Raw genomic sequence first — 55,010 nt, forward strand, 5'->3', positions numbered from 1 at the left:
AGGCTGTCCAGACACAGCAGCAGGAACGGCGCGGCTGGCAGGGGCATGTTCGGCGTCTCCTCAAGCGGTGGGCCAGGATGTGTCGTCCCGAACCGGGGCGCGCTGAGTGCTGTGGCGGGTTCGTGCCTTTGCTGCACACACACGCGCGACACTACCTTCAACCCGGCCTCAGCGGTTCCGTGTGCCGAGCGACGGCAGCATTCTTGCCGTGCAGGGCGACAGAGGGGAGGGCATGTTCCCGAGGGCCTGTCACGAATGGCCGCGCCCGGCTCCAGGGCGGTGGCTGCTCAGGGGTGGCGCCGGCTGGCGGCGCCGGCGTCTGGATGGCGACGGAGGTTGAAGACGATGTGTCCGAGGGCGTCGCCGTCATCGCGGGCGACCTGCCTGGGGAGACACATCCGTCAGTGCGTCGGCTCCTTGAGCGCACACCCCAGTGCCTGCGCCACCCGGCGCAGCTTCAGATCACGCGTCCAGAGCCGGGCGCCCTGCGTCAGCGCCACCGAGGCCAGCAGGTGCGTGTCGATATAGCCAATGCCTTGGCCGTGCAGCGCATGTCGGTCGATGAAATGAAGCACTTCATCGTCATGGGCCACCACAGCGGCCGGCAACTGTTGGAGCAGCTCCAGGATCTGGCTGCGGTCACGCAGGCTGCCGCAGGCGAGCTCGCCCACGACGAACGGATGGATCAGCACGGCCGACCGCTCCAACAGGTCGACCAGACCGGGATCGCTGCGGCGAAGGTGGTCCACCCACACCGAGGTGTCGACCAGGATCACGCTTGATCCGGCTCGCCGCGCCGACGCCGCGCGGGCTTCAGCGCGGGTTGGCTACCGCCCAGCCGGGCCAGGCGCTTGGCGCTCTCGCGCTCGATCAGGGCCTTCAAGCCCTCGCTGAGGATGGCGGTCCGGTCGATCGGACCGATCAGCTTGATGGCCTTGGCCAGCAGTGCGTCATCGATATTCACCGTGGTTCGCATGGGCGGGCTCCTCTCAGGCAAGCATCAATCCTAGCATCACTTGATGCCTAAAGAGGTGACGGCCGCGACGGCTTACAGCGCCGTCGACAGCTCGGTCCTCCCGAGTGCCAGCGCCGTTGCGGCGAGGCCACCACCCACCCTGAAGACCAGCCGTTGGCCGGCCCTGGCGGGCGTTTGGGCGACGAGCGCGCGCGGGCCAGGATGCGCCGCCGTCTTCGTGGATACCTGCCCCCCAACGACGGCGCCCCACAGGGGTGGCGCTGGTTTGCCCGAATGACCAGCGAAAAGCCCGTCAAGCCGTCAGCGACGGGTGGCTGCGGAGCCACGGCCTGTCTGGCCCAGGGGCGTGCCGAAAACATTGTTGACCAGGACGGACCAACTGCCGCCGGTCTTGCAGGCGCCCAGCAATTGTCCGGAGGTCGTGACCTGAAGCTGGATATTGTCTCGCCCGTTGGCAAAATTGAAACCGACCGGCAGGCTGTCTGTGGCGGTCACCGTGAAACCGCGGTTCGACCAGGCGTAATCCGCGCGCAAGTTGGATGCGGTCAGCACGACCGTGCGCGAAATCGGATCAGTGATCACCACTGTGTGCAAGCCTTGCCATCCGGCGCCTGCGCACCCGAATGCCGAATTCGCATCGTTCACTGTGCTGGTGTAGACCGTCGCCTGTCCCGATACACACAGAAATCCGGCGCCGTCGAACTGAAGAATCTTCCCGGGGCCCACGCAAACCGGGACCGGTGGAATCTGGGTGAAAACAACATCAATGTAGGCCACATGGCTGGTAGTTCTGGACTCCTTGCTGTCAAAACTGATTTTGATGTTGGAGTCCGTCGCAGCGGGTGCCAATGCGATCCCGAAATTGGTGCCGGGATTGGCGAGCCACCCTCTGACGAGACCCGTCACGTCCACGCGGACATACTTGTCGGATTCAGTCACCGTGACACTGGGGCCTGAGCCTCGCCCAGAGGTGGGCGGCGTGTTGCTGCCGGACAGGGTGGCCTCGTTCCAATCGGCATTGACCGCCTGCACCTCAACCGCGCCAGCAACATCCACCGTCTGGGGCCACAAGACCAGCGTGGCTTTGGCAATCTGGCTCGGCTGTGTCGTGCCGGGCAAACCCGAGAGATCAAACCGAAGGAAAGGTGTCTGGGTGGGGGACAACCGAAGCAGCTGGGTGGATCCGAAGTTGGAGGTGACCTTTGAAAGGTCGGTATAGGCATCCGCACTCACGGTCAGTTGCTGTGCCTGTGCCGCCACGCTCCACAGCATCGCCAGCGCCAGACCAAAAATGGCCGGTAATTGACCCAGCCGGGTTTTGAAACCCGAATATCTTGTGCGCATGACAGTTCTCCCGCCCCAGTCCCTGGATTTATATGGCGACGTCACCCGTCGGGGCCATGAATGACATCGCCATGACCACTAGCCTAGGCCAAGGGAACTCACAAGTCAATTGAAGATGATTCCACGGACCGATGGATTTAAACTAATCATCCTGCCGAGCCGATATGCCAAGGCATGGCGGGATTCCCGCCTCATCAGGTCGATCGACATGCCAGCAGGGTAGCGGATACCGATGATTGAAGCCGCGTCCTGGGCCTTGGGGCCCATTCAATACGGCCACCTGCCGTTCAGCCAGCCTCTGCCGCAGCCTTGGCCAATCCACAGGCCAGGCTTCTCATCGAGTGGTTTCGAACGATATTCGCCCGCGGGTCGAAGTTGTAGCGGTACTCCCAGATCGCCGGGTCCTTGGCACTCACGGCGAGACGGCTGGTCAACAGGCGCACATAAGCCAGCACCTCCCCGTGCTCGAAGATGCGGTTGATCACCAGGCCGCTGGCGTTGTGGGTGCGCGGTGGGTCGTCGGCCGAGAACCAGCCGGTCACCGGCGACGGATCGAAAGCAAACACCTCCGACACCTTCGGGCCGGTGCTGCTGGGAGAGGCTTGGTGGAAGGTGTAGGCGAAGTGCTGCGCCAGGCCACCGCCCAGCGAATGACCGGTCGCGACGATCCTGATCGGCTCACCCTGCGGGCTGCGCAGCACCGGGTCGGAATCCGAAACCTGGTATTGCTGCGGCAGGGCGCGGATGCGGTCGAAGAACTCTTTGGACACTTCCCGGGCGGTCAGCGTGTACTGGTCCTTGTAGCCCGGAACAAAGCGCAGGAACCATCGGAAATTGGCGCCCCAGTCAGGCAACTCGGTGAAGTTGGTGCCTTCGAACACCACCACGATCTCCCTGGGGGGTGTCGTGCGCTCCATCACCACCAGGTACAGACCTTCGCGGCGCATGGCCTGGCTCAGTGCCTGGCTGGGAAATTCCCTCCAGACCTGCCACTCGGGCGGAACCTGGGGCGGGACCTGTCCGCCGCAGGCCTGCACCTGCAATGCAGCCGCGTCTACGGGGAGCGCCTTGCCTTGATCCTGGTACGACCGCAGGCGCGCCTCTTCGTAGACGGCATCGCTCATCGCCGCGTAGGCCCATTGGTTCTTGGCATGGGTGCTGGCATCCACGGGTTCGCCATAGTGGCCGATGGTCGGATCACGAACCAGGACCTCGTGCCGGTCCTGGTTGAACGACGCACAACCGCTGAGCCCCAGCAGGGCCCCCAGCGAGCACAGGATCGTCCTCTTCGCAGCCATGGCGTCACCTCACCCTGATGCCGTTGTCGACGGGCGCAGTGGGCCATCTCCTGCACTGACCCGTCATCGGCAGGTTTGAGGATGGCCGCCCGCTTCTGCACACTGCACCTACCCACCACCCACCGGCCGCGCCGGATCACGCGGATGCGCCGTCATTCCCTTGGGCCAGGCACCGGCTCGCCACCCCCACCGCCGACCTCACCGCACTCTCCAGCAACGGCACCCCCGCCTCCGCATAGGAGCCACACCACCACACCCGCCGCCCCGGCTCCGCATGCAGCCGCTGCAGCGCCGCCAGCGCCGCCGCATTGCCGGCGTCGACCAACGGCCGCTCAAACCGCGCCCGCCCGATCACGCGGTCCTCGCGCGGGGCGCGCTGCGGCATCACCGTCTGAAAGATCGGTTCGGCGCCGCGCAGCGCGGGCTGCACGCGATTGATCCAGATGGTGCTTTCGGGCTGCGGGTGCTCGGGGCACACGCGGGCGTTGACGGGCGACCAGTCGGCGCGGCGGGTGGGCATCAGCGTGGGGTCGCGGTGCATCACCACCTCCAGCGCGCGGTAGCGGAAGGCTGACAGGGCGGCGGTTTCGTCGGGGGTGGCGTCGGCCAGCAGGGCCAGGGCCTGGTTGGCCTGGGTGGCGAAGACGACGTGGTCGAAGGGCTCGTCGCCGCCGGCGTGCTGCACGGTCACGCTGCCGTTGCCGTGCGGGCTGCGCTGCACGGCCTGCACGCCGGCCTGGCAGTGCACCTGGTGGATGCCGGCCAGCAGTTGGGCGGCCACGGCGTCGGCGCCGTCGCAGGCGCGGCGCACGCTGTGGCGGGCCAGGCCGGCGGCGGCGTAGGTGGCCACCACCTGGGCGGGGTAGGCGCGGGCGTCGGCGGTGTGGCAGGTGCCGATGGTGGCGATGGCGGGCAGCAGCAGGCCGTCGACGAACTCGGGGGCGATGCGCTCGTCGGCCACGAACTCGCCGATGCTGGCGCCGTTCAGGGCACCCGCAGCCAGCGCGGCGCGGGCGCGGCGCTGGAAGCGCAGGGCGCCGGCCGCGATGCGCCGCGCCCGCGGATGGGCCAGGTCCTGCGGCCACACATAGGGCACCGACCAGCTGCCCCAGCGCGCATTGCGCCAGCGGAAGTACAGGCCGCCATCGGCGCCGCTGAAGCTGGTGGCGTAGTCCACCGGCTCGGTGGCCACGCCCAGTTCGGCGTACAGGCGGGTCAGCGTGGGGTAGTAGCCGGGGTAGAACACGCGCAGCGGCACGTCCACGCGCAGGCCGGCCTGCGTGCCATCCAGGGTGACCGAGCTGGCCACGAAGCCGGGCACGGCGTGGCGCTCGAACAGCGTCACCCGGTGCTGCTGCCGCGACAGCTGCCACGCGGCCGTCAGCCCGGCGATGCCGCCCCCGATCACGGCGATGTTCATGGGCACAGCCTAACCCAGCGCCCGCGCTGGCGGTACAGGTGTGGTGCGGGGAGGCGTGCCTGGGCGATGGTGCCGGCGGGGCCGGAGCGGTTCAGCCGCTCACCGGGCGAGCAGGGCCATCCTGGCGAACAGGGCGACGCGGTCGATCAGGCCGCGCACACGCGGTTCTTGCCGCTGGTCTTGGCGCGGTACATGGCGTCGTCGGCGCGGCGTATCAGCGCGTCGAAACTGTCACCAGGGCGCCCGTCGGCCACGCCGATCGACACGGTGCAGGCCAGCGGCTGACCGCCGACATCAATGGGCGTGCTGGCCACGGCCTGGCGCAGGCGCTCGACGATGCCGGCCGCGTCCTCGCGCCCGGCGCCGGGCAGCACCAGTGCGAACTCTTCACCGCCCCAGCGCCCCGACAGGTCGCTGCGCCGCAGCGACACGGTCAGCACGTGGCCCAGCGTCTGCAGCACGGCGTCGCCGGCGGCGTGGCCGTGGCGGTCGTTGACCTGCTTGAAGTCGTCCACGTCCAGCAGCACGGCGGTGATCGCCTCGTCCTGCTGCAGCGCGCGCTCCAGCGCCTGCTGGCCCAGCTCGGTGAAGCGGCGGCGGTTCAGCAGGCCGGTCAGCTCGTCGTGCCAGGCCAGGTGCTGGGCGCGGCGGTGGGCGCCATCCACCTCACGCAGCAGGTGCACGATGAAGCCGCCAATCGGGCCCGAGACCAGCATCGGCGCGATCGTGGCCACCATCAGCGAGCGGCGGAACGTGGGCGGGTAGCCCAGGCCCATCAGCTCGGTCAGCAGGATCAGTGCGCCCACCGACGCGGCCACGCTGAAGGCCATGAGCACCGGAATGCTCAGCCACAGCGGGCGGGTCAGGAAGAACAGGCGGACGGCTCGACGCATGTCGGTCTTATCGGCCGCTGGCGCCCAGGCCTGAGGGCGCCACAGGCAGACCCTCCACGCAGGAACGCCCCGCGGAGTGGCCTCCACGGGGCGTTGGGTGGTCAGCGGGCCGGCCGTGCAGGCCGGCGCCGGATCACTTGTTGTTGGCAGCCACGGCAGCCGGGGCCACCTTGGCGCTGCGGGCGCCGGTGCTGTTCATGTAGGCCAGGTTGTCGAACGGGTTGAACTCGCCCGAGCGGCGGGCGGCGTCCAGGTCGGCGCGCACCTGTTCGCGGGTCAGGCCACCGGTCTGGGTGGCGGCCACGGCCTGGGCGCCTTCGCGCACCTTGGCCAGGATCGGGGCGACGGGGTTGCCCACGCGCTCCTGCTTCAGGTAGGCCAGGTTGTCGAAGGTGTCCATCTGGCCGTTGGCGCGGGCGGCGGCCAGCTCGGCCTGGACCTGGGCGCGGGTGTTGACGTAGGTGTTGACCGACATGTCTTCGTTGGCCCAGGTGGTGGGGATGTTGCGGCTGGACTGGGCGAAGCTGGCGCCGGCGGCGATGGCCAGGGCGGCGGCGAAAACGGTCTTGACGGTGCGGTTCATGGTGAGGTCCTGTTCAAACGGAGGTGGTTGGTTCGTACACGGGGCACGGCGATTCAAGGTAAGCACTTGCTTTTCAGGATCGTCCTGTCCCACCTCGGTGAGTCGCTCTGTTGTTGGGTTCGGCTCATCGATGGGATGAACTGTACGGATTGACGGCCTGCGAATAAACTGTCGTCACGAACATGCACCATTGCTGAAAAAGGAATAGTTGAATGGACACGCTGCGCGCCATGCGGGTCTTTGCCCGCGTCGTCGACGAAGGCAGCCTGGCCGGCGCCGCCCGCGCGCTGGACCTGGCGCCGGCGGTGGTGACCCGGCTGGTGGCCGAGCTCGAGGCCCACCTGGGCGCTCGGCTGCTGAACCGCACCACCCGCAAGCTGGCGCTGACCGACGTGGGCGAGGCCTACCTGGACAGCGCCCGGCGCATCCTGGCCGAGGTGGAGGAGGCCGAGGCCCTGGCCGGCGCCGCGGTGTCCGAGGCGCGCGGCCACCTGCGCGTGCTGGCGCCGCCGGCGGTGGCGGTGCACCAGCTGGCCAAGCACCTGCCCGAGTTCCACCGCCGCCACCCGCAGGTGACGGTGGAGCTCAGCGCGCCCGGGCCAGTGGAGGCGGTGGACGAGAGCTTCGACATCACGCTGATGGCCGGCCGTGACGCCCCCGACGGCGGCTTCGTCGCCCGCCTCCTGGCGCTGACCGAGGTGATCACCTGCGCCGCGCCCGAGTACCTGGACCGCCGCGGCCGTCCGCTGCACCCGGCCGAGATGGCGCAGCACGATGTGCTGATCCCGCCGATCTCCGAGATCCAGCGCGGCGTGCGCTTCGTGCACGGCGCTAGCGGCGAGGCCTTCATCGCCACGCCCGACAAGCGCTGCGTGCTCAGCACCAGCCACACCGACACCAACTACGCGGCCGCGCTGGCCGGGCTGGGCATTGCGGCGCTGCCGTCCTTCGTCATCGACGACGCGCTGCGCGAGGGCGCGCTGGAGCGGGTGCTGCCGGGCTGGCGGCTGTTCAGCAGCCAGCTGTGGATCGGCATGCCCTCGCGCCGCTACGTGCCGGCGCGCACGCGGGCGCTGTGGGACTACCTGCTGGAGGTGTTCGGCGGCGAGGCGCGCGACCCCTGGCTGGCCGCGGCCGGATGCGAAACCCTGGCCGGGCCGCCGGGCGCGGCCTGTTCCTGAGGCGCCGCGGGCGCGGCCGCGCTCAGAAGGTGTAGCCCACCGCCACCTTGGCGTCCTGCATCGGCTCGATCAGCGGCAGCAGGGGCTTGAGCGGCGCGTAGCGCATCGCCACCTTGGTGGCGTAGGCGAAGAAGCGCGGCAGGTCGGCGCTGTAGGCGGGCTTGCCGTCACGGTGCTTGAGGCGGCAGAAGATGCCCAGCACCTTCAGGTGGCGCTGCAGGCCCATCCACTCGACCTGGCGCCAGTATTCGCCGAAGTCCTCGTTGACCGGCAGGCCGGCGCGGCGGGCGCGCTCCCAGTAGCGCACCGTCCAGTCGATCTCGCGTTCCTCGTCCCAGGAGATGAAGGCGTCGCGCAGCATCGAAGCCACGTCGTAGGTCACCGGGCCGCGCACCGCGTCCTGGAAGTCCAGGATGCCGGGGTTGGGCTCGCTGAGCATCAGGTTGCGCGGCATCCAGTCGCGGTGCACCGCCACCGTGGGCTGGGCCAGCGCGCTGGCCACCAGCGCATCGCACACGCGCGTCCACAGGCCCTGCTGGGCCTCGGTCCAGGTGATGCCGAACTCGCGCTGCACGCACCACTCGGGGAACAGCGCCAGCTCGCGCCGCAGCAGCGCGTCGTCATAGGCGGGCAGGCCGCTGGGGTCGACCTGGCCCTGGAACTGCACCAGGGCCTTGAAGGCGTCGCGCATCAGCGTGTCGGCCTGGGCGGCGCTGGCCTCGCGCAGCGCGGCCAGGTAGGGCGTGCGGCCCAGGTCGGCCAGCAGCACGAAGCCCTGGGCCTCGTCGGCCGCCAGCACCGCCGGCGCGTGCAGGCCGGCGCGGGCGATGCGCCCGGCGATGTCGATGAAGGGGCGCACGTCCTCCTGCGGCGGCGGCGCGTCCATCACGATGCGCGAGCCGCCGTCCTGGGTGGCCAGGCGGAAGTAGCGGCGAAAGCTGGCGTCGGCCGAGGCGGGCGCCAGCGTGTCCAGGCGCAGGCCCTGGCTGTCGGCCAGCGGCGTGATCCAGGCCAGGAAGGCGCTGTGTCGGGCCGCGTCGGGCCACTCGATCTGATCGGGAGAAACGGTCATAGGGTGGCGAAGGCCCTCGGAGATAATCGAATTTTACGTGGGCCGTGCCCGCCATCGTCCCGCCGTGCTCCGCCCACGCCCGTCCACCGCCGCTCACCGCCTGTCCAGCGCGCGCCTGCCGCGGCTGGTGCCGGTGGCTGCCGCGGTCGCGCTGGGCCTGAGCGCGGCGCCGGTGGCGGCGATGAAGATCGACACCACCGACGACCGGATCACGCTGGAGGCCGACCAGATCCGCAGCCAGCTGGACGACCTCAGCGTCGCCCGCGGCAACGTCGATCTGCGCCAGGGCGACCTGCGCCTGACCACCGACCTGCTGGAGTTCTCCACCCGCCAGCGCCGTGCCTGGGCGCGTGCGCCGGTGCGCGTGGAGCAGGCCGGCAACCTGCTCGAAGGCCGCAGCGCCAACGTCCAGCTCGACACCCGCGAAGGCCAGATCGACGGCGCCCGCTACCGCATCGCCCGCACCGGCGGCGGCGGCACGGCGCGGGTGCTGAACTTCACCGGCACCGATCGCCTGGCCGCCGAGCAGGCCAGCTACACCAGCTGCCGTGCCGACGACCCCGACACCGCCGACTGGGTGCTGCAGGCCGACCGGCTGTCGCTGGATTTCGAGCACAACGACGGCCGCGCCGAGGGCGCCTCGCTGCGCTTCCTGGGCGTGCCCATCCTGGCGCTGCCGGTGCTGAGCTTTCCGGCCACCGGCGAGCGCAAGTCGGGCTGGCTGCCGCCCACCATCTACCCGTTCGACAGCCGCAACGGCTTCGAGCTGGAGACGCCCTACTACGTCAACCTGGCGCCCGACCACGACCTGACGCTGACCCCCGGCGTGCTGACCCGCCGCGGCCTGTCGCTGACCGGCGAGTACCGCTACCTGTGGGCGCAGGACGAGGGCCGCCTGAAGGCCCACTGGCTGCCCAACGACCGCACCACCGGCCGCAGCCGCGGCGGCGCCGACATCGACCTGCAGGGCGAGCGCGCCAGCGGCCTGCACTACCAGCTCGACCTGCAGCACGCCAGCGACGACAGCTACTGGAAGGACTTCTCGCGCGTGCTGCCCAGCCTGACGCCGCGCCTGCTGGCCCAGGACCTGCGCGCCAGCCAGCCGCTGTCCGCCTGGCTGGGCCTGCCGCTGCAGGCCTATGCGCGGGTGCTGGGCTGGCGCACGTTGCAGGTGGCCGACGCGCCGATCCTGCCGCCCTACCAGCGCCTGCCGCAGCTGGGCCTGATGGGCCAGGGCGAGGCGCTGGCCGGGTTGAACTGGTCGACGCAGCTGGAGTTCAACCACTTCACGCTGCGCAACCGCGCCACCGGCGACACCCGCCCCGACGGCGAACGCGCCCACCTGCTGGGCGCGCTGTGGTGGCCGCACGACCTGTCCTGGGGCTGGTTCACGCCGCGCATGGCGATCAACGCCGCCAGCTACCGCACCGACCAGGCGATGAGCGACGGCCGCACCCGCGCCAGCCGCGCCATCCCCACGCTGAGCCTGGACACCGGCCTGCGCTTCGAGCGCAGCACCGAGCTGTTCGGCCGCACGCTGTCGCAGACGCTGGAGCCGCGCCTGCACTATGTGCGCACGCCCTGGCGCAACCAGGACACGCTGCCCAACTTCGACAGCTCGGTGAACGATTTCAACGAGATCTCGATCTACCAGGACAACGGCTTCTCGGGCGTGGACTTCGTCACCGATGTCCACCAGGTCACGCTGGGCGCCGGCAGCCGCTGGTTCGACCCGGTGGGCGGCGGCGAGTTGCTGCGCCTGGGCCTGGCCCAGCGCTACCTGTTCAAGGACCAGCGCATCACCCCCGAGCGCCTGGGCGCCTCGGGCCTGGGCGCCGAGAGCGGCGTGGCCGCCTCGCGCTTCTCCGACGTGCTGCTGTTCGGCTCCAGCACCGTGGTGCCGCAGTGGCGCTTCGACGTCAACCTGCAATACAACACCGACCGCCAGCGCACCACCCGCTCGATCCTGGCGGCGCGCTGGCAGCCGGGAGACTTCAAGACGCTGTCGGCCACCTACCGCTTCGCGCGCGAGCTGTCCGAGCAGGTGGAACTCGGCTGGCAATGGCCGATCTACCAGCGCGAGACCCCGCGCGCCGGTGGCAGCGCCTGCGGCGGCACGCTCTACGGCGTGGGCCGCATCAACTTCAGCCGGCGCGATGCCCGTGTCACCGAAGGCCTGGCCGGTCTGGAGTACGACGCTGGCTGCTGGATCGGCCGCGTCGTGGCCGAACGCGTGTCCACCGGCACCAGCGAGGCCACCACCCGGCTGATGGTGCAGCTCGAGCTGATCGGCCTGTCCCGCCTGGGGCCCAGCCCCCTCAAGGTCCTGAAGGACAATATCCCCGGCTACCGAATGCTGCGCGACGACGGCGCGGCCAGCACCACCTCCCCATGAGCAAGCACACCTCCCTGCTGACCTGCCTGAGCCTGGCTCTGGCCCTGAGCCTTGGCACCGCCGCCCATGGCCAGAGCAGCCGCACGACGGCGCGTTCGGCCGACTACATCGTGGCGGTGGTCAACAACGAGCTGGTCACCCAGATCGAGGTTGAACAGCGCGCGCAGCGCCTGCGCGAGGACCTGCGCCGCGCCAACAGCCCCATGCCGCCCGAGGATGAGCTGCGCCGCCAGGCGCTGCGCGACCTGATCGACGAGCGCGTGCAGGTCACCTGGGCGCGCGAAAGCGGCTTGAAGGCCGACGACCTCGAGGTTGACCGCGCGGTGGCCAACATCGCCTCGGCCAACAAGATGACGCTCGAGCAGTTCCGCACCCGCCTGCGCGACGAGGGCATGGACTACCAGCGCCTGCGCGCCAACCTGCGCGACCAGCTGCTGGCCGAGCGCGCCCGCGAGCGCGAGGTGCCCGCGCGCATCCGAGTCACCGACAGCGAGGTCGAGAACTTCATCGAGGCCCGGCGCAACCAGGCCGGCGCCACCCAGACCCTCAACATCGCCCAGATCCTGGTCAGCGTGCCCGAAGGCGCCGCGGCCGACGTGGTCGCGCAGCGCCAGGCGCGCGCCGATGAGGCGCTGCGCCGCGTGCGTGGCGGCGAGAGCTTCGCCGTGGTGGCGCGAGACATGTCGGACGACAGCGCCGGCCGTGAACGCGGCGGCGAGCTGGGCAGCCGCCCGGCCGACCGCCTGCCCGACCTGTTCGTCGAGGCGGTTAAGCCGCTGGCGGTGGGCGCCGTGGTGGCCGCACCGGTGCGCAGCGGCGCCGGCTTCCATGTGCTCAAGCTGCTCGAGCGCAGCGAGGCCATCGCCACCGCCACCCAGACCCGCGCCTCGCACATCCTGCTGCGGCCCGGCGCCAGCCTGAGCGTGGACGCCGCGGCGCGCCGCCTGGGCGAGCTGCGCGATCAGATCGCCAGCGGCAAGCGCCGCTTCGACGAGGTGGCGCGCAGCGTCTCCGAGGACGGCAGCGCCGCCCAGGGCGGCGACCTGGGCTGGGCCAACCCGGGCGCCTTCGTGCCCGAGTTCGAGGAGGTGATGAACCGCCTGCCGGTGGGCAGCATGTCCGAGCCCTTCCAGTCGCGTTTCGGCGTGCACCTGCTGCAGGTGACCGACCGCCGCCAGGTGCCGGTGGACATCCGCCAGCTGCGCGAGCAGGCGCGCAACGCGCTGCGCGAGCAGAAGTACGACGCCGCCTTCACCGAGTGGATCGACGAGCTGCGCGCCCGCGCCTACATCGAGATGCGCGAGCCGCCGCAGTGAAGCACCTGGCGCGCAAGCGCTTTGGCCAGCACTTCCTGACCGACAGCGCCATCATCGCCGGCATCGTGCGGGCGATCGACCCGCGGCCCGGCCAGGCCCTCGTCGAGATCGGCCCCGGCCTGGCGGCGCTGACGCAGCCGCTGGTCGAGCGCAGCGGCCGGCTCACCGTGATCGAGCTCGACCGTGACCTGGCCGCCCGGCTGCGCCAGCGCCCCGACCTGGACGTGGTCGAGTCCGACGTGCTGCAGGTCGACTGGCGCGCGCTGGCCGCCCGCCTGGGCGCGCCGAAGCTGCGGGTGGCGGGCAACCTGCCCTACAACATCTCCTCGCCCATCCTGTTCCACCTGCTGCCGGTGGCCGACATCGTCGAGGACCAGCACTTCATGCTGCAGAAGGAAGTGGTCGACCGCATGGCCGCCGCGCCCGGCAGCAAGGCCTACGGCCGCCTGAGCGTGATGCTGCAGTGGCGCTACGACATCGAATCGCTGTTCGACGTGCCGCCCGAGAGCTTCGATCCGCCGCCGGCGGTGGACTCGGCCATCGTGCGCATGCTGCCCTGGCCGCAGCCGCCGCAGCTGGACGCCGCGCGGCTGGAGGAGATGGTCCAGGTGGCCTTCTCGCAGCGCCGCAAGCTGCTGCGCCACACGCTGGGCCGCTGGCTCGAGGCGCAGGGTTTTGGCGGCCAGTTCGACCTGCAGCGCCGCGCGGAAGAAGTGCCGGTGGCCGAGTACGTGGGGCTGGCGCAGGCGCTCTGAACCCACGGCCTGGCCGCTCAGGCCACCCCGATCAAGCCGCCCCGATCAAGCCACGTGCCGCAGCCCGTCGACGATGTCGATGCGCGCCATGCGCCAGGTCGGCCAGGCGGCGGCCACCAGGCCCACCACCAGCGCGGCCAGCGCCTGCAGCGCCACCGTGGTGCCGGACACTTCAAACACCGGCAGGAAGCTGCTCAGGCCCGCGCCGATGCCGGCCACCATCGGGAAGGTCAGCGCGATCGCCAGACCACCGCCCAGCGCCGCGATCAGCAGGCTCTCGCCCAGCAGCAGCCGCGCCACGAAGCCCGGCCCGAAGCCCAGCGCCTTGAGCGTGGCGTATTCCGACAGGCGCTCGCGCGCGGTCATCGCCATGGTGTTGGCCATCACCACCATGATGATCACCACGACGATCAGGCTGACCGCCTCGATCGCCGCCAGCAGCGCGTCGCTCATCGAGACGAAGCTCAGCTGGAACGCGGCCTCGGTCTCGGTCAGGGTCTCGGCCAGCGAGTTGCGGAACTCGGCGTCGATCGCCTGCGACACCACCGCCGCATTCGCCGGCTGGTCGATGCCGACGATGAAGGCGCCGGTGCTGTCGCCGCGGCCGGGGAAGCGCTTCTTGATGCTCTCGTTGATCAGCGCGTAGTGAAACAGCATCTGGTTCTCGTCGGTGCGGCTTTGCGCGCCGTCGTAGATGCCGCGGATCGTGAAGCTCCAGGTGCCCGGGTAGATCGTGCCGCGCAGCGGCACGGTGTCGCCGAGCTTCCAGCCGTACTTCTGCGCCAGCTTGCGGCCGACCACCGCGCCCTGGCGGTCCTTCAGGAAGGCCAGGCGCTCCTCGTCGCTCAGCAGGTACTCGGGGTACAGGCGCAGGTAGGTGTCGGGCTCGACCGCGAACTGCGGGAAGAAGTTGCGCTCGTCGATGTAGATGCCGCCGAACCAGTTGGCCCACGAGACCACCGTGACCCCCGGCACCGCCTTCATCCGCTGCGCATACGACAGCGGCAGCGCAAAGGTCAGCGACACCGCATGGCGCGTCACCAGGCGCGTGCTGGAGCTGGCCTCGACACCGGCGTACCAGGCGTCCACCAGCGTGCGCAGCAGGCCGAAGGCGCCGATCGCCACCACCAGGCCGACGATGGTCAGCGCGGTGCGCAGGCGGTGCCGGAAGGCGTTGCGCAGCAGCAGGCGCAGCAGGAACACCTCAGGCCTCCGGCAACTCGTCGACCAGCACGCCCTTTTCCAGGTGCACCAGGCGCTGCGCGCGCGCCGCGGCCTTGGGGTCGTGGGTGACCATGACGATGGTCTTGCCCAGGTCGCGCACCAGCGCGTCCATCAGGCGCAGCACCTCCTCGCCGGTGGCGCGGTCGAGGTCGCCGGTGGGCTCGTCGGCCACGATCAGCGAGGGGTCGGTCACCAGCGCGCGGGCAATCGCCACGCGCTGCTGCTGGCCGCCGGAGAGTTCATTGGGGTAGTGGTCGGCGCGGTCGGTGAGACCCACCAGGGACAGCACCTGGTCCACCCGCTCGGCCCGCTCGCGGCCCGACAGGTCGGTCAGCAGCAGTGGCAACTCGACGTTCTCGTGCGCGCTGAGCACCGGCAGCAGGTTGTAGAACTGGAAGATGAAGCCCACGTGCGCGGCGCGCCAGTCGGCCAGCTCGCCCTCGTCCAGCGTGGCGATGTCGACGCCGCCGATCTCGATCGTGCCGCTGCTGGGCTGGTCGATGCCGGCCAGCAGGTTCAGCAGCGTGCTCTTGCCCGAGCCGCTGGGCCCCATCAGCGCGATGAACTCGCCGGCCTGCACCTCCAGGTCGATGCCTTGCAGCACCGGGATCAGCTGGTCGCCGCGCTGGTAGCTCTTGGCCAGCTGGCGCACCCGGATCAGCGGCGCCGCGGCGCCGGGCGTGCTCATCGGCCGGCACCCGAGGCGGCCACGCTGACCGCGGTGCCCGCCTGCAGCGAGGCCGCCGGCGCCAGCACCACCCGGTCGCCGGCCTTCAGGCCGTCGGCGCTCACCTCGACCAGCTCGCCCAGCGTGCGGCCGCGGCGCACCGGCACGGCTTCCAGCACGTCGCCGGCGCCCAGGCGCCACAGCTGCGGCTTGCCGTCGCGCTCGACCAGGGCCTGAGGGGACACCGCCAGCAGCGGCTTGAAATCCTCGTCGGTCACCGCCTGGCTGAGAAAGCCCACCTTGGCGCTCATCTCGGGCAGGATGCGCGGGTCGAGCTTCTCGAAGCGCACCTTGGTCATCACCGTGGCCTTGGCGCGGTCGACCGTGGGCACGATGCGCGCCACATTGCCGCGGAAGCGCTCGCCGGGCAGCGCGTCGAGCGTGATCTCCACCGGCTGCTCCAGCTTGAGCTTGCCCACGTTCGACTCGCTGACGTCGGCCTCCACCTCCAGCGTGGCCATGTCGGCCAGCGTGACCACCGCGCCCGAGGTGCCGCTGGCGTTGGAGAAGGGCGTGATCAGGTCGCCCACGTTGGCGTTCTTGAGCAGCACCACGCCGTCGAACGGGGCGCGGATCTCGGTGGAGTCACGCCCCACCTGCTGCACCCGCACCTGCGCCCGCGCCACGCCGATGGCGGCCTGCGCGGTGCCCAGCGCGGCCTGCGCCGCGGCGGTGCTGCTGCGGGCGGTGGCGGCGCGGGTCTCGGCCGCGTCCACCGCCTGCGGCGAGACGAACTGCTGCGCCGCCAGGCCGCGGGTGCGCTTGAGGTCTTCCTCGGCCTGGGCCTGCAGGGCGCGGGCCTGGGCCAGACCGGCCTCGGCCTGCTTCAGCGCGGCCTCGGCCTGGCGCACGCCGGCCTCGGACGCGGCCAGCGCGGCCCCCACGTCGGACGCATCCAGGCGCGCGATCAGCTCGCCGGCCTTGACGGTGCTGCCCTCGCGCACGCGCAACTCCAGCAGCCGGCCGGTGGCCTTGGACGACACCGCCGCGCGCCGCTGCGCCACCACGTAGCCGGACGCCGCCAGCTGCACATACTGCTGCGCGCCGTGCGAGGCCTGCACCGTGCCCACCTGCACCGCGGGCCGGCGCGGCATCAGCAGCGCCGCGGCCAGGCCCAGCACGACCAGGCCGCCCAGGATCCAGGGCCAGCGGCGGCGGCGGCGCGCGCGGCCGGGGCCGTCACGCTGGATGCGCAGGGCGGACAGCGCCGCAGCACCGGCGGCAGGGGCGGGGGAGGAGACGGACTCGGCCATGGGTGGCGAGCATGCCATGAATCCGCCCCCTGTCCTGCGCGCATACTGGGTGCCCCGACCGGTCCGATGCCTTTGCCCCAGGAGCGTGCGCATGAGCCCTGCCTTCGCCGTGCAGCCGATGTCGCCCGCCCAGGGTGAGGCCTGGCTGCACTTCTTCGACCACGTGGCCTTTGCCGACCATCCGCGCTGGGCCAGCTGCTACTGCCAGTTCCCGAGCTTCGACCACGACCACCAGGACTGGCAGGCCAGCACCGCCCAGGACAACCGGGCGCGCGCCTGCCAGCGCATCGCCAGCGGCCAGCAGACCGGCGCGGTGGCCCTGGCCGACGGCGCGGTCATCGGCTGGTGCCATGCCGGCGCCTGGCGCGACTGCCGCATCATGGACGGCGCGCCCGAGCCGCTGGCCGATCGCCTGGGCGCGATCACCTGCTTCGTCGTTGCCCCGGCCTGGCGCGGCCGCGGCGTGGCCACCGCGCTGCTGGCCCAGGCCTGCGCCCAGCTGCAGGCCCAGGGCTTCGAGGCGGTGGATGCCTGGGCCGACCCCGCGGCCGCCGACGCGGCCGCGCTGCACACCGGCCCGCTGTCGATGTTCGAGGCCGCGGGCTTCGTGCCGCTGCGGCAGGTGGACGGCCGCTGGCTGATGCGGCGCCCGCTGAAGGCCGGCTGACGACGCACTGCACACCCCCGGGGGTTTAAGCCGGCGCTCATCGGCGCGCCGAACAATGGGTCATGCCTTCACGGGAGACCCACCCCATGTTCCACACCCCAGCCGGGCGCGGCCTTCTTGCCGTGGCCCTGTGCGCTGCACTCACCGCCTGTGGCGGCGGTGGCGGCAGCGATGGCGGCGGCGATGGCGGCAGCGGCAACGGCGGCGGTGCCGCCACGCTGATCAGCCAGCCCGCCAACAACACCGGCCGCCTGCTGGCGTCCAACTGCTTCCAGTGCCACGGCACCGGCGGCCAGGGCGGCTTCGAATCGATCACCGGCGAGGCCGACGAGGTGCAGCGCTACCGCAGCCTGGCCGCGCACCCGGCACGCACCGACATCATGGCCGCCCATGCCCAGGGCTACACCGACGCGCAGATCGCCGCCGTGATCCGCTACCTGCAGCAATGACACCGGGAGATCCGATGAACACGCCTCGACCCCTCGGCCGCCGCCAGTGGCTGGCCTTTGGCCTGGCCTCGCTGGGCGGTGCGCTGCTCAGCGGCGCCGCCCGCTCCGACAGCGACGGCGGCAGCCGCAACGTGGTCTACCGCCTGGTGCCCAGCGGCCCCAGCGCGCAGGTGGTGGTGGTGGGTGGCGGCATGGCCGGCACCACCGTGGCCAAGTACCTGCGCCTGTGGGGCGGCGCGGGCCTGCGGGTGACGCTGGTCGACCCCGACGCCAGCTACACCTCCAACATCCTCAGCAACGAGGTGCTCACCGGCGCCCGCACGCTGACCAGCCTGGGCTACGGCCGCCAGGCCGTGGCCGACCGCTACGGCGTGGTGCTGCGCCAGGCGCGGGTGCAGTCGCTGGATGCCGCCGCGCGCCGCCTGACGCTGGACGACGGCAGCACGCTGGACTACGACCGCCTGGTGCTGGCCCCCGGCATCGCCTTCGACGAGGCCTACGGCCTGAGCGCCACCGACTACGCGCAGCGCACGCCGCACGCCTGGCGCGCCGGCCCGCAGACCGAGCTGCTGCGCCAGCAGATCGCCGCCATGCCGGCCGGCGGCACCTTCGTGATGAGCATCCCCGCCGCACCCTACCGCTGCCCGCCCGGCCCCTACGAGCGCGCCTGCCTGGTGGCCGATGCGCTGAAGGCCCGCGGCCCCGGCGCCCGCGTCATCGTGCTGGACCACAACCCGGTCATCCAGGCCGAGGTCGAGACCTTCACCCGCGCCTTCAGCGTGGTGCACGGCGGTGTCATCGACTACCAGGCTGGCATCAGCGGCCTGCAGATCGACGCCGCGACGCGCCAGGTGCAGTGGACCGATGCGCTGGGTGCGCCGCAGCGCATGCAGGCCGACGTGGTCAACCCGATCCCGCCGCAGCGCGCCGCCGGCAGTGCCGCCGGCGAGTGGCTGGCGCTGGCCGGCCTGGCCAATGGCAACGCCGGCCGCTGGGCGGCGGTGGATGTGCTGAGCTACGAATCCACGGCGGTGCCCGGCGTCCACGTGATCGGCGACGCCGCGCAGTGCGGCCTGCCCAAGGCCGGCCACGTGGCCAACCAGGAGGCCAAGATCTGCGCCGACGCGGTGGTGCGCCTGCTCTCGGGCCAGCAGCCCGATGCGGCGCCGGTGGCCAACTCGGCCTGCTACTCGCCCATCACCGCCGGCACCGCCTCGTGGCTGACCGCGGTCTACCAGTTCGACCCGGCCACGCGCAGCATGAAGCTGGCCGCCAACAACGGCAGCACCGTGGGCGCCAAGGCCACCGAGGCGGCCAGCATCAGCAGCGGCAACTACCGCCAGATGCAGACCTGGTTCACCACGCTGATGGGCGACAGCTTCGCCTGAGGACGCTGTGGCAGCATGGCGACCCCATGCAGATCCGCCCCGAATCGCCCGACGACAGCGCCGCGATCCATGTCGTCACTGAACTGGCCTTCCGCGGCCACCCGCATTCCGACGGCTCCGAGCCGCGCATCGTGCGCGGCCTGCGCGACGCCGGGGCGCTGAGCGTGTCGCTGGTGGCCGAGGTGGACGGCGTGGTGGTCGGCCACGTGGCGGTGTCACCGGTGACGATCAGCGACGGCTCGCCAGGCTGGCACGGCCTGGGGCCGATCTCGGTGCTGCCGGCCTGGCAGCGCCAGGGCGTCGGCTCGGCGCTGATGCAGGCCGCGCTGGAGCGCCTGCGGTCACAGGGCGCTGCGGGCTGCGTGCTGCTGGGCGATCCGGCCTACTACGGCCGCTTCGGCTTTGCGGCGCGCCCGGGCCTGGTCTATCCCGGGCCGCCGGCCGCGTACTTCATGGCCTTGCCGCTGGCTGGCGTGCTGCCCCAGGGCGAGGTGAGCTACCACCCGGCCTTCTCGCCGGGCGGCTGACGCGCTGCAGCCTCAGGGCAGGGCCCATTCGTAGGCGCCCAGGTCGATCACGGCCTGTCCGTCGCCATTGCCGTCGACGACACGGCGCTGGCCGGCCAGGTCCCGCCGGCCCACGGCTGCGGTGGCCTGCCCCGCATCGATCGCCGGCGAGCCGGCCTGCAGCCGGTAGGCCACGGCCGGCTTGCCACCGGTGAGCAGCGGGTCGACCGACAGGTTGCCCTGGGTGCCGATGATGCCGGCGCAACTGCCCGACAGCAGGGTGCCCCGGGTGGCGAACAGGTCGTTGTTGCGGAACTGTGGCGGCGCCGTGCTGTAGGAGGTGTCGCAGACCACCGCGACTGCGGTCCCGGAGGCGCGGACGATGTTGTTGGTCAGCTGGATCTGATCGGCGAACCCGGTGGTGTGGATCTCGCTGCCGTTGTCGCCGGTGTTGTCGGCGACGGTGTTGTTCACCCAGACACCACCGGTCGAGCCGAACGGCGGCGACAGGTACAGACCGCCACCTTGCACGGCGCGGTTGGCGACCACCAGGTTGCTGGCCACGATCGGCTGACTGTCGTTGTACGTCGCCACGCCACCGCCCTGGGAGCCCGCCAGGTTGCCGCGGATGATGTTGCGCTCGACGCGCACCACGCCGCTGGCGTTGATGCCGATGCCGCCGCCTGCCATGTCGGTCTGGTTGTTCTCGATGATGTTGTCCACCACGACAGCGTCACCACTGCCACCGATGTAGATGCCACCGCCGAGGGTGCCGCCCGAGCAGCCGTTCTGGTGGTTGCCGAAGATGCGGTTGCGGCGGACCAGCGCCCCTGAGAAATACAGGCCCACGCCGTTGCCGCTGCAGGCCGAGCTGCCGGTGATGTGGTTGCCGTCGATCGTTGGCGAGGCCATTACCACGTTCACCCCACCGCCGTTGAGCGGGAATTGCGCGGCATTGCCGTTGCGCAGCGTGAAGCCCCTGATCACCGATTGGCGGCCTTCGCCGTTCTGGAAGATCACCACCGAGTCACGCTGGCCGCCGTCGATGATGGTGCTCTTCGGGCCATCGGTGCTGTGCACGGTGATGGCCTTGCCGAGGAAGTCGATGTTCTCGTTGTAGGTGCCTGGCGACACCAGCACGTCGTCCCCGTCCTGGGCCGCTTCAATCGCGCGCTGGATCGAGCGTCGGTCCTGGGGCACGCGCAGGGTGACGGCCTGGGCGCACAGGGCGGTGCCGAGCAGGGCGACGATGGGCAGACAATGGGCAGGCTTCATGGGTTGTCCTCCTGGGTTGGTGCGGGTCGCCGAGCCTGTGGCGCTCCCGCCGTGGTGTCATGTCGATGGGCTGGATGCCGCCGGGGCCAGCGGCGCGAAACGCGGCGCCGCTGCTGCGCTGATGCGCCCCTGCGCATCGCGCGTGAAGGTGCCGCGCGCCTGGTGGTGCGGGTGGTCCAGCGCCTCTTCCAGGCCCAGCACTGGCGCAAAGCACACATCGGTGCCCTCCAGCAGCGCACACCAGTGGGCGCGCGGCTGGCTGGCGAACAGGGCGGTGAAGCGGGCCTTCAGTGCCGGCCAGGTGCTGACGTCGTACTGCGCGGCGGGGTCCACATCGCCCAGGCCCAGCCTGGACAGCAGCAGCGCGTAGAACGGCGGCTCGAGGGCGCCCAACGTGACCACGCCGCCGTCGGCGCAGGCATAGGCGTCATAGAAGGGCGAGTCGTGGAAGGGGCTGGGCGCGCCAGCGGCGATCTGGCCGCCGCCGTGGATCCAGTGCACCAGGCCGCCGAGCATGGCCACCACGTCGGTGATCGCGGCATCGACCACGCGACCCTGGCCGGTGGTGCGCGCGGCCAGCACGCCGGCCGTGATGCCGAAGGCCAGGCCCAGTGCGCCAGCGGCGTCGCCCAGCACCGTGGGCGGCACCTGCGGCAGCTGGCCCGGCCGCGCGGCCAGGCCCATCAGGCCGGTCAGCGCGATGTAGTTCATGTCGTGGCCGGCGGCGGCGGCCAGCGGGCCGCTCTGGCCCCAGCCAGTCATGCGGCCGTAGACCAGGCGCGGGTTCAGCGCGGCGCAGTCGGCGGGGCCCAGGCCCAGGCGCTCCATCACGCCGGGGCGGTTGCCCTCGATCAGCGCGTCGGCGCTGGCGATCAGGTCGCGCGCGCGGGCCAGGCCCTCGGGGGTCTTCAGGTTGACGGGCTCGATGCGCTTGCCCTCGCGCAGCGGGCTGGGGCCGGAGCCGCCCAATTGGTCGGCCACCGCGGCGGGGCCGGGGCGCACCAGCGCGATCACGGTGGCGCCATGCTGGGCCAGCCAGCGGCCGGCCAGCGGGCCCGGGCCCAGGCCTTCGAACTCGACGATGGTCAGGCCCTGCAGGACCGGGGCGAGGGGAGTGTTCATCACAGCGTGCGGGCGATCAGGTCCTTCATGATCTCATTGGCGCCGCCGTAGATCTTCTGCACCCGTGCATCGGCAAACAGGCGCGCGATCGGCGTCTCAGCCATGTAGCCGTAGCCGCCGAACAGCTGCAGGCAGCGGTCGGTGACCTGGCACTGCTGCTCGGTGGTCCACCACTTGGCCATGAAGGCGGCACTGTCGTCCAGGGTGCCGTCGTGCAGGCGCTGGATGCAGTCGTTGACGAAGCTGCGCACCACATGGGCCTGCGTGGCCACCTCGGCCAGCGTGAAGCGCACCGTCTGCAGGTCCCACAGCGTGCCGCCGAAGGCCTGGCGCTGCTTGACGTGGTCCAGCGTCAGCGCCACCGCCAGGTCGATCGCCGCCGCCGCCCCCACCGCCAGCAGCGTGCGCTCATAGGGCAGCTGGCTCATCAGCTGGGCGAAGCCCTGGCCCTCGACGCCGCCCAGCAGGTTCGCCGCCGGCACCCGCATGCCGTCGAAGAACAGCTCGCAGGTGTCGCTGGCGTGCATGCCGATCTTCTCGAGGATGCGCGCCTGAAAGCCCGGCAGGCCCTCGGTCTCGGCCACCAGCAGCGACACGCCTTTCGATCCCTCGCCCCCGGTGCGCACCACCAGCACCAGCAGGTTGGCGCTGTGGCCGTTGGTGATGAAGACCTTGCTGCCGTCGACCACGTAGTCGTCGCCGTCGCGGCGGGCGCGGGTGCGCACCGCCTTCAGGTCGGAGCCGGCGCCGGGCTCGGTCATCGCGATGCCGGCCAGCAGCTCGCCGCGGGCCAGCCGCGGCAGCCAGCGGGCCTGCTGCTCGGGCGTGCCGTAGTCCAGGATGTAGTGCGCGGCGATGGTGTGCACGGCCACGGTGCCGCTGACCTCGGCGCGCGCCAGCTCATCCGTGACCACCATCTGGTAGGCCAGCGGGGCGCCAGCGCCGCCCCATTGCTCCGGCAGCTCGGGCAGCAGAAAGCCCATCGCGCCGAAGCCGCGCCAGACCTCGCGCGGCACATGGCCCTGGCGGCGCCAGTCGGCCACGTGGGGCGCGATCTCGGCGTCCACGTAGCGGCGCACGGCGTCGCGAAAGGCGGCGATGTCGGCGTCCATCCAGGCGTGCTGGTGCAGGCGCGGCATCATGCGGCGGCGCCTTCCACGGCTTCGTACAGCGTGACCACGCAGGCACCGCCCAGGCCCAGGTTGTGCTGCAGTGCCAGCCGCGCGCCGGGCACCTGGCGCGCGCCCACCTGGCCGCGCAGCTGCTGGACCAGCTCGGTGCACTGCGCCAGCCCGGTGGCGCCCAGCGGGTGGCCCTTGCTGAGCAGGCCGCCCGACGGGTTGGTGACCACCCGGCCGCCGTAGGTGTTGTCGCCATCGGCCACGAACTGCGCGGCGCCGCCCTCGGGGCACAGGCCCAGCGCCTCGTAGCTGAGCAGCTCGTTGTGGGCGAAGCAGTCGTGCAGCTCGACCAGTTGCACGTCCTCAGGACCGACGCCGGCCTGTTCATACACCTGCCGCGCAGCGGCGCGTGCCATGCTGAAGCCCACCACCTCGCGCATGTCGCCGGCCTCAAACGTGGCGGGACCGTCGGTGGTCATCGCCTGGGCGCGGATGCGCACGTCACGGCGCAGGCCGTGGCGGCGTGCGAAGTCGTCCGAGCAGATCAGGGCCGCCGCCGCGCCGCAGGTGGGCGGGCAGGCCATCAGCCGCGTCATCACGCCGGGCCAGACCACCGGCGCGGCCATCACCTCCTCGGTGCTGAGCGGCTTGCGCAGCAGCGCCAGCGGGTTGTTCGCCGCGTGCCGGCTGGCCTTGGCGCGGATCGCGGCGAAGGTCTCCAGCGGCGTGCCCCACTGCCGCATGTGGGCCAGGCCGGCGCCGCCGAAGTAGCGCAGCGCCAGCGGGATCTCGGCGTGGCCCACCAGGTCTTCGGTGGCGGCGTCAAAGCGGTCGAAGGGCGTGGGCCGGTCGTCGAACACCGCGCCCAGTGCGCCGGGCTTCATCTGCTCGAAGCCCAGCGCCAGCACGCAGTCGGCCGCGCCGTGCGCCACCGCCTGGCGCGCCAGCCACAGCGCGGTGGAGCCGGTCGAGCAGTTGTTGTTGACGTTGAGAATCGGGATGCCGCTCAGCCCCACCTCATAGAGCGCGCGCTGGCCGGCGGTGGAGTCGCCGTAGACATAGCCCACATAGGCCTGCTGCACCTGGGCGTAGTCCAGGCCGGCGTCGGCCAGCGCCAGGCGGGTGGCCTCGGCGGCCATCTGCGGGTAGGGCGCGCTGGCGCCGGGCTTGGCAAAGGGGATCATGCCGACCCCGGCCACCAGAACATGCTGCTGCTGCTGCATCGCTGTCTCCATGCCGCCTGCCCGCGGGGCAAGGGCTCAGCCCAGGTCGGCCTTCAGGTAGTGGGCGCCGGGGATCGGGTTGTAGTAGTAGGGCGGCACTTCCTCGAAGCCCAGGCTGGCGTAGAGCTCGCGCGCGGCCTCCATGTCGTCCAGGGTGTCGAGCAGCATGGCCGAGTAGCCGGCCTGCAGCGCGGTGTCCATCAGCGCCTGCGCCAGCTGCCGGCCCAGGCCGAAGCGGCGGAAGGCGCGGCGCACGTACAGGCGCTTCATCTCGCAGGCGTTGGCGTAGTCCACATCGGGCAGCGGACGGAAGGCGCCGCAGCCGGCCAGCTCGCCGTCCACCCAGGCCAGCAGCAGGCCGCCGGTGGGGGCGGCGTAGTCGCCGGGCAGCGCGGCCAGCTCGGCCTCGAAGCCCTGGAAGCACAGGTCCACACCCAGCGCGGTGGCGTACTCGCGGAAGATGGTCCGCGTGGCGTCGAGCGCCTCGGGCGTGTCGGGGCTGAGCAGCTGGATCTGCGGGGTGTCCATCGCCTGCGCGAGGTGACCGGGGAGCGCGAGTCTACCCGGCGTGCGTCAGAACGCCGGGGCCGCCTCACCCAGCGAGAACACCCAGCCCATCAGCGCCACGCAGGCCGCGAACAGCACCAGCGCCAGCAGGCGCTGGCCCCAGCCGTCGGCGCTGGCGGGGGTGTCCGGGGGCAGCGGCTTGTCGCCGTGCAGCATCGGGCGCACCAGGTTCTGGCCCTTCTTCTTCAGGTAGAAGACGATGGCGCTGATGTGCAGCACCACCAGCACGATCAGCAGCAGCTTGCCCAGCTCGGTGTGCCAGCCGGTGGCCAGGCTGGCCTGCGCACTGGTGACGAAGCGGTTGAGCGGGCCGGTGGTGGCGATCTCGTCGTCGGCCACCAGCCCGGTGGCCACCTGCAGCAGCAGCAGGCCCAGCAGCGCCAGCACGCTGAGCGCACCCAGCGGGTTGTGGCCCACGTCCAGGTGCTCGTCCGGCCCGGTCTGGCCCTTCAGGTAGCGCACGATGGTGCCAGGCGTCTTCACGAAGCTGGCAAAGCGCGACCAGCGCCCGCCCACCAGGCCCCACAGCACGCGGAAGATCAGCAGCGCGCCGACCACCATGCCCAGGCGCAGGTGCCACTCGATCAGGTTGCCGCCGATCTGGCCGGTGACGACCAGGCCGATCACGCAGAGCACCAGGGTCCAGTGGAACAGACGGGTGGGCAGGTCCCAGACGCGCACGGGGGTGGGGGAGTTCATCTCGGTGGAGGGCTTGGCTATGTCCTGACGCGACCATACCGCGATCCGGCCCCGGCCGGGAATCCCCCCGGGGCTTTTCACGCGGCGGGGAATAGCGCCGGGCCGGGCTGCGTACACTCGACACGACCCGCCCGCTGCTGTGCCTGGCGCGCGGTACGTGCCCTGTACACCCGACCACCCCACACCGGAGGATCTGCATGAAACGTCTTGCCCTGGCCCTGACCTGCGCCACCTTGTTCGCCGCCCTGCCGGCCCACGCCCAGTTCCAGAAGCCCGAGGACGCGATCAAGTACCGCAAGGGTGCCTTCACCGTGATGGCCGCCCACTTCGGCCGCATTGGTGCGATGGCCCAGGGCAAGGTGCCCTTCGACGCCGCCGCCGCCCAGTCCAACGCTGAGATTGTCGCCACCCTGTCGCGCCTGCCCTTCACCGCCTTCGTCGAGGGCACCGACAAGGGCGAGACCCGCGCCAAGCCCGAGATCTGGACCGACGCCGCCAAGTTCAAGGAGGGCAGCCAGGCCATGATCGACGCGGTGGGCAAGCTCAACGCCGCCGCCAAGACCGGCAACCTGGATCAGATCAAGGCCGCCTTCGGCGACGCCGGCAAGACCTGCAAGGCCTGCCACGACAACTTCCGCAAAGAGTGAGATGGAGCCCCCGGGCTGACGGGTACGTCAGCCCACCCCCCGAGGGGGTGCGCAGGCCGCTTCGGAGCGGCCGTGCGCTGGCCTGCGCTCAGCCCTGTTGATTCGGGTATCCGGTCCCAGAGGGGGTGCGCAGGCCGCTTCGGGCAAGACTGGACGTGCTGACGTCCTGAGGACGTCAGCTCGCCTGTCGCGCCGGGCGAGCTCTGCGAGCCCGTGGACCAGGCCGTGCGCTGGAAGAACTTTGTGCCCCCGGGCTGACGGGTACGTCAGCCCACCCCCCGCCGGGGGTGCGCAGGCCGCTTCGGAGCGGCCGTGCGCTGGCCTGCGCCCAGCCCTGATCAGCCGCGGTCAGGCTTTGATTTCGGTCGCGGCGATCGTGTAGCGGAAGGCGTCGGGCGCCAGGTCGTCGAAGCGGCCTTCGGCGTTCTCGCCCTGCGGGTACATGAAGAAGGGCAGCGTGCCCTGCTCGGTGCGGCCGGGCAGGCGCAGGTCGTGGGCGGTGTTGTAGCCCACCCAGTTGCCTTCCCAGCTGCCGAACAGGCCCGCCATCACCGGCGCGGCCACGGCGTGCGCCGGGTCCTTGATCCACTCGGGCGTTTCCTGGCGCATCACCTTCAGCACGTCGGCCGGGTCCATCGCCACCCAGCCGTGGCCGGCCAGGAAGACCTCGGCGCGGCAGTGCTGCGCGCCCTTGAGCGACGCTGAATTGGCGCCCAGCTCCTTGTAGCCGAAGGCCGAGGGCGCGACGCGCAGGCCGTAGACATCCCGCGCCGGCACGCCGCTGGCGCGGCACAGGCCGACGAAGATGGCGTTCAGGTCGGCGCACTTGCCGCCCAGGTTGCCGCTCTCCAGCATGCTCTTGATGTCGCCGGTGCCGCAGCCGCGGGTCTTGGGTTCGCGGTAGGCGTGGGCCACCACCCACTGGTAGATGCCGCGCACCTTGTCCAGGTCGCTGCGCGCGCCTCGGGTGGCTTCCTGGGCAGTGGTCTTGACGATGCCGTCCAGCGGTAGCAGTTCAGTGGCGGCCAGCGCGCCGCGCAGCACGGCCGGGTCTTCCTTCGCGGCGCTGCGGGCCGACCAGTCCACCGCACGGCTGCGGGTGCGCACGCGCGAGGTGACGCTCACGCGCGGCCGCTCCACGCCGGGCGCGAACTCGGCGTGCAGCATGCGCACGCCGCGCGGTGCATCGGCCACCAGGCGCAGCTGGCCGGCGTTGCCGCTGAAGCGGTGGCCGTCGGTCTGCTGCCAGGGCGTGTCCAGGTCGGGCAGCGGCAGCCACAGCTTCGTCGTGCCCTTGGCGACGGGCACCTCCACGTCCAGGGTCAGGTCGAAGCTCCGCCAGTCGCCGGGCTGCGGCGCGAAGCGGCGCTCGGCGGGTTGCGCGCCGGCCAGGCAGGGGACGGCGGCCGCGGTGGCCAGAAGGGTGCGGCGGGTGAGCAGGGTCATCACAGGCTCCAGAAGGGACGATTCAGCGTTTGAGCAGCGCGGCGAAGCGCGCGCGCGCGGACGGCGCGGTCCAGTCGACCTCGCCGGTCCAGGTGCACACCGGCCGGCCATCGCGGCCGATCAGCACCGTGGTCGGGAACACCCGGGCTGCCCAGGCGCGGGCAGCGGCGCCGTCGGCGTCGCGGGCGATTGGCAGGTCCACCGGCAGCAGGGCCAGGAAGCGGTCGATCGCCGCCGGGGTTTCTCGGAAGTTGATCAGCCAGATGCGCAGGCCCTCGGCCTCGTGGCGCGCGGCCAGCAGCTCCAGCGAGGGCATCTCGCTGCGGCAGGGCTCGCACCAGCTGGCCCAGAAGTTCAGCAGCACGGGCTGACCGCGCAGCGCGGCCAGGTCCAGCCCCGGGCCGCCGTGGCCGGGCAGCACCAGCGGCGCGGGCACCGGGCGGTGGGGGGCCCAGGGCTGCGGCAGCGGGCCGTCGTCGGCGCGCACCAGCGACGGCAGCACGGCGCCCACGCTGGCGCCCAGGCCGGCCGCCAGCCAGTGGCGGCGGCGCAGGCGCGGTGGGTGGCAGGGGGCGGTGGGCAGCGGCATCGGGCCGCGAGCATAGCCGCAGTTGCCCGACGAACCGCTGCGCCGGGTCTTGAACCGGCGCTTCAGCGCCCGGGCCGGACTCTCAGCCTCTCAGAGCGTGCCCTTGATCTCCGGGTCGCGCGTGGGCACCAGGCCCAGCACCTGGTCGCCGCGGTGGCGCACGAACAGCAGGATCACGCCGCGCGTGCTGCCCGGCGCCACCGGCATCACCACCCGGGGCCGGCCGTCGAGCTCGCTGGCCAGGAAGGTGTTGGGCAGACCCTTGGAGGTGGTCAGCGTCTTGGCCACGGCGGCGAACAGCGTGGCCTCGTGGTCGTAGCGCTCCGGGCCCAGCAGGCCATCGGGCAGGTCGCGCCCGCGCGGTTGCTCCAGGCAGACGAAGTCCGAGCCATAAGCGGTGGTCAGGTCCTGCGGCGCCACCGGCTGCCAGACCTGGTCCTGGATGTGGAAGTAGGCGCAGCGCTGCATCACCGCGTCGTCCGGCGTGACCAGCGGCACGACGCTGTAGGTGATGGTGCGGAACGAGCCGTCGGGGGCGGCGCTCGGTGCGGGGTCGGGGGTCATGGGCTCTCCTGGTCAGGTCACGGTGAAGGGTGTCAGGGAAGACGGCGGGGCTGGTAGCCGCCGGCCCGCAGGCGTTGCAGGTCGGCCGCGGCGATCGGTCGCGCCTGCGCGCAGGCCTGGGCCGACAGCCAGGCCTCGAGCACGATGCCGGCCTGGCCGCTCTCGACCGCGGGCTGCAGGCGCGCGGCGGCGGCGGCGCAGGACGCCGCCGAGGGGTCCGCGCGCAGCCGGCGCAGCTGGGCGTGGGCCAGAGTGTCGGACCACTGCCACTTCAGCGGCTGGCGCGCCAGCAGCGGCGTCAGCCGCGACTCGGCCTGGTCGATCAGGCGCTGGGCGGTGGGGGTGTCGCGTTGCGCCAGCGCGGTGTCGGCCTCCAGCAGCGCGCGCCGCGCCTGCAGCGCCTGGGCCAGCGGCTCGTCCGAGTCCAGCGCCGGCCAGTCGGCCAGCAGCGCCTGGCGGGCGGCGTGGGTGGCGGCGTCGGGCGGTGCCTGCAGCAGGTGCTGGGTGTCGCCCCACAGCGCTTCCAGGCGCCAGCGCGCGGCGCTGGGCGAGGCCGCCAGCACCTGCTGCGAGGCGCGGCGCGCCTCGGCGGCGCTGCGGCGGGCTTCGTCGTGGCGGCCCAGGTCGGCCAGGCGGGCGGCGCGGGCCTGCTCGACGCGCGCCAGGTCGGCGATCCAGCTGGCCTGGCCGGTCTGCTGGCGCTGCAGCGCGTCGAGCAGCGCGCGGGCCTCGTCCAGCAGCGCCAGGCTGTCCTGCTCCAGGCCTTGCACATGCAGCACATCGGCCAGCTGCAGCAGGCCGTTGGCCACGGCCACGCGGGCTGCCGCGTCGGTGGGCGCCGCGGCCAGGCGTCGGCGCTTGTCGGCCAGCACGGCCTCGAAGGACTGCCGCGCCGGCCCCCACTGGCCGCGCTGCAGCTGCACCGCGGCCAGGCTGGCGTGGGCGTAGGCCAGTTCCTGCGCCGCGCTGGCGGCGCCGGGCCGCTGGTCCAGCCAGCGCTGCGACAGCGCGCGGTAGCGCTCCAGCTGCGCCGCCGCGGGGCCCAGGTCGCCCTGGTCGAAGGCGATCTGGCCGCGCCAGAAATGCACCGCGCCCAGCGTGGCGAACCAGTCGTCGGCGGGCACGCCGGCGGCGCCGTCCAGCGGCCGCAGCAGGTCCTCGGCGGCCTGCAGCGCGGCCACGGCGGTGGCCGTCTGGCCGCGGCCGCGGCTGCTGTCGACCTCGCCCAGCACCAGCAGCGCCTGTGCGCGGTGCAGGCGGTCCAGTGGGGCCTCGTCGGCGCCGGGCTGTTCGGCCAGCACGGTCAGGCTGCGCTCGCCCAGGCCGGCCAGGATGTCCAGCCGGCCCAGCGGGCGCAGGCGGTCGGCCAGCTCGCCCAGCATGAAGCTGCTCAGCTGCTGGCTCTGCGCCTCGCGGGTGCGGGCCAGGGCGGCGGCTTGCTCGGCGCGCTGCCATTGCCACAGGCTCAGACCCAGGCCCAGCGCCAGCGACAGGCCGACCGGGCCCACGCTGGCCGCCAGCAGCGCATGGCGGCGCAGCCACAGGCCGCTGCGGTGGCGCCAGTGGCCGCGGCGCGCGCTGACCGGGCGGTGCGCGGCCCAGTGGTCCAGGTCGTCGATCAGCGCCCGCACGCCGGTGTAGCGCTCCGCCGGGTCCTTGCGCAGCGCCTTGTCGATCACCGCGGCCAGATCGCCATTGGCCCGCCAGCCATCGGGTGCGGCGCCCGGGCCTTCGGGGTCGGGCGTCACGGCGCCCAGGCGGTGCGGCGGGTCTTCCAGCACCGCCATCTCCATCACCGGGCGCGGCTGGCGGCGCTGGCTGAAGGGCAGGGCCCCGGTGACCAGCTCGAACAGGATCACGCCCAGCGAGAACACATCGGCCGCGACCCCCACCGACAGGCCGATGATCTGCTCGGGCGCGGCGTAGCCCACGGTCAGGCCGCGGCCGGTGCTGCGCGTGAGCTCGCCCGGCTCGGCGGGATCGTCCAGCAGGGCGGCGATGCCGAAGTCCAGCAGCTTGGGCTGGCCTTCGTCGGTGATCATCACGTTGCCGGGCTTCAGGTCGCGGTGCACGATCAGCTGCGCATGCGCGGCCTCCACCGCCTCGGCGATGCGCCCCAGCAGGGCCACGCGCTGGGCCAGCGACGGGCGATGCTGGCGCACCCAGTCGCTCAGCGTGCGGCCCGGCACCAGCTCCAGCACCAGGTAGACCTGGCCCTGGGCCTCGCCGGCATCCAGCAGCCGGGCGATGGCGGGGTGGTTCAGCCGGGCCAGTGCATGGCGTTCGCGGGCGAAGCGGGCGCTCAGGCCGGGGCCGGCGCGGTCGCTGCGCAGCAGCTTGATCGCCGCCGCGCCCTGGTACAGGCCGTCCACGCGCGTGGCGCGCCAGACCTGGCCCATGCCGCCTTCGCCGATCTTCTCCTCCAGCCGCCAGGGGCCCAGGGTCTGGCCCGGCTGGGTGGACAGCTGGGGTTCTGCCAGCGCGGGCGCCAGCCACTGCTGGAAGGCGGCGGCAGGGGCCGAATCGGGCTGGGTGCGCAGGCCCTGGAACAGGCTGCGCAGCGCGTCGGCCAGGCCGGGCTCACGGGCGCACAGTGCGTCCAGCCAGGCGGCGCGCTGGTCCTCGGGCAGGTCCAGCGCCTCATCCAGCAGGGCGGACAGGCGCTGCCAGTGCGGAGGATCGATCATCAGCGCGGAATGCCGGGTGGGGCCATGGCCAGGGGGGCGTGCCAGGAGACAGACGACATTCGCCGCGTCCGTGCGACAGCCCGCGCAGCATAGCCGCCCGGTTGGCGGGCGCCCGTCAGGGGCTGTGCGGGCTGTGGATGTATCCAGTATGCTGTCCACCGATGTCGGCCAGCACTCCCGCCCTGAACCCCGCCCAGCAGGCTGCCGTGGACCACGGCGACGCACCGCTGCTGGTGATCGCCGGCGCCGGCTCGGGCAAGACGATGACGCTGGCCGCGCGCCTGGCGCGGCTGGTGCAGGACGGGGCCGATCCGCAGCGCATCCTGCTGCTGAGCTTCTCGCGCCGCGCCGCGCAGGAACTGGCCCGGCGCGCCGGCCGCCTGCTGCACCAGGCGCTGGGCCTGCCGCCCACCGCGCGCGCCCCGCTGCTGCCCTGGGCCGGCACCTTCCACGGCATCGGCGCGCGGCTGCTGCGTGAGCACGCCGACGCCATCGGCCTGCCGCCGACCTTCAGCATCATCGACCGCGGTGACGCCGAGGACCTGATGGGCCAGTGCCGCCAGCAGACCGGCGTGGCCGACCACACGACCGAGCGTTTTCCGCTGAAGGGCACCTGCCTGGCGATCTACTCGCGCGCGGTGAACAGCCGCGAGCCGCTGGACGCGCTGCTGCGCGAACACTGGCCCTGGTGCGTGGCGCACGAGGCCGCGCTGCGCCGCCTGTTTGGCGCCTATGTCGCCGCCAAGCTGGACCAGCAGACGCTGGACTACGACGACCTGCTGCTGTGGTGGCTGGAGATGCTGCAGGCCAGCCCCGAGATCGCCGCCGCGCTGGAGGCGCGCTTCACGCATGTGCTGGTCGACGAGTACCAGGACACCAACCGGCTGCAGGAAGCCATCCTGCGCGCCCTCAAGCCGCAGGGCCAGGGCCTGACGGTGGTGGGCGATGACGCGCAGGCGATCTACGGCTTCCGCGCCGCCGAGGTGCGCAACATCCTGGACTTCCCCGCCCGCTTCACGCCGCCCGCGCAGGTGGTGACGCTGGCCGAGAACTACCGCAGCACCCAGCCGCTGCTGGACGCCAGCAACGCGGTGATCGCGCTCGCCCCCGAGCGTTTCGCCAAGACGCTCTTCAGCACCCGCGCCAGCAGCGAAAAGCCACTGCTGGTGGCGGTGGACGACGAAGCCGCGCAGGCCCGCTGGGTGGCCGACGAGGTGCTGCGCCTGCGCGAAGGCGGCCTGAAGCTCAAGAGCCAGGCGGTGCTGTTTCGCACCGGCAGCCACAGCGCCGCCCTCGAGCTGGAGCTGGCGCGCCGGCGCATCCCCTTCGTCAAGTTCGGCGGCCTGAAGTTTCTGGAGGCGGCCCACGTCAAGGACCTGCTGGCGCTGCTGCGCTGGATCGACAACCCGCGCAGCCGGCTGGCGGGCTTTCGGCTGCTGACGCTGCTGCCCGGCATCGGCCCGGGCCGCGCCGCGGCGCTGCTGGACGCGATGGACGCTTCACCCGAACCCTGGGCCGCCCTGGCCGCCGCGCGCGTGCCCAGCGCCGCGCGTGCCGACCTGGCCGCCTTCGCCACGCTGTGCCAGACCCTGCGCAGCGGCCAGCGCGGCTGGCCCGACGAACTGGCGCTGGCGATCGACTGGTACCTGCCGCAGCTCGAGCGCCTGCACGAGGAAGACGCCGCGGTGCGCGCGCTGGACCTGCAGCAACTGCTGCAGCTGGCCGCCGGCCACGCCAGCCGCGAGCGCTTCGTGACGGAGCTGACACTGGACCCACCCGAAGCCACCAGCGACGAAAGCGGCCCGCCGCTGAAGGACGAGGACTACCTGATCCTCTCCACGCTGCACTCGGCCAAGGGCCAGGAGTGGCAGGCGGTGTACCTGCTGAATATGGTCGACGGCTGCCTGCCGTCCGACCTGTCCACCGGCAGCGCCCAGCAGCTGGAGGAAGAGCGCCGCCTGCTCTACGTGGGCATGACCCGCGCCAAGCGCCACCTGCAGCTGATCGTGCCGCAGCGCTTCTATGTCACCCAGCAGCGGGCGATGGGCGAGCGCCACCTGTACGGCGGCCGCACGCGCTTCATCCCGGAGGCGCTGCTGCCGCTGTTCGAGGCCGATTCACCAGCGCGCCGCGCCCGTGCGGCCGAGGCAGCGGCAGAGGCCGCCAAGGGCCCGCCCACCAGGCCGCCGCTGGACCTGCGGGCGCGGCTGCGATCGGCCTGGTGAGGCCACCCCGGGGTCAGCGCCAGGCGATGTGGGTGCTCAGGGTCCCATCGGTCTGGCGGTTGATCACCAGCACCCGGTTGCCCATGGGCATCAGATACGCTGGCCCGGCGCCCAGCGACGACCAGCGGGCCAGCGTGCGCACATGCGCGGCGTCGGTCTGGCCCGCCACCAGCGGCAACTCGGCCAGCCGGTAGAAGCGGCTGTCCTGGGTGTCCCAGCTGAACAGGCGTCCGGACTGCTCAGCGCCGAGGGCCAGGGTCTGCGCGCTGGCGCCCAGGTCCACCAGGGCGCCCCGGGCTGTCCAATCCGCACCCAGCAGCGAGCTCGCACTCAGGCGGCCCGAGCCGTCGCGCGGCACGGTGAGCTGGCTGCCCAGGTCAGCCAGGCCCAGGTGATTGAACGAGGTCTGGCACAGCAGCAAGGAGGTGCTGCCCAGGGCCTGGACCTGCATACGGCCGCTGTAGGGGCCCGCGGTTCCGCAGACGCCGTTGGTGCCCGGCAGCGGACGGAGGCTGACCAGGGGCGCCAGCGTCTGATCGGTCGGCCGGGCCTGGGCCAGTTGCCAGGCGTCGCTGCTGGCCTCCACCTCGGCAAAGCTCAGCACGCCCGCCTCTGGCGCGGCGTCCAGACGCCGGGCGCGCCAGCCCAGCGGGTTGGTGCTGGTGGCCACCCGCAGCACCGGCCCCAGCGGGACCCCACGCAGATCGAACGCACGCATGAACTGGGTGTAGAGGTCTTCAAACTGACTGTTCTGACCGTCTGGGGCGATCCAGGCCAACCACAGCGTGTTGCCCACCACGGTTGCGGTGGTCAGGACCCTGTCGTAGTCCGCTTCCAGCGGACCACTGACCAGCGCCACGCTGCCGGCATCCAGCCGCGTCTGCCCGGTGGTGTCCAGCCTCAGCAGGCGGCTGCCGCGGCTGGAGGAGAGCACGGTCAGCAGGGCATCGGGCGTGGCCAGCAGCTGAACGTCGACGACGGCGTTGCCGGGCTCCAGGATGTCCTGGCTGCGGAACACCGCGGTCTTGATCACCTGTCCGCGCGCATCGAGCTGGCTGAAGGCCAGACCTTCTGACGCCCTGCGGCCCGGGATGCTGGTGGCCACCACCGCGTGGCTGTCCCAGGCTGCCGCGGCGCGGGGCTCGGGCAGGGTCTGTCCCGCCACCGGCGAGCCGCTGGCGCCAACCTGGACCTGCAGCGGCGTGTAACCCAGGCCGGTGTCGAGCGCATCCATCGTCACCAGCACCTCCTCGGCCTGGGCGCGGGGGATGGAGCCGGGCAGATCGAGCGTTCGCCGGACCAGACCCAGTCCCGGTGCGTACCACTCGGAGACCGTGGCCGAGACGACATCGCTGGTCGAGCCGTCGCTGCTGTAGCGGGCACGCAGCCGGATCTCGGTGTCCACACGCACGGCCTTGACGTCGCTGCGCTGCGGCAGATCGATCGTGTCCTCGGACTTCACCAGGGTCCAGATGGCCACATCCATCTGGTCATTCAGCTTGTCGCCATCCAGATCGGTGCCCACGTCGGTGTAGCGCTTGTCGATGGCAACATGCCGCTCGCCAAGCCGCACCGGTGAGCTCAGCAGCACCAGCTCGAAGGGGTTCTGCGGGCCGCCGTCGGTCCAGGGCATGCTGGTGTTCATCGTGACCCGGCCGTTGGCCACGACGACCGGATCGGCCGTGGCCGGCCCCTGGCCCAGGTCATTGCTGGCCTGGTCCAGCAGACGCGTGCCGCTGACGCTTTGCGTGACGGTGTTGTCGTACTCGGTGGTCGCGCCCGAGTTGATCGTGCGGCCCCGGTAGACGCTGACCGTGCCGTCGCGCAGCGGGCGCAGGACGGTGGCGTCGACATGCAGGGTCGCGCCGACCGCCGGCGCAGTGGGCAGCAGGCCACTGGTCGTGTCGCCTGGCGGCGTCACAGGATCCGAGCCACCGCCTCCACCGCCACCGCCTCCGCAGGCCACCAGGACTGCGCAGAGCACAGTCACCCCTGCCCGGCGCGCCGCGCGCCATCCTGTCCATCGCATCATGTCTCCCCCTGTTGTTTGTCAGGTCGATGTGCCGTCGATCATAAGTGAGCGCGCCATGGACCTAGACTAGGGCCATGATGCAGATCGAGTTCGTCTCCGACATCGTGTGCCCCTGGTGCGCGATCGGCCTGGCCTCGCTGGAGCAGGCGCTGGCCCAGGTAGGCCCCGAGATCGGCCCGGTATCGCTGCGCTTCCAGCCCTTCGAGCTGAACCCGCAGATGCCGCCCGAGGGCGAGGAGATCGCCGGGCACCTGTCACGCAAGTACGGCCGCAGCCGCGAGGAACTGGCCGGCGCCGCGCAGATGATCCAGCAGCGCGCCGAAGCGCTGGGCTTTCCGATGCGCACCGCCAACCGCACCCGCATCTGGAACACCTTCGACGGCCACCGCCTGCTGCACTGGGCCGGCACCGTGGGTGAGACCGAACAGAAGGCGCTGAAGCAGGCGCTGCTGCTGGCCTACCACCGCGACGGCCTGAACCCGGCCGACCCGGCGGTGCTGCGCGCCGCCGCGGCCGAGGCCGGGCTGGACGCCGCCGAGGCCGCCGCAGTGATCGACGATCCGCAGCGCTACGCCGCCGAGGTGCGCCAGGAGCAGGCGCTGTGGCAGCAGGCCGGCATCCACTCGGTGCCCGCGGTGGTGATCAACCGCCAGTACCTGGTCAGCGGCGGGCAGCCGCCCGAAGTGTTTGCGCAGGCGCTGCGGCAGGCGGCCGGGGCGGCCGCGGCCTGAAGCCGGCACAGACAGGCGGCACCTCGTGACACGATGGTTGAGCGCCGTGATGGCCTGGTCCCTGTCCGCCGCCGTGTGCGCCCAGGAACCGTCGGATCTGGCCCGTCGGGCCCTGAGCGAAGCCGTCGCAGCACGCACCGCGACCGTGGACCACATCGCCACCATTGGCGGCTACGAGTACGAGGTCTACGTCGACCGCAGCGTGGTGCCGCCGGTGGCGGTGGCCACGATCACCTCGGCGTCGATGGACCGCCTGCTGGCCACGCCGCAAAAGGGCATGGCCGAGCGCATGACGGCTCAGCACGACCGCGTCTCGCGCTATCTGGCCACACTCACGGGCAGGCCGGTGGTCAAGCGCTGAGCTTCAACCTGCCGCATCCTTGCGCATCGACCCCGCCACCAGATCAAACCGGAACATCCGGCACTCGATCGGACCGTTCCACATCGGCACGCGGCGGCTTTCCTTCAGGCGCATCAGGCTGGGGGTCTTGGCCTCGGGGGTGAGGACCCAGGCGGTCCAGCCGGTGTAGGCCTTCTTCCAGTGGGCGGCCAGGCGGGCGTAGAACTCGCCGGCGTCGGCGGCGCCTTCGAAGCGCTCGCCCATCACCTCGCCGCGCACGCCGCCGGTGCCCTGGCCGGAACCCTTGGGCGCAATACGCTCGCCATAGGGGGGGTTCATCACGATGGTGCCGGCCTCGGCGGGGGCGGGGCGCTGCAGCGCGTCGGCGGTCTTGAACTCGATGGCGTGGGCCACCCCGGCGCGCTCGGCGTTGCGGGTGGCGAAGTCGGTCATGCGAAAGCTCACGTCGCCGGCGTAGATCTTCACCGCGGGCGCGTGGACGGCGGCCTCGGCGGCGCGCTTCATCTGGCCCCAGGTGCCCAGCAGCGGCTTGAAGGGCAGCAGCTTCTCGAACGCGAAGCGGCGCTGCCCGCCGGGGGCGATGCCGCAGGCGATCTGCGCGGCCTCGATGGCGATGGTGCCGGCGCCGCAGCAGGGGTCGAGCAGCGGGCCGTCCTGTTCGCGGCCTTGCCAGCCGGCGGCGGCCAGCATGGCGGCGGCCAGCGTCTCCTTGAGCGGGGCTTCGCCCTTGGCCTCGCGCCAGCCGCGCTTGAACAGGGCTTCGCCGGACAGGTCCACGCTCAGCTGCGCATGCTCGGGGCCCAGGTGCAGCACCAGCGACAGGTCGGGGAAGCGGGTGTCGACGCTGGGGCGCTCGCCGGTGGCGTCGCGCAGCGCGTCACACACCGCGTCCTTGATCTTCAGGCCGGCGAAGTTCAGGCTGTGCAGCGGGCTGCGCCAGGCGCTGGTGTCCACGCGCAGCGTCTGCGCGGGGGTGATCCAGCGGGTCCAGTCGACCTGGCGGGCCAGGTCGTACAGATCACGCTCGTCGCGGTAGACGCCGCCGGCCACCTGCCACAGCACGCGCTGGGCCAGGCGGCTGCCCAGGTTCAGGCGCAGCGCGTCCTCAGGCGTGCCATCGACGAAGACGCCGCCGCGGCTGGCCTCCACATTCGTGCCCTCGGGCAGCAAACGCGCGCATTCATCGGCCAGCAGCGGCTCCACCCCGGCGGCGCAGGGCAGGAACATCACGCCGGGGCCGAGGGCGGCGGCCGGCGCGTCGCTGCGGGTGACGCGGCGGGGGGTGTTCACATGGCTTTGCGCAGGTTGGCCGGCGCAATCTTCAAGGCTTCACGGTACTTGGCCACGGTGCGGCGCGCCACCTGGATGCCCTGCTCTTCCAGCATGTCGGCGATCTGGCTGTCGGACAGCGGCTTCTTGATGTCCTCGGCGGCGACGAACTGCTTGATCAGCGCCCGCACCGCGGTGGAGCTGGCGTTGCCACCGGCGTCGGTGTTCAGGCTGGAGCCGAAGAAGTACTTCAGCTCGAAGGTGCCAAAGGGCGTGGCCATGTACTTGGCGGTGGTCACGCGGGAGATGGTGGATTCGTGCAGGCCCAGCTCGTCGGCGATCTCGCGCAGCACCAGCGGCTTCATCGCGATCTCGCCGTGCGTGAAGAAGGCCTTCTGGCGCTCGACGATGGCCTGGCTGACGCGCTGGATGGTGTCGAAGCGCTGCTGGATGTTGCGGATGAACCAGCGTGCTTCCTGCAGCCGCGCCGACAGGTTGCCGCCGCCGCGCTGGCCGCGGATGGCCTGGGCGTAGAGCTCGCTGACGCGCAGCTTGGGCATCACGTCGGGGTTGAGCGTGACCTTCCAGTTGCGGCCGCTCTTCACGACGATCACATCGGGCACCACGATCAGGCTCTCGGCCGGCGAGAAGGGCCGGCCGGGCTTGGGCTCGCAGGCCACGATCAGCGCCTGCGCGGCCTTGACGGTGGGCTCGTCGGCGCCGGTGGCGCTGGCCAGCTTCTTCAGGTCGCGCCGGGCGAGCAGCTCGAGGTGGCTGCGGGCGATGGCCATCGCGCAGTCGCGCGCCGGGCCCGCGGGGCGGTGGCGCAGCTGCAGGCACAGGCAGTCGCCCAGGTTGGCAGCGCCCACGCCGGCGGGCTCCATGCTCTGCAGCCAGGCCAGGCCGCAGCGCAGCTGGTCCAGCAGCTCGTCGCGGTCGTCCAGGTCACCCAGGCCCAGGCTGTCGGCCACGCGCTCGGCGATGTCCTCCAGCGTGCCATCCAGGTAGCCGTCCTCGTCGAGCGACTCGATCAGCACATGCACTGCGGCGGCGTCCTGCGGCGACAGGCGCATGCCCAGCAGCTGCTGGCGCAGGTGCTCCTGCAGCGTGGGGCCGCTGACGCTGCGCTCCTGCGGCTCGAAGTCGTCGTCGTTGCCCTGGCCGCTGCCGGTGCCGGGGGTTTCGCGGATGCCGTCGAAGTCGTCGCGCTCGGTGCCGTTTTCCCAGTCGTCGCGCTCGGTGGTGCCGAAGTCGGCGCTGTCCACCCCGGCGGACTCGTCGCCGCCTTCACCCACCGAGGCGCCGGCGCTGTCGGCCTCTTCGCGCTGGCTGGTGCTGCTGGCGCGGTCCACCGAGGTGAATTCGAAGCCGGGCCCTTCGTCCTCGGTTTCGAGGAAGGGGTTCTGGTCGAGCATCTGCTCGACCTCCTGGTGCAGCTCCAGCGTGGACAGCTGCAGCAGGCGGATCGACTGCTGCAGCTGGGGCGTCAGCGCCAGGTGCTGCGAGAGGCGGACCTGCAGGGTCGGTTTCATCGCGCTCGCCGCTCAGCCGGGATGACGGGCAGGGAATACAGCAGGGCCGTCATGGTCACATTCTGAAGTGCTCGCCAAGGTAGACCCGGCGCACGTCCGGGTTCTCGACGATGTGGGCGGGCGTGCCCTCGGCCAGCACGGTGCCGGCGCTGATGATGTAGGCGCGGTCGCAGATGCCCAGGGTCTCGCGGACGTTGTGGTCGGTGATCAGCACGCCGATGCCACGGGCCTTGAGGAACTGGATGATGCGCTGGATCTCGATCACCGCGATCGGATCGACCCCGGCGAAGGGCTCGTCCAGCAGGATGAAGCGCGGCTGCGTGGCCAGCGCGCGGGCGATCTCCACGCGGCGGCGCTCGCCGCCCGACAGCGCCGGGGCCGGCGAGTCGCGCAGGCTGGTCAGGCTCAGGTCGTTCAGCAGGCCGTCCAGGCGCGACTGGATCTCGCTGTCCGACAGCGGCTTGCCGTCGGCGCCGTACTGCAGCTCCAGCACCGCGCGGATGTTCTCGTCCACCGTCAGCTTGCGGAAGATCGAGGCCTCCTGCGGCAGGTAGGACAGGCCCATGCGCGAGCGCTGGTGGATCGGCTTGCGGTGCACCGGCTCGCCGTCGATGTGGATCTCGCCGGCATCGCAGCGCAGCAGGCCGACCACCATGTAGAAGGTGGTGGTCTTGCCGGCGCCGTTGGGGCCGAGCAGGCCGATCACCTCGCCGGCGCCCACCGACAGGTGCACGTCCTTGACCACCACCCGCGCGCCGTAGGCCTTGCGCAGGCCGGTGGCCTCCAGACGGCTGACGCTGGCAGCGGCGGCCGCCATGACCGGAGCGACCGTGGTCAACGCGGGGCCTCGGGGTTGTCGGCGCGTGGCACGAACACCAGGCGCGGGCGGCTGGACGCCGCGGTGCTGCCGGGGCTGCCGCCCTCGAAGGTGAGCGTGTCGGCCGGCTGGTCGTAGACGATCACGGCCGCGGTGGCCTCGTCGGCCGGCTGGCCGGCGCGCAGGATGCGCATGCGGGCCTCACCGACCAGGCGGATGCGGTCGGCGCCGCCGTCGTACTCGATGCGCAGCGCCTGGGCCTCGATGACCTCGTCCACCCGGTCGCGCTTCTGGCGGAAGGTGGCGGGCTGGGCGGCGCTGCCCAGCGCGGTGGCGCTGAAGCGGCCGGGCGCGTCTTCGCGCACGTCCACCTTGTCGGCCTTGATCTGCAGCGTGCCCTGGGTGATCACCACGTTACCGACGACGGTGGTGGTGCGCTTGCTCAGGTCCACCGAGGCGGCCTTCTTGCCGTCGCTCTCCACCACCAGCGGCTTGGTCCGGTCGGCCCGCTCGGCCCGGGCCGGCACGCAGGCCAGCAGCGCCAGCGCGGCGATCAGACAGAGGGGAGGGCGGCGGGACATGGCTGCGGCACGGAAATTGCAGACCATTCTACGGCCCCGGCACCCGAGCGCCAGCCCGTTGGCACGAAAAAGACAGCCCCAGCGGGGTCAGTGCGCCAGCCTGGGGCTCAGCGCGGGCGTCGCACGGCGTGCACCGGGCCCCGGCGGAGGGGTGACGCCGCGCAGCGGCCAGCCCAGGGGGTCAGGTCTTGGTCTTCCGGGCTTGCGCGACCAGGTAGTCGGCCACGGCCAGCGCCTTCTCGTGGGTGCCGGCGGTCGAGCCCGAGGTGGTCCAGCGGCCCTGGATGGCCAGCATCGGCACGCCGTCGACGCGGTAGGCCTCCATGGTCTGCTTGGCGGCGCGCACCTTGCCGGCCACCGAGAAGGACTTCATGGTGTCGAGCAGCTTGGCGCCGTCCAGACCGTTGGCGGCGCCCCAGGCGGCCACGTCCTCGTCCTTGAGCAGCATCTTGTGCTCGACGTGGATGCTGTTGAAGGCCTTGGTGTGCAGCGCTTCCAGCTGGCCCAGCGCCTCCAGCGCGTAGTACAGGCGCTGGTGGATCTCCAGGTTGGGGCGGAAGGCCACCGGCACGCGGCGGAAGGCCACGTCGGCGGGCTGCTTCTTGACCCAGGCTTCCAGCGCCGGGTCGAACTGGAAGCAGTGCGGGCAGCTGTACATGAAGAATTCCAGCACCTCCACCTTGCCGGGCACCGACACCGGCACCGGGCTGGCCAGGCGCATGTAGTGGGTGCCCTCGACCGGGCCGCCCTGGGCCTGGGCCAGGCTGGTGGTGGCCACACCGCCAACGGCCACCAGGGCCCCCGTGAATTCGCGCCGGTTCAGCATGTCGTTCGTCCTGTGTGCTGCCAAGGAAAGTGAGGTGTCAACGCCTGGTGCGACCGTGGCGATGACCGGAAGTTCAATCGGTGCCCGCCGGCGGCCTCAGTGCGGACGCTCCAGGCGCACCAGCACGGCTTCTGCGCCGCCGGCCTTCAGGCGGTCCTGCAGGGCCTCGGCCTCGGCGCGGGTGTCGTAGGGGCCCAGGCGCACGCGGTGCACGGTGCGGCCGCCCTGCTCACGCTCGGTGACCTTGGCGGTCATGCCCTGCATGGCCAGGCGGGCGCGCTGCTGTTCGGCATCGTCGGCGTTGGAATAGGCGCCGGCCTGCACGAAGTAGACGAACGGGTCCTTGGACGCCGCGTCGGTGCCCGCGGGGCTCTGGCCGGAGAGGATGGCGGCCGGGTCGCGGCCCGGCTTGGCCGGCTCGGCCGCGGGGGCGGTCGGGCTGGGCGCCGACGCGGCAGCGCGCTTGTCAGGCACCACGGCCGGCGCGGCCGGCGCCGTGGCCGGGGCGCTGGCCGCCGGGGCCGCCGCGTCGTTCACCGGCTTGCCGGCCTGCTTGCCGGCCAGCGGCGCGTTCGGGTCCCAGTTGCGGTTGCGCTCGATTTCGGCGGCGTCCTGCTCGGGCGTGCGGTGCGGCACCTTCTCGACGAAGGGCACCGGCACCTTGGCGATGTACAGCGCCACCAGCAGCGCCAGACCCAGGCCGATCAGCAGGCCGATGATGATGCCGACGAAGGTGCCGCCGCGCTGGGCGCCGGCCGGGGGGGTGCGGTTCATGCGGTCTCCGGCGCGGCGTCGCGCGACATTTGGTCAGGGGCGCCCACGCCCAGCAGCGCCAGCGCATTGCGCAGCACCTGGCGGGTGGCGGCCAGCAGGCCTAAGCGGGCGCGGGCCAGGGCCGCGTCGTCCACCAGGAAGCGCTCGGCGGCGTAGTAGCTGTGGAAGGCGGCAGCCAGGTCGCGCAGGTAGAAGGCCACGTCGTGCGGGGCCAGGTCGCGCGCGGCGCTGGTGAGCATGCCGGGGTAGTCGGCCAGCTTGAGCATCAGCGCCAGCTCGGTGGGGGCGGTGAGCAGCGACGGGTCGGCGCCCTCGGGCGTCAGGCCCTTGTCGGCGGCCTGGGCCAGCACCGAGCAGATGCGCGCGTGCGCGTACTGCACGTAGAAGACCGGGTTCTCGTCGTTCTGCTTCAGGGCCAGGTCCACATCGAACGTGAACTCGGTGTCGGCCTTGCGGCTGATCAGGAAGAAGCGCACCGCGTCCTTGCTGGTCCAGTCGATCAGGTCGCGCAGCGTGACGTAGCTGCCGGCGCGCTTGCTGATCTTCACCTCGGCGCCGTCGCGCACCACCCGCACCATGGTGTTGAGCACGTAGTCCGGGTAGCCCTGGGGAATGCCCGCGCCCACGCCCTGCAGGCCGGCGCGCACCCGGGCGATGGTGCCGTGGTGGTCGGTGCCCTGGCAGTTGATGACCTTGCTGAAGCCGCGCTCCCACTTGGTCACGTGGTAGGCCACGTCGGGCACGAAGTAGGTGAACGAGCCGTCGGACTTGCGCATCACGCGGTCCTTGTCGTCACCGTCGTCGGTGCTGCGCAGCCACAGCGCGCCGTCCTTCTCGTAGGTCTTGCCGGCGTCCACCAGGCGCTGCACCGTCTGCTCGACGCGGCCGCTGGTGTAGAGGCTGCTTTCCAGGAAGTAGCTGTCGAACTGCACGCCGAAGGCCTGCAGGTCCAGGTCCTGCTCGTGGCGCAGGTAGGCCACGGCGAACTGGCGGATGCCGTCCAGATCAGCCGGGTCGCCCGAGGCGGTGAAGGCGCGGTCGTCGGCCGTCACCGTCTTCTTGGCCAGGAAGTCGGCGGCGATGTCGGCGATGTAGTCGCCGTTGTAGGCGCTCTCGGGCCAGCCGTCGTCACCGGGCTTGAGGCCCTGGATGCGGCACTGGGTGGAGGTGGCCAGCGTGGCGATCTGCACGCCGGCGTCGTTGTAGTAGAACTCGCGGGTGACGTCCCAGCCCTGGGTCTCGAAGAGGTGGCACAGGCTGTCGCCCAGCGCGCCCTGGCGGGCGTGGCCCACGTGCAGCGGCCCGGTGGGGTTGGCCGAGACGAACTCGACCATCAGCTTGCGGCCGTTGGCTGGCTGGCGGCCGAAGGCGCTGCCGGCGGCCAGCACCTCGGCGACGACGGCCTGCTTGGCGCTGTCCTTCAGGCGCAGGTTGATGAAGCCCGGGCCGGCGATCTCCAGCGCCGCCACCCAGCGCTCGAACGCGGGCTGGGCCTTCAGCGCGGCGATCAGCTGCTCGGCCAGCGCCCGCGGGTTGGCCTTCAGCGGCTTGGCCAGCTGCATGGCGGCGGTGATCGCTAGGTCGCCGTGGGCGGCCTGCTTGGGGGATTCGAAGACGGGGGTGAGGGCGGCGTCGGGGGCCAGCTGCGCGACGGCGGCGGCCAGCGCGGCCTGGAGCTCTGCCTTGGCTTGGATCATGGGCCCGATTCTACGGTTGGGGGCCCCGCCCGATCTGGCGGGTCGGCGCCCGGCTGTTCGCCGCTTTGCCGCCGCGCGGCCCGGGCACCATGGGAGCGCCGTTCGTACCCCGGGACCGGGGGCGGGCTGCGCCCGCCTTGCCGCCTGCCCTGCCGCCGCCGTGTCCGACCTTTCTGATCTGTCCCGCCATCTGGAATCCACCGTGCCGCAGGCCCGGGAGGGTGCGCTGCGGATGATCGGCAAGTACAAGGTGATCAAGAAGCTGGGCGAGGGCGCCACCAGCGAGGTCTTCCTGGCCTGGGACGAGTTCCACCAGCGCGAGGTGGCGATCAAGCGCACCCTGGCCCTGGCTGGCCGCAGCGCCGCCGAGCAGCATTTCGCGGCCCACTTCTTTGCCGCCGAGGCCGCGCTGGTCGGCCGCCTGAACCATCCGAACGTGGTGCAGCTCTACGATGCCGTGGAGGAGCCCGACGGTCGCGCCTACCTGGTGATGGAGTACGTGGCCGGCGACACGCTGCGCGGCCACTGCGCGCCCGACCGCCTGCTGCCGCTGGAGCAGGTGGTGGAAATCGGCTTCAAGTGCGCGATGGCGCTGGACTACGTGTGGCGCCAGGGCGTGATCCACCGCGACGTCAAGCCGGCCAACATCCTGACCGTCGAGGAAGCCGGCGAGCTGACCGACATCAAGCTCACCGATTTCGGCAGCGCACTGAACCTGACCAGCGACCGCACCCAGGTGCACCGCGTGGGCTCGCTGGCCTACATGTCGCCCGAGCAGCTCGATGGCGCCACGCTGGACTGCCGCGCCGACATCTATTCGCTGGGCGCGGTGCTCTACCACCTGGTGGCGGGCCGGCCGCCCTTCGAGGCCGAGTCGCAGGGCGCGCTGCTGAACCTGATCTGCCATGTGCCGCCCGAGCCGCTGACCGGCTGCCGCGCCGGCGTGGGCGAGGAGCTGTCGCAGGTGATCTGCGGCGCGCTGGCCAAGTCGCGCGAGGACCGGCCGGCCAACTGGCAGCTCTTCGCGCAGCAGCTCTCGGCGCTGATCGTCAACCACCAGGTGCCGCGCGGCCGGTTGCAGCAGGTGATGGACTCGGAGCGCTTCAACCTGCTGCGCGGGCTGGAGTTCTTCACCGACTTCGGCGACGTGCAGCTGTGGGAGGTGGTGCGGCGTGCGCGCTGGCAGCGCTTCCACTACGGCCACCGCATCTACAAGCGCGGCCAGCAGGGGCGGCAGTTCCACATCATCGCCCAGGGCGAGGTCGAGGTTTTCCGTGAAGGCCAGCGCGTGGCGCGCCTGGGTGCCGGCACCTCGGTGGGCGAGATGGCCTACCTGGCGCCCAGCCCCGAGCTGCGTCGCCACGCCGCCGACGTGATCGTCAGCGAGCCCTGCACGACGATCTCGTTCACCCCCGATGCGCTGGCCGAGCTCAGCACCGAGACCCGCCACCGCTTCGACGGCGCCTTCATCAAGGTGCTGGTGCGCCGGCTGCACGCCGCCCACGAAGCGATGGCGCATCCGCGCCGCATCCTGTAGCCGGGCGCCGACACCCGGGCGTCGCATTCAACGCATCCCCCCGTCGGGGGCTTGTGTTGTCCACCGAGGAAGCGCAACCTGCGTTGTGAACCCAGGTACCCCGGCCAGTGTGACCGGGGACCGGTTCACCCACCACGCATCTGCACACCTTGCTAGGAAGGACCCCATGAAGCATCTGTTCACCGCCATCGCGCTGGCCGCCTGTGCCTTCACCGCCGCTGCCCAGAGCGCCGCGCCCGCGTCCGGCCCGTCGGCTGCCCAGACCGCCCAGCGCAACAAGATGAGCGAATGCCATCAGCAGGCCGGCGACAAGAAGGGCGACGAGCGCAAGGCCTTCCTGTCCGAGTGCCTGAAGGCCCGCAAGGACAAGCACACCGCCCAGCAAGAGAAGATGAAGACCTGCAACGCCGACGCCAAGACCAAGGCGCTCAAGGGCGATGAGCGCAAGGCCTTCATGAAGGACTGCCTGGGTAAGTAAGGCCCCCACGCTCCCTGCCGGTCGCGCCTGGCAGGCCGCGCCGGACCAGCGGTCCGGCCCCTCGACAGGCGCCAGTGGTCCTCAGGACCACTGACGTCCGGTCTCGGCCCCCCAAGGGGGCTCATGCAGCGGACCGGCAAAGCCGGATCCGCGCATGGACCTGGATTGGGGTCCTGCCTGGATCTATCGAAGCCCGGTCTCTGGCCGGGCTTTGTTGTGTCTGGGGGTCAGGTGGTGAGCAGGCCGCGGGCCAGCAGCACGGCGAGCAGCGGGATCAGCAGCATCGCGTGCGAGGCGCGCATCACCTGGCGGCGCACACGGGCCACCTCGTCGGCGCTGGGCAGGGCGGGGGCAGCGGCCCAGCGGGCGTAGGCGCGGTGCGGGGCCACGGCGGCCCAGGCCAGCAGGGCCAGGCCCAGCAGCTTGGCCCACAGCAGCGGCTGGGCGCCGTACCAGGCCAGGCCCTTGACGCCCAGCGTCATGCGCAGCAGGCCGCTGAGCAGCAGCGCGGCCAGGCAGCCCAGGTAGATGCGGTCCACCACCAACAGCCGCTGCAGCACGGCGGCATTGAGCCATTCAGCGCGCAGCAGCGCCGCCTGGCTGGTGGAGAACACCACCAGGGCCAGCACCGCGGCCAGGTGGACATAGGCGATCAGGGCCTCGGTCAGCATGCGGCGATTGTCGCCACAACGAAAAACCGCCCGGCGGTGCGGGGCCGCGGGCGGTGAAGCGAGTCCAACGGAAACCGGGGCGGCCGCTCAGCCGGTGATCGCCCAGGCCGAGGTGCCGTAGTTGCGGCCGTTGGTGCATTCCTTGTCGGTCGGCTTGAACTTCTTGCTCCACTGCGGCAGGCTCCACTGGCCGTCGGCCTCGCGGTAGGAGTAGTAGAACTGCACGTTGCTCAGGTCATGGCCCAGCCGGCCCTCGACCACCGAGCCCAGGTCATCGCCCAGCGTGCTGCAGGTATTGCCGAACTGGCAGGTGATGTCGATCACGTCCTCGGTGTTGTTGGTGGCGGCGGTGGTGTCGCGGTACTTGACCTTCTTGACCTTGATCTCGTCGCCCGTGTAGTGGTCGTTCTTGAAGGTGAAGGTGATGTCCTGGCAGACGCCGGCCAGGCTGGGGCCGGCAATGCCCAGGGCCAGGGCGGCGGCGATGAAACGGGCGGTGAGGCTGCGCGAAACGGTCATGGTGAAGCTCCTGAAGTGGGGTAGGTGCGGTGTCGCAAACAATCGACTCCCGACACTTCAGAAGACGGCCTGATGGCCGCCGTTCCGGACACTTCACACCCCCCCAGCTTCAGGGGGTCACCCTCTTTCAGCGCAGCGCGTCAGCCAGGAACAGCCGGGCCTGCTGCCAGTCGCGGCGCACGGTGCGCTCGTTGACATCCAGCGCCGCGGCGATCTCGGGCTCGGTCAGGCCGCCGAAGTAGCGCATCTCGACCACCCGGGCCATGCGCGGATCGAGCTTGGCCAGTTCATCCAGCGCCTCGTTGACGCGCAGGATCTGCTCCTCGCCACTGGCCGCGGGCAGGTTCTCGCCCAGCTGGGTGGACAGCGTGACCTGCGCCAGGTCGCCGCCGCGGCGCTCGGCCTGGCGCTCGCGCACCAGGTCGATGATCACCGAGCGCATCACCCGCCCCGCATAGGCCATGAAGCGGGCGCGGTCCGGGAAGCCGGCGTCCTTGCCGGCCAGGCGCAGGTAGGACTCGTGCACCAGCGCGGTGGTGTCGAGCATCCGCGACGGCCCGGCGCCGTGCAGCCGCGCCCGCGCCATGCGGCGCAGGTCCTGGTAGGCGGTCTCGAACAGCTCGTCGACGCCGCGGGCCCCCTCAGGCCCGTTGTTCGGCGCGGCGTTCGGTGTGGATTCGGTCATGCGATTTCCGAGCAAGCGACCGCGCATTGAACGCCGGACCGGCCCCGCTGTCCATTCCCGTGAACACGGGACAGGCCGCCGGCTCAGCGGCTCCAGTAGCCCGGGTCGCCGTAGCTGTGCTTGATGAAGTCGATCCACAGCCGCACCCGCAGCGGCAGGTGGCGGGCGCTGGCGAACACCGCATAGATGCCGTTGGGCGGCGCCGCGTAATCGTCCAGCACGCTGATCAGGCGACCGGCGGCGATGTCGGCCTGGACCTCCCAGGTGCTGCGCCAGGCGATGCCCAGGCCCTGCAGGCACCAGGCGTGCAGCACCTGGCCGTCGCTGCAGTCCAGCCGCCCGCCGGGGCGCAGGTGGGTGACCGCGCCGTCGACCAGAAAGGCCCAACCGCGGGTCTGGCTGGCGTCGGAGCTGAGCGTCAGGCACTGGTGTCGGCCCAGCTCGGACGGGTGCTGCGGCGTGCCGGCCACGCGCAGGTACTCGGGCGTGGCCACGCACAGCCGGCGGTTGTCGGCCAGGCGCACGCCCACCAGGCTGGAATCGGGCAGGTCGCCCACCCGCACCGCGCAATCAAAGCCCTCGTTGACGATGTCCACCACCCGGTCCGACAGGTTCAGCGACAGGCTCACCTCCGGGTGCTGGGCCAGGAAGGAAGGCACCAGCGGCGCCACGTGGCGGCGCCCGAAACCGGCCGGCGCTGTCACCCGTAAGTGACCACTGGCTTTCACGCCGCCAGCCGACACGCTGGCCTCGGCGTTGTTGAAGTCGGCCACCAGGCGCTGGCAGTCTTCCAGAAAGGCGCTGCCCTCGTGGGTGAGGGTGACACGCCGCGTGGTGCGCAGCAGCAGCTTCACGCCCAGCCGCTCTTCCAGCGCGTCCATGCGTCGGCCGATCACCGCCGGGGCCACGCCCTCAGCCAGCGCGGCGGCGGTCAGGCTGCCCTTGGTGGCCACGGCGACGAAGGTTTCGATCTGCTTGAGGCGGGGCATGGGTGGGGCTGACTTTTGCGTTCAAGTCATGAATCCATGACTTTCCAGGGTATTAATCGCTGGCCAAGTATCGAATAAATTGCGAGCATGGAAAAGAGGCCCCCGCCCCGCGCCGTGCTGTTCGACGCCTACGGCACGCTGTTCGATGTCTACAGCGTGGGCCTGGAGGCCGGCCAGCTGTTCCCCGGCCGCGGCGACGCGCTGGCCCAGCTGTGGCGCGACAAGCAGATCGAATACACCCGTCTGGTGTCGATGAGCGGCCCGCAGCACTACCGCCCGTTCTGGGAGATCACCCGCGAGGCGCTGCTGTACTCGGCCGAGCGGCTGGGCCTGGCGCTGTCGCCCGAGGCCGAGCTGCGCCTGCTCAACGCCTACCGCCACCTGTCGGTCTTCCCCGAGAACCACGGCGTGCTGCAGGCGCTGAAGGCGCGCGGCATTCCCACTGCCATCCTCAGCAACGGCGACCCCGAGATGCTGGCCGTCACCGTCAAGGGCGCCGGCCTGGGCGGCCTGCTGGACCATGTGCTGAGCGTGCACCCCACGCGGCGCTACAAGACCGACCCCGCCGCCTACCAGGTGGGTGTGGACGCGCTGGGCGGGCCGGCGCGCGAGCTGCTGTTTGTCTCCAGCAATGGCTGGGACGCGATCGGCGCCACCTGGTTCGGCTTCACCACGCTGTGGGTCAACCGCAGCGGCGCGCCGCTGGAGCGCCTGGGCACCACCCCCCACCGCACCGGCACCAGCCTGCGCGATGTGCTGGCCTTCTTTCCGGATTGATTCCTTCCCTTTCTTCTGTTCCTTCCTTGAGGTTTGACATGACCGCACGCACCACCGTCCACGGCCTGCAAGTGGCCACCGAGCTGCACCGCTTCATCGAGGAGCAGGTGCTCCCCGGCACCGACGTCGACGCCGCCGCCTTCTGGAAGGGCTTCGACCAGATCGTCGCCGACCTGGCGCCCAAGAATGCCGCGCTGCTGGCCGAGCGCGATCGCCTGCAGGCCGAGCTGGACGCCTGGCACACCAAGCACCCCGGCCCGATCAAGAACATGGGCAAGTACCGCGCCTTCCTCGAGAAGATCGGCTACCTGGTGCCGGTGCCGGGCAAGGTGAAGGCCACGACGAAGAACGTTGACGCCGAGCTGGCCCTGCAGGCCGGCCCGCAGCTGGTGGTGCCTATCACCAACGCCCGCTACGCGCTGAACGCCGCCAACGCCCGCTGGGGCAGCCTGTACGACGCGCTGTACGGCACCGACGCGCTGCCGGAAACCGACGGCGCCACCAAGGGCCCTGGCTACAACCCGGTGCGCGGCGCCAAGGTCATTGAATACGCCCGCCACGTGCTGGACCGCTGCGTGCCGCTGAAGAAGGGTTCGCACCTCGATTCCACCGCCTACCGCGTGGTCGACAACCAACTGGCCGTGACGCTGAAGAACGGCACGACCGTGGGCCTGAAGAACCCGGCCCAGTTCGTCGGCTTCCAGGGCGAGATGGGCGAGCCCAGCGCCGTGCTGCTGAGCCACCACGGCCTGCACATGGACCTGCGCATCGACCGCAGCACCACCATTGGCGCCAGCGACGCGGCCGGTGTCTGCGACCTGGTGCTCGAGTCGGCGCTGTCGACCATCCTGGACCTGGAAGACTCGGTGGCCGTGGTGGACGCCCAGGACAAGGTGCTGGCCTACGGCAACTGGCTGGGCATCCTCAAGGGCACGCTGACCGAAGAGGTCAGCAAGGGTGGCAAGACCTTCACCCGCGGCCTGAACCCCGATCGCCTGTACACCGGCCCGCGGGGCGAGGACGTGGCCCTGCACGGCCGCAGCCTGCTGTTCGTGCGCAATGTCGGCCACCTGATGACCAACCCGGCCATCCTGTGGGGCGAAAGCGCGAAGGAGATCCCCGAGGGCATCATGGACGCGGTCATCACCACGACCATCGCGCTGCATGACCTGAAGGGCAACGCCACCGCCGGCATCAAGAACAGCCGCAAGGGCTCGGTCTACATCGTCAAGCCCAAGATGCACGGCCCGGCCGAAGTGGCCTTCGCCTGCGAGCTGTTCACCCGCGTGGAGCAGCTGCTGGGCCTGCCCAAGGCCACCGTCAAGCTGGGCATCATGGACGAGGAGCGCCGCACCAGCGTCAACCTCAAGGCCTGCATTGCCGCCGCCGCCGACCGCGTGGCCTTCATCAACACCGGCTTCCTGGACCGCACCGGCGACGAGATGCACACCGCCATGCGCGCCGGCCCCATGATGCGCAAGGGCGACATGAAGACCAGCGCCTGGATCCAGGCCTATGAGCGCTCCAACGTGCTGGTGGGCCTGGAGTGCGGCCTGCGCGGCAAGGCCCAGATCGGCAAGGGCATGTGGGCCATGCCCGACCTGATGGCCGCGATGCTGCAACAGAAGATCGGCCACCCCAAGGCCGGTGCCAACACCGCCTGGGTGCCCAGCCCCACCGCCGCCACGCTGCATGCGCTGCACTACCACCAGGTGGACGTGTTCAAGGTGCAGAAGGAACTGGAAAAGACCGATGTCGATGCGGTGCGCGAGGAGATCCTCACCGGCCTGCTGACCATCCCCGTGGTGAAGAAGGCCAAGTGGTCCGACGAGGAGAAGCAGCAGGAGCTGGACAACAACGCCCAGGGCATCCTGGGCTACGTGGTGCGCTGGGTCGACCAGGGTGTGGGCTGCTCCAAGGTGCCCGACATCCACAACGTGGGCCTGATGGAAGACCGCGCCACGCTGCGCATCTCCAGCCAGCACATGGCCAACTGGCTGCTGCACGGCGTGGTCACCAAGGACCAGGTCAAGGCCACGCTCAAGCGCATGGCCAAGGTGGTGGACAAGCAGAACGCCGGCGACACCGCCTACACGCCGATGGCCAAGAACGCCAAGGGCGCCGCCTACCAGGCCGCCTGCGACCTGGTCTTCAAGGGCGTGGCCCAGCCCAGCGGCTACACCGAGCCGCTGCTGCATGCCTGGCGCCTGAAGGTGAAGGCCGGCGCCTGATCACGGCCCGCACCTGACACGACAACGGCGCCCCTCGGGGCGCCGTTGTGTTTGGGCGGCAGGTCTGGACCTCAGGGTGCGACCGAGCAGGTCAAGCCCAGCACGCCCTGGCCCTCGCCTCCGTCCAGCACCACGCTGGCGATGCGTTCGGTGGCTGGCGGCACCAGGATCACGTCGTAGACGACCTCGTTGTGGACCAACTCGCTGGTGAGTGTCTGGCCAGCGTCATTCAGGGCCCGCACCCGCACCACCTCGGTGGGCGACAGCAGCAGGCGCATCCGCACCCGCATGCCGGCCACGTGTGACTCGGGCATCGTGATCACCAGGCTGCGCGGGTCGAAGCTGAAGCCATGCAGCACCTGGCCGTTGGCGGCCGTGAGGTCGCGCACCGTCGGGGCGACGCCGCCGCTGCGGTCCTTGAAGCGAAAGCCCTTGATCCTGAACTTGTCGGGCATCACGGTGCCGGTGTCTACCGCGTCCACGTTGGCGCAGCGGGTGGCGGCCTGGGCAGGCGCCAGCGTGGACAGGGCCAGCAGCGTGGCGGCGAGCAGGGCGGGGCGGATCATCGGCATCTCCTCATGCGTGGGTGTTGGATACCTCAGAGAACGCGATCCGCGCGCCGATCCGGACACGTGGCGGCCAGCGCCACAGCCGGAAAAGACACAGGCGCCCCGCAGGGCGCCTGGGCGGGGGGGCAGCCGGGCTCAGCGCATGGCGCAGACGCCGTTGACCACGCCCTCGTTGGCGCCGCCCTTGACCTGCACCATCGTGATCGGCGCGGACACGGCGGTCAGCGTCGCCGTGTGCATGATGTTGTCGCTGGGCAGGATGAGCAGATCCTGCACGCCGCCCGCGGCGTCCAGCGCCTCGATCGGCACACCCGCGCCGGCAAACGCGCCGATGCGCAGCTCCACGGTCAGCGACGGACCGGGCAGCGTGATGCGCAGACCGCGCGGGTCAAACTGCATGCCGTGCACCGGCTGGCCGATGATGTCGCTGAACACGTTCACGAACGGCGCCCAGCCGCCGCTGCGGTCCTGGAACTTGAACTTGTTCAGCTTGAACTTCTCCAGCAGCGGGAAGTTGTCGGGGAAGGCGAGGAAGTCGGTGCAGCGCACCGCCGCCTGGGCGGTGGGCAGCGCGGCCAGGGCGAGCAGGGCGGCGGCGATCAGGGTGCGGCGGGACATGGCGGACTCCTCAAGTGGTGGGTGGATACCTCAGAGAACGCGATGGGAGCGCGGATCCGGACATGGGTCCAGCGGGGTGATACGCCATGCCCCCAAATTTGCGGGTGCCATTGAGGGTGATGGCGCTATCGCGTGGGCGGAGCCGTCTGGCGCGGCGCTCAAGCTTAGAAGGCGACAGAGAGCCATGCGATTGGGGACGATCGCGCAGTCCTTTGGCAGGCTCGCTCCTCGCGGTGCGAAGACGTCATTCATGGATCGCCACCCCTTGGCAAGAGGCGCTCAGCACCGTCACAATCCCCTGTAACAATCTTCCGGTTTTCTCGGTAAATTGAAACTGTATAAAGATACTGTCGGCAAGAAAAAATTCATGCGCGACAACGGTCGCTAGGCGGATGACCACTACGTGATAAAACGGAACCGATCAGCGATCGCAGGATGCTGCACCCTATGACAACACGTTAGGCCGCATATATGGCAGAGTGCTCCTATCGATACGCGGAAGTAGGTCGCTGCGTTTACTGCGGTTCGACTGAATCGCCACTTAGCGACGAGCACATCATTCCGCTCGCGCTCAACGGCGTATTGGTACTTCCACGAGCCTCGTGCCTAGCGTGCGCAAATGTCACGAAGAAATTTGAACAAACTGTTGCCCGTACGATGTACGGGCCATTCCGCATAAAGCGAGGATTTCGAACGCGTCGTAAGAAAGACCGTCCAAAGCATCTTCCGTTGTACACCATCGATTTGAATGGGACACGGATTAAGATCGACACTCCAATTCAATACTATCCGGATATATTCCTGGCCGTTGAAGCGCCGCCGCCTGGAATTTTTGAAGGACGAGAGCCATCGGATCTCAATCCAGAACTGAAGATTTCGTTAAAAGGTGACCCGGCGGGACTATCCAAAACCATGGATGCTCTTTCACTGGAGCAAATGCTCACAAGTCACGTATTCGAATGGAGTGCGTTCTTTCGGCAACTAGCGAAGGTCGGCCACTGCTATGCTTTTGCGTGCACGCTGGGTCGAGAATATGAGCCTCTATTGCCAGATGTCATTCTGGGCAAGTCTAGTCAGCTGGCGCACTACGTAGGTGGTCTTGAGGCGAGTGCGCCCGCGGAGAGCGCGAAGTCTGAGTTGTCTCTATCAATCATCAGCAAGCCCACCGGAGATTATCTTGTGGCCGGCGTTCAACTCCTGGGTGTTGGGACGCTTCATCCGTATCAGGTCGTTGTGGGTCGAATCCCGAATCTTGAGGCCTTCGTAACAGCGATTGTCGAGCTGCGCAATGCGGCCTAACACCTCGTTCGAGCCGACGCGCTACGGCAGCCAATGCCTGGCCGCTCCAGGCCAAAGTGTTCATCGTCCTTGCGCGGCCAGTCATCGTCTGCCTCCGCGCGCGCCTCAACTCGAACGTTAGGCGTCTGAATCCATCACCGGCGCCTGCCACCAATACAACCAAAAGGGGACCATGCTCTACCGAACTCTCGCAAAGTGGGATGACCCCGCCAAGACTCCCGCGTTGATATTCTTTGCGCAGCTACTCGAAGAGATGTTGTTCGAGTACTCCTTGGACACATACAAAGCTTCAGTCATGCACACCGGCCTATTGTGCATAGAGGCGCTTAACACGATTCGTGAGGTAGAGGCAGGAACGATCAAGCAACCGAATGTCCATCACGCCATCGCGGAATTAGCGACGAA

At 70.8% G+C, this 55,010-nt stretch carries 54 protein-coding genes (2 of these 54 running past the window's edge); 18 read left to right on the forward strand and 36 right to left on the reverse strand.

The features are described 5' to 3' along the window. The 8 genes from KAK03_RS19430 to KAK03_RS19465 form a co-directional block, all read right to left on the reverse strand. Positions 1-47 carry the start of a surface-adhesin E family protein gene (locus KAK03_RS19430; protein ID WP_210856365.1) on the reverse strand. 409 nt of this gene lie to the left of the window's left edge, so the window shows 47 of its 456 coding nt (coding positions 1-47); the start codon lies at positions 45-47; its stop codon lies off the left edge, out of view. A 354-nt stretch (positions 48-401) separates the two neighbouring features. Then, positions 402-776: a type II toxin-antitoxin system VapC family toxin gene (locus KAK03_RS19435; RefSeq protein ID WP_210856366.1), complete on the reverse strand. Its 375-nt coding sequence runs from the start codon at positions 774-776 to the stop codon at positions 402-404. Further along, a complete protein-coding gene (locus tag KAK03_RS19440) occupies positions 773-976 on the reverse strand; it encodes a type II toxin-antitoxin system VapB family antitoxin (protein ID WP_210856367.1) in 204 nt (67 codons plus the stop codon). Before KAK03_RS19440 ends, KAK03_RS19435 begins: the two co-directional genes overlap by 4 nt. Positions 977-1,276: 300 nt before the next feature. Then, positions 1,277-2,320, reverse strand: coding sequence for a DNRLRE domain-containing protein (locus KAK03_RS19445; protein ID WP_210856368.1), 1,044 nt, complete (start codon positions 2,318-2,320; stop codon positions 1,277-1,279). Positions 2,321-2,607: 287 nt separating this feature from the next. Beyond that, positions 2,608-3,618, reverse strand: a complete 1,011-nt coding sequence (locus tag KAK03_RS19450) for a lipase family protein (RefSeq protein WP_210856369.1) — start codon at positions 3,616-3,618, stop codon at positions 2,608-2,610. A 136-nt stretch (positions 3,619-3,754) separates the two neighbouring features. Beyond that, the gene (locus KAK03_RS19455; protein ID WP_210856370.1) at positions 3,755-5,038 is read right to left on the reverse strand and encodes an FAD-dependent oxidoreductase; all 1,284 of its coding nucleotides are present in this window, start codon (positions 5,036-5,038) and stop codon (positions 3,755-3,757) included. Positions 5,039-5,184: 146 nt separating this feature from the next. Beyond that, a complete protein-coding gene (locus KAK03_RS19460; protein ID WP_210856371.1) occupies positions 5,185-5,931 on the reverse strand; it encodes a GGDEF domain-containing protein in 747 nt (248 codons plus the stop codon). A gap of 133 nt (positions 5,932-6,064) precedes the next feature. Next, on the reverse strand, positions 6,065-6,514 hold the full coding sequence (locus KAK03_RS19465) for a DUF4148 domain-containing protein (protein ID WP_210856372.1): 450 nt from the start codon (positions 6,512-6,514) through the stop codon (positions 6,065-6,067). A gap of 212 nt (positions 6,515-6,726) precedes the next feature. Between KAK03_RS19465 and KAK03_RS19470 the strand changes: the two genes are divergently transcribed. Continuing rightward, on the forward strand, positions 6,727-7,695 hold the full coding sequence (locus KAK03_RS19470) for a LysR family transcriptional regulator (protein WP_210856373.1): 969 nt from the start codon (positions 6,727-6,729) through the stop codon (positions 7,693-7,695). 22 nt (positions 7,696-7,717) lie between these two features. Here KAK03_RS19470 and KAK03_RS19475 read toward each other — a convergent pair whose 3' ends face one another. Then, entirely contained in the window at positions 7,718-8,767 is a 1,050-nt protein-coding gene (locus KAK03_RS19475) for an aminoglycoside phosphotransferase family protein (RefSeq protein ID WP_210856374.1), read from the reverse strand. Positions 8,768-8,831: 64 nt separating this feature from the next. Here KAK03_RS19475 and KAK03_RS19480 point away from each other — a divergent pair, with 64 nt between their 5' ends. The 3 genes from KAK03_RS19480 to rsmA are packed head-to-tail and all read left to right on the forward strand — an operon-like array spanning position 8,832 to position 13,233. Continuing rightward, positions 8,832-11,162, forward strand: a complete 2,331-nt coding sequence (locus KAK03_RS19480) for an LPS-assembly protein LptD (protein ID WP_210856375.1) — start codon at positions 8,832-8,834, stop codon at positions 11,160-11,162. Next, positions 11,159-12,478 (forward strand): peptidylprolyl isomerase, encoded by a 1,320-nt coding sequence (locus tag KAK03_RS19485; protein ID WP_210856376.1) that lies wholly within the window; start codon positions 11,159-11,161, stop codon positions 12,476-12,478. The genes KAK03_RS19480 and KAK03_RS19485 overlap by 4 nt, the downstream gene beginning before the upstream one ends. Next, a complete protein-coding gene (gene rsmA / locus KAK03_RS19490) occupies positions 12,475-13,233 on the forward strand; it encodes a 16S rRNA (adenine(1518)-N(6)/adenine(1519)-N(6))-dimethyltransferase RsmA (RefSeq protein WP_210856377.1) in 759 nt (252 codons plus the stop codon). Before KAK03_RS19485 ends, rsmA begins: the two co-directional genes overlap by 4 nt. A gap of 45 nt (positions 13,234-13,278) precedes the next feature. Here the strand turns inward: rsmA and KAK03_RS19495 are convergent, their stop codons facing one another. The 3 genes from KAK03_RS19495 to KAK03_RS19505 are packed head-to-tail and all read right to left on the reverse strand — an operon-like array spanning position 13,279 to position 16,437. Further along, positions 13,279-14,436: an ABC transporter permease gene (locus KAK03_RS19495; RefSeq protein ID WP_210856378.1), complete on the reverse strand. Its 1,158-nt coding sequence runs from the start codon at positions 14,434-14,436 to the stop codon at positions 13,279-13,281. Position 14,437: 1 nt separating this feature from the next. Next, positions 14,438-15,145 (reverse strand): ABC transporter ATP-binding protein, encoded by a 708-nt coding sequence (locus tag KAK03_RS19500; protein WP_210856379.1) that lies wholly within the window; start codon positions 15,143-15,145, stop codon positions 14,438-14,440. Beyond that, on the reverse strand, positions 15,142-16,437 hold the full coding sequence (locus tag KAK03_RS19505; protein ID WP_210856380.1) for an efflux RND transporter periplasmic adaptor subunit: 1,296 nt from the start codon (positions 16,435-16,437) through the stop codon (positions 15,142-15,144). Before KAK03_RS19505 ends, KAK03_RS19500 begins: the two co-directional genes overlap by 4 nt. Positions 16,438-16,528: 91 nt before the next feature. Between KAK03_RS19505 and KAK03_RS19510 the strand changes: the two genes are divergently transcribed. The 4 genes from KAK03_RS19510 (at position 16,529) to KAK03_RS19525 (ending at position 19,468) form a co-directional block, all read left to right on the forward strand. Further along, entirely contained in the window at positions 16,529-17,104 is a 576-nt protein-coding gene (locus tag KAK03_RS19510; RefSeq protein WP_210856381.1) for a GNAT family N-acetyltransferase, read from the forward strand. Positions 17,105-17,190: 86 nt separating this feature from the next. Next, positions 17,191-17,553, forward strand: a complete 363-nt coding sequence (locus tag KAK03_RS19515; RefSeq protein ID WP_210856382.1) for a c-type cytochrome — start codon at positions 17,191-17,193, stop codon at positions 17,551-17,553. 14 nt (positions 17,554-17,567) lie between these two features. After that, entirely contained in the window at positions 17,568-18,941 is a 1,374-nt protein-coding gene (locus KAK03_RS19520) for an FAD-dependent oxidoreductase (protein WP_210856383.1), read from the forward strand. 26 nt (positions 18,942-18,967) lie between these two features. After that, positions 18,968-19,468, forward strand: a complete 501-nt coding sequence (locus tag KAK03_RS19525; RefSeq protein ID WP_210856384.1) for a GNAT family N-acetyltransferase — start codon at positions 18,968-18,970, stop codon at positions 19,466-19,468. Between the two features lie 12 nt (positions 19,469-19,480). Here the strand turns inward: KAK03_RS19525 and KAK03_RS19530 are convergent, their stop codons facing one another. Genes KAK03_RS19530 through KAK03_RS19555 form a run of 6 tightly spaced genes read right to left on the reverse strand, consistent with a single transcriptional unit; the run spans position 19,481 to position 25,454 of the window. Continuing rightward, positions 19,481-20,722 (reverse strand): choice-of-anchor Q domain-containing protein, encoded by a 1,242-nt coding sequence (locus tag KAK03_RS19530; RefSeq protein WP_210856385.1) that lies wholly within the window; start codon positions 20,720-20,722, stop codon positions 19,481-19,483. A gap of 57 nt (positions 20,723-20,779) precedes the next feature. Further along, a complete protein-coding gene (locus tag KAK03_RS19535; protein ID WP_210856386.1) occupies positions 20,780-21,844 on the reverse strand; it encodes a CaiB/BaiF CoA transferase family protein in 1,065 nt (354 codons plus the stop codon). Beyond that, complete coding sequence (locus KAK03_RS19540) at positions 21,844-22,986, reverse strand: acyl-CoA dehydrogenase family protein (RefSeq protein WP_210856387.1); 1,143 nt, start codon at positions 22,984-22,986, stop codon at positions 21,844-21,846. Before KAK03_RS19540 ends, KAK03_RS19535 begins: the two co-directional genes overlap by 1 nt. Further along, the gene (locus KAK03_RS19545; protein WP_210856388.1) at positions 22,983-24,188 is read right to left on the reverse strand and encodes a lipid-transfer protein; all 1,206 of its coding nucleotides are present in this window, start codon (positions 24,186-24,188) and stop codon (positions 22,983-22,985) included. Before KAK03_RS19545 ends, KAK03_RS19540 begins: the two co-directional genes overlap by 4 nt. Positions 24,189-24,224: 36 nt before the next feature. Continuing rightward, positions 24,225-24,716, reverse strand: a complete 492-nt coding sequence (locus tag KAK03_RS19550; protein ID WP_210856389.1) for a GNAT family N-acetyltransferase — start codon at positions 24,714-24,716, stop codon at positions 24,225-24,227. Positions 24,717-24,761: 45 nt separating this feature from the next. Continuing rightward, on the reverse strand, positions 24,762-25,454 hold the full coding sequence (locus KAK03_RS19555; protein ID WP_210856390.1) for a cytochrome b/b6 domain-containing protein: 693 nt from the start codon (positions 25,452-25,454) through the stop codon (positions 24,762-24,764). 197 nt (positions 25,455-25,651) lie between these two features. Here KAK03_RS19555 and KAK03_RS19560 point away from each other — a divergent pair, with 197 nt between their 5' ends. Continuing rightward, positions 25,652-26,101 carry a c-type cytochrome gene (locus KAK03_RS19560; RefSeq protein ID WP_210856391.1) on the forward strand — a complete coding sequence of 150 codons (450 nt, stop codon included), beginning with the start codon at positions 25,652-25,654 and terminating at the stop codon, positions 26,099-26,101. A gap of 348 nt (positions 26,102-26,449) precedes the next feature. Here KAK03_RS19560 and KAK03_RS19565 read toward each other — a convergent pair whose 3' ends face one another. The 4 genes from KAK03_RS19565 to KAK03_RS19580 form a co-directional block, all read right to left on the reverse strand. Then, on the reverse strand, positions 26,450-27,547 hold the full coding sequence (locus KAK03_RS19565; RefSeq protein WP_210856392.1) for a transglutaminase-like domain-containing protein: 1,098 nt from the start codon (positions 27,545-27,547) through the stop codon (positions 26,450-26,452). A 22-nt stretch (positions 27,548-27,569) separates the two neighbouring features. Next, positions 27,570-28,136, reverse strand: coding sequence for a TlpA family protein disulfide reductase (locus KAK03_RS19570; protein ID WP_210856393.1), 567 nt, complete (start codon positions 28,134-28,136; stop codon positions 27,570-27,572). A 90-nt stretch (positions 28,137-28,226) separates the two neighbouring features. Further along, a complete protein-coding gene (locus tag KAK03_RS19575; protein ID WP_210856394.1) occupies positions 28,227-28,700 on the reverse strand; it encodes a hypothetical protein in 474 nt (157 codons plus the stop codon). 32 nt (positions 28,701-28,732) lie between these two features. Continuing rightward, positions 28,733-31,387 (reverse strand): serine/threonine-protein kinase, encoded by a 2,655-nt coding sequence (locus KAK03_RS19580; RefSeq protein WP_210856395.1) that lies wholly within the window; start codon positions 31,385-31,387, stop codon positions 28,733-28,735. 161 nt (positions 31,388-31,548) lie between these two features. Between KAK03_RS19580 and KAK03_RS19585 the strand changes: the two genes are divergently transcribed. Continuing rightward, a complete protein-coding gene (locus KAK03_RS19585; RefSeq protein WP_247661293.1) occupies positions 31,549-33,612 on the forward strand; it encodes an ATP-dependent helicase in 2,064 nt (687 codons plus the stop codon). Between the two features lie 13 nt (positions 33,613-33,625). Here the strand turns inward: KAK03_RS19585 and KAK03_RS19590 are convergent, their stop codons facing one another. Further along, positions 33,626-35,533, reverse strand: coding sequence for a hypothetical protein (locus KAK03_RS19590; protein WP_210856397.1), 1,908 nt, complete (start codon positions 35,531-35,533; stop codon positions 33,626-33,628). 185 nt (positions 35,534-35,718) lie between these two features. Here KAK03_RS19590 and KAK03_RS19595 point away from each other — a divergent pair, with 185 nt between their 5' ends. Together KAK03_RS19595 and KAK03_RS19600 are read left to right on the forward strand one after the other, a co-directional pair. Further along, the gene (locus KAK03_RS19595; protein WP_310738672.1) at positions 35,719-36,375 is read left to right on the forward strand and encodes a DsbA family oxidoreductase; all 657 of its coding nucleotides are present in this window, start codon (positions 35,719-35,721) and stop codon (positions 36,373-36,375) included. Positions 36,376-36,424: 49 nt separating this feature from the next. Then, positions 36,425-36,736, forward strand: coding sequence for a hypothetical protein (locus KAK03_RS19600; RefSeq protein WP_210856398.1), 312 nt, complete (start codon positions 36,425-36,427; stop codon positions 36,734-36,736). Between the two features lie 3 nt (positions 36,737-36,739). Here KAK03_RS19600 and KAK03_RS19605 read toward each other — a convergent pair whose 3' ends face one another. The 7 genes from KAK03_RS19605 to argS form a co-directional block, all read right to left on the reverse strand. After that, positions 36,740-37,963, reverse strand: a complete 1,224-nt coding sequence (locus KAK03_RS19605) for a THUMP domain-containing class I SAM-dependent RNA methyltransferase (protein WP_210856417.1) — start codon at positions 37,961-37,963, stop codon at positions 36,740-36,742. Positions 37,964-38,022: 59 nt separating this feature from the next. Then, positions 38,023-39,537 (reverse strand): RNA polymerase factor sigma-54, encoded by a 1,515-nt coding sequence (locus KAK03_RS19610; RefSeq protein WP_210856399.1) that lies wholly within the window; start codon positions 39,535-39,537, stop codon positions 38,023-38,025. Between the two features lie 55 nt (positions 39,538-39,592). After that, the gene (lptB, locus tag KAK03_RS19615; RefSeq protein WP_210856400.1) at positions 39,593-40,354 is read right to left on the reverse strand and encodes an LPS export ABC transporter ATP-binding protein; all 762 of its coding nucleotides are present in this window, start codon (positions 40,352-40,354) and stop codon (positions 39,593-39,595) included. A 17-nt stretch (positions 40,355-40,371) separates the two neighbouring features. Next, positions 40,372-40,935, reverse strand: a complete 564-nt coding sequence (gene lptA, locus KAK03_RS19620) for a lipopolysaccharide transport periplasmic protein LptA (RefSeq protein WP_210856401.1) — start codon at positions 40,933-40,935, stop codon at positions 40,372-40,374. Between the two features lie 181 nt (positions 40,936-41,116). Next, complete coding sequence (locus KAK03_RS19625; RefSeq protein ID WP_310738673.1) at positions 41,117-41,761, reverse strand: thiol:disulfide interchange protein DsbA/DsbL; 645 nt, start codon at positions 41,759-41,761, stop codon at positions 41,117-41,119. A gap of 96 nt (positions 41,762-41,857) precedes the next feature. Continuing rightward, positions 41,858-42,535: an SPOR domain-containing protein gene (locus tag KAK03_RS19630; RefSeq protein ID WP_210856402.1), complete on the reverse strand. Its 678-nt coding sequence runs from the start codon at positions 42,533-42,535 to the stop codon at positions 41,858-41,860. After that, a complete protein-coding gene (argS, locus tag KAK03_RS19635) occupies positions 42,532-44,232 on the reverse strand; it encodes an arginine--tRNA ligase (RefSeq protein WP_210856403.1) in 1,701 nt (566 codons plus the stop codon). Before argS ends, KAK03_RS19630 begins: the two co-directional genes overlap by 4 nt. Positions 44,233-44,392: 160 nt before the next feature. On the opposite strand from argS, the gene KAK03_RS19640 reads away from it, so the two are divergent. Continuing rightward, positions 44,393-45,769, forward strand: coding sequence for a serine/threonine-protein kinase (locus KAK03_RS19640; protein ID WP_310738674.1), 1,377 nt, complete (start codon positions 44,393-44,395; stop codon positions 45,767-45,769). A gap of 166 nt (positions 45,770-45,935) precedes the next feature. Next, entirely contained in the window at positions 45,936-46,247 is a 312-nt protein-coding gene (locus KAK03_RS19645) for a PsiF family protein (protein WP_210856404.1), read from the forward strand. Between the two features lie 227 nt (positions 46,248-46,474). On the opposite strand, the gene KAK03_RS19650 is transcribed toward KAK03_RS19645, so the two are convergent. From KAK03_RS19650 to KAK03_RS19665, 4 genes are all read right to left on the reverse strand, one after another. After that, on the reverse strand, positions 46,475-46,918 hold the full coding sequence (locus KAK03_RS19650) for a DUF2214 family protein (RefSeq protein ID WP_210856405.1): 444 nt from the start codon (positions 46,916-46,918) through the stop codon (positions 46,475-46,477). A gap of 87 nt (positions 46,919-47,005) precedes the next feature. Beyond that, positions 47,006-47,437 (reverse strand): hypothetical protein, encoded by a 432-nt coding sequence (locus tag KAK03_RS19655; RefSeq protein WP_210856406.1) that lies wholly within the window; start codon positions 47,435-47,437, stop codon positions 47,006-47,008. A gap of 127 nt (positions 47,438-47,564) precedes the next feature. After that, on the reverse strand, positions 47,565-48,122 hold the full coding sequence (locus KAK03_RS19660; RefSeq protein WP_210856407.1) for an ECF-type sigma factor: 558 nt from the start codon (positions 48,120-48,122) through the stop codon (positions 47,565-47,567). An 83-nt stretch (positions 48,123-48,205) separates the two neighbouring features. After that, entirely contained in the window at positions 48,206-49,111 is a 906-nt protein-coding gene (locus KAK03_RS19665; RefSeq protein ID WP_210856408.1) for a LysR family transcriptional regulator, read from the reverse strand. 87 nt (positions 49,112-49,198) lie between these two features. On the opposite strand from KAK03_RS19665, the gene KAK03_RS19670 reads away from it, so the two are divergent. Together KAK03_RS19670 and KAK03_RS19675 are read left to right on the forward strand one after the other, a co-directional pair. Next, a complete protein-coding gene (locus KAK03_RS19670; protein WP_210856409.1) occupies positions 49,199-49,888 on the forward strand; it encodes a haloacid dehalogenase type II in 690 nt (229 codons plus the stop codon). Positions 49,889-49,926: 38 nt separating this feature from the next. Next, positions 49,927-52,119: a malate synthase G gene (locus tag KAK03_RS19675; protein ID WP_210856410.1), complete on the forward strand. Its 2,193-nt coding sequence runs from the start codon at positions 49,927-49,929 to the stop codon at positions 52,117-52,119. Between the two features lie 71 nt (positions 52,120-52,190). Here KAK03_RS19675 and KAK03_RS19680 read toward each other — a convergent pair whose 3' ends face one another. Further along, positions 52,191-52,685, reverse strand: a complete 495-nt coding sequence (locus KAK03_RS19680) for a hypothetical protein (protein WP_210856411.1) — start codon at positions 52,683-52,685, stop codon at positions 52,191-52,193. A 138-nt stretch (positions 52,686-52,823) separates the two neighbouring features. After that, positions 52,824-53,306, reverse strand: a complete 483-nt coding sequence (locus KAK03_RS19685) for a hypothetical protein (RefSeq protein WP_210856412.1) — start codon at positions 53,304-53,306, stop codon at positions 52,824-52,826. A 729-nt stretch (positions 53,307-54,035) separates the two neighbouring features. On the opposite strand from KAK03_RS19685, the gene KAK03_RS19690 reads away from it, so the two are divergent. Together KAK03_RS19690 and KAK03_RS19695 are read left to right on the forward strand one after the other, a co-directional pair. Then, positions 54,036-54,605, forward strand: coding sequence for a hypothetical protein (locus KAK03_RS19690; protein ID WP_210856413.1), 570 nt, complete (start codon positions 54,036-54,038; stop codon positions 54,603-54,605). Positions 54,606-54,777: 172 nt separating this feature from the next. Then, on the forward strand, positions 54,778-55,010 hold the 5' end (the start) of the coding sequence (locus KAK03_RS19695) for a HEPN domain-containing protein (RefSeq protein WP_210856414.1). 1,534 nt of this gene lie beyond the right edge of the window; 233 of the gene's 1,767 nt are visible here — the first part of the coding sequence; the start codon lies at positions 54,778-54,780; its stop codon lies beyond the right edge, outside the window.

Origin of the sequence: Ideonella alba, from assembly GCF_018069845.1 — a bacterium.
GTDB classification, from domain to species: domain Bacteria; phylum Pseudomonadota; class Gammaproteobacteria; order Burkholderiales; family Burkholderiaceae_C; genus Ideonella; species Ideonella alba.

Coding starts and splice junctions, on each gene's coding strand:
- KAK03_RS19585 (WP_247661293.1), top strand. CDS start 31,549: ATGTCGGCCAGCACTCCCGCCCTGAACCCCGCCCAGCAGGCTGCCGTG.
- KAK03_RS19675 (WP_210856410.1), top strand. CDS start 49,927: ATGACCGCACGCACCACCGTCCACGGCCTGCAAGTGGCCACCGAGCTG.
- KAK03_RS19680 (WP_210856411.1), bottom strand. CDS start 52,685: ATGATCCGCCCCGCCCTGCTCGCCGCCACGCTGCTGGCCCTGTCCACG.
- KAK03_RS19570 (WP_210856393.1), bottom strand. CDS start 28,136: ATGCCGCTGCCCACCGCCCCCTGCCACCCACCGCGCCTGCGCCGCCGC.
- KAK03_RS19660 (WP_210856407.1), bottom strand. CDS start 48,122: ATGACCGAATCCACACCGAACGCCGCGCCGAACAACGGGCCTGAGGGG.
- KAK03_RS19550 (WP_210856389.1), bottom strand. CDS start 24,716: ATGGACACCCCGCAGATCCAGCTGCTCAGCCCCGACACGCCCGAGGCG.
- KAK03_RS19655 (WP_210856406.1), bottom strand. CDS start 47,437: ATGACCGTTTCGCGCAGCCTCACCGCCCGTTTCATCGCCGCCGCCCTG.
- KAK03_RS19665 (WP_210856408.1), bottom strand. CDS start 49,111: ATGCCCCGCCTCAAGCAGATCGAAACCTTCGTCGCCGTGGCCACCAAG.
- KAK03_RS19465 (WP_210856372.1), bottom strand. CDS start 6,514: ATGAACCGCACCGTCAAGACCGTTTTCGCCGCCGCCCTGGCCATCGCC.
- KAK03_RS19605 (WP_210856417.1), bottom strand. CDS start 37,963: ATGTTCCTGCCCTGCGCCGCCGGGGTGGAGCCGCTGCTGGCCGATGAA.
- KAK03_RS19625 (WP_310738673.1), bottom strand. CDS start 41,761: ATGCTGAACCGGCGCGAATTCACGGGGGCCCTGGTGGCCGTTGGCGGT.
- KAK03_RS19440 (WP_210856367.1), bottom strand. CDS start 976: ATGCGAACCACGGTGAATATCGATGACGCACTGCTGGCCAAGGCCATC.
- KAK03_RS19525 (WP_210856384.1), top strand. CDS start 18,968: ATGCAGATCCGCCCCGAATCGCCCGACGACAGCGCCGCGATCCATGTC.
- KAK03_RS19555 (WP_210856390.1), bottom strand. CDS start 25,454: ATGAACTCCCCCACCCCCGTGCGCGTCTGGGACCTGCCCACCCGTCTG.
- KAK03_RS19595 (WP_310738672.1), top strand. CDS start 35,719: ATGATGCAGATCGAGTTCGTCTCCGACATCGTGTGCCCCTGGTGCGCG.
- argS (WP_210856403.1), bottom strand. CDS start 44,232: ATGATCCAAGCCAAGGCAGAGCTCCAGGCCGCGCTGGCCGCCGCCGTC.
- KAK03_RS19515 (WP_210856382.1), top strand. CDS start 17,191: ATGTTCCACACCCCAGCCGGGCGCGGCCTTCTTGCCGTGGCCCTGTGC.
- KAK03_RS19505 (WP_210856380.1), bottom strand. CDS start 16,437: ATGGCCGAGTCCGTCTCCTCCCCCGCCCCTGCCGCCGGTGCTGCGGCG.
- KAK03_RS19510 (WP_210856381.1), top strand. CDS start 16,529: ATGAGCCCTGCCTTCGCCGTGCAGCCGATGTCGCCCGCCCAGGGTGAG.
- KAK03_RS19565 (WP_210856392.1), bottom strand. CDS start 27,547: ATGACCCTGCTCACCCGCCGCACCCTTCTGGCCACCGCGGCCGCCGTC.
- KAK03_RS19650 (WP_210856405.1), bottom strand. CDS start 46,918: ATGCTGACCGAGGCCCTGATCGCCTATGTCCACCTGGCCGCGGTGCTG.
- KAK03_RS19600 (WP_210856398.1), top strand. CDS start 36,425: ATGGCCTGGTCCCTGTCCGCCGCCGTGTGCGCCCAGGAACCGTCGGAT.
- KAK03_RS19530 (WP_210856385.1), bottom strand. CDS start 20,722: ATGAAGCCTGCCCATTGTCTGCCCATCGTCGCCCTGCTCGGCACCGCC.
- KAK03_RS19540 (WP_210856387.1), bottom strand. CDS start 22,986: ATGATGCCGCGCCTGCACCAGCACGCCTGGATGGACGCCGACATCGCC.
- lptA (WP_210856401.1), bottom strand. CDS start 40,935: ATGTCCCGCCGCCCTCCCCTCTGTCTGATCGCCGCGCTGGCGCTGCTG.
- KAK03_RS19485 (WP_210856376.1), top strand. CDS start 11,159: ATGAGCAAGCACACCTCCCTGCTGACCTGCCTGAGCCTGGCTCTGGCC.
- KAK03_RS19445 (WP_210856368.1), bottom strand. CDS start 2,320: ATGCGCACAAGATATTCGGGTTTCAAAACCCGGCTGGGTCAATTACCG.
- KAK03_RS19520 (WP_210856383.1), top strand. CDS start 17,568: ATGAACACGCCTCGACCCCTCGGCCGCCGCCAGTGGCTGGCCTTTGGC.
- KAK03_RS19450 (WP_210856369.1), bottom strand. CDS start 3,618: ATGGCTGCGAAGAGGACGATCCTGTGCTCGCTGGGGGCCCTGCTGGGG.
- KAK03_RS19535 (WP_210856386.1), bottom strand. CDS start 21,844: ATGAACACTCCCCTCGCCCCGGTCCTGCAGGGCCTGACCATCGTCGAG.
- KAK03_RS19560 (WP_210856391.1), top strand. CDS start 25,652: ATGAAACGTCTTGCCCTGGCCCTGACCTGCGCCACCTTGTTCGCCGCC.
- KAK03_RS19545 (WP_210856388.1), bottom strand. CDS start 24,188: ATGCAGCAGCAGCAGCATGTTCTGGTGGCCGGGGTCGGCATGATCCCC.
- KAK03_RS19685 (WP_210856412.1), bottom strand. CDS start 53,306: ATGTCCCGCCGCACCCTGATCGCCGCCGCCCTGCTCGCCCTGGCCGCG.
- KAK03_RS19580 (WP_210856395.1), bottom strand. CDS start 31,387: ATGATCGATCCTCCGCACTGGCAGCGCCTGTCCGCCCTGCTGGATGAG.
- KAK03_RS19575 (WP_210856394.1), bottom strand. CDS start 28,700: ATGACCCCCGACCCCGCACCGAGCGCCGCCCCCGACGGCTCGTTCCGC.
- KAK03_RS19610 (WP_210856399.1), bottom strand. CDS start 39,537: ATGAAACCGACCCTGCAGGTCCGCCTCTCGCAGCACCTGGCGCTGACG.
- KAK03_RS19645 (WP_210856404.1), top strand. CDS start 45,936: ATGAAGCATCTGTTCACCGCCATCGCGCTGGCCGCCTGTGCCTTCACC.
- KAK03_RS19500 (WP_210856379.1), bottom strand. CDS start 15,145: ATGAGCACGCCCGGCGCCGCGGCGCCGCTGATCCGGGTGCGCCAGCTG.
- KAK03_RS19670 (WP_210856409.1), top strand. CDS start 49,199: ATGGAAAAGAGGCCCCCGCCCCGCGCCGTGCTGTTCGACGCCTACGGC.
- lptB (WP_210856400.1), bottom strand. CDS start 40,354: ATGGCGGCCGCCGCTGCCAGCGTCAGCCGTCTGGAGGCCACCGGCCTG.
- KAK03_RS19455 (WP_210856370.1), bottom strand. CDS start 5,038: ATGAACATCGCCGTGATCGGGGGCGGCATCGCCGGGCTGACGGCCGCG.
- KAK03_RS19460 (WP_210856371.1), bottom strand. CDS start 5,931: ATGCGTCGAGCCGTCCGCCTGTTCTTCCTGACCCGCCCGCTGTGGCTG.
- KAK03_RS19630 (WP_210856402.1), bottom strand. CDS start 42,535: ATGAACCGCACCCCCCCGGCCGGCGCCCAGCGCGGCGGCACCTTCGTC.
- KAK03_RS19475 (WP_210856374.1), bottom strand. CDS start 8,767: ATGACCGTTTCTCCCGATCAGATCGAGTGGCCCGACGCGGCCCGACAC.
- KAK03_RS19470 (WP_210856373.1), top strand. CDS start 6,727: ATGGACACGCTGCGCGCCATGCGGGTCTTTGCCCGCGTCGTCGACGAA.